This is a genomic window from Lentzea sp. JNUCC 0626 (assembly GCF_043632865.1).
Classification (GTDB): Bacteria; Actinomycetota; Actinomycetes; order Mycobacteriales; family Pseudonocardiaceae; genus Lentzea.
The window spans coordinates 674134-731113 of sequence record NZ_CP171635.1; the positions used below are offsets into that span (position 1 = coordinate 674134).

General features: G+C 69.2%; 51 protein-coding genes (2 of these 51 running past the window's edge). 17 read left to right on the forward strand and 34 right to left on the reverse strand.

Features of this window, described 5'->3' with window-relative positions:
* From JNUCC0626_RS03260 to JNUCC0626_RS03275, 4 genes are all read left to right on the forward strand, one after another.
* Positions 1-655, forward strand: the end of a protein-coding gene (locus JNUCC0626_RS03260; protein ID WP_394618138.1) for an acetate--CoA ligase family protein. 1493 nt of this gene lie to the left of the window's left edge; only the last 655 of its 2148 coding nucleotides appear in the window; its start codon lies off the left edge, out of view; the stop codon is at positions 653-655.
* A 150-nt stretch (positions 656-805) separates the two neighbouring features.
* Positions 806-2299: an Nramp family divalent metal transporter gene (locus tag JNUCC0626_RS03265; protein WP_394618139.1), complete on the forward strand. Its 1494-nt coding sequence runs from the start codon at positions 806-808 to the stop codon at positions 2297-2299.
* A 1-nt stretch (position 2300) separates the two neighbouring features.
* Entirely contained in the window at positions 2301-2735 is a 435-nt protein-coding gene (locus JNUCC0626_RS03270; RefSeq protein ID WP_394618140.1) for a hypothetical protein, read from the forward strand.
* A gap of 30 nt (positions 2736-2765) precedes the next feature.
* Positions 2766-3782, forward strand: coding sequence for a TerC family protein (locus tag JNUCC0626_RS03275; protein ID WP_394621957.1), 1017 nt, complete (start codon positions 2766-2768; stop codon positions 3780-3782).
* Here the strand turns inward: JNUCC0626_RS03275 and JNUCC0626_RS03280 are convergent.
* The gene (locus JNUCC0626_RS03280; protein ID WP_394618141.1) at positions 3773-3958 is read right to left on the reverse strand and encodes a hypothetical protein; all 186 of its coding nucleotides are present in this window, start codon (positions 3956-3958) and stop codon (positions 3773-3775) included. The genes JNUCC0626_RS03275 and JNUCC0626_RS03280 overlap by 10 nt on opposite strands.
* Before the next feature lie 287 nt (positions 3959-4245).
* The gene (locus JNUCC0626_RS03285) at positions 4246-4971 is read right to left on the reverse strand and encodes a GntR family transcriptional regulator (protein ID WP_394618142.1); all 726 of its coding nucleotides are present in this window, start codon (positions 4969-4971) and stop codon (positions 4246-4248) included.
* 106 nt (positions 4972-5077) lie between these two features.
* Here JNUCC0626_RS03285 and JNUCC0626_RS03290 point away from each other — a divergent pair, with 106 nt between their 5' ends.
* Positions 5078-6055: a 2-dehydropantoate 2-reductase gene (locus tag JNUCC0626_RS03290; protein WP_394618143.1), complete on the forward strand. Its 978-nt coding sequence runs from the start codon at positions 5078-5080 to the stop codon at positions 6053-6055.
* A 1-nt stretch (position 6056) separates the two neighbouring features.
* Positions 6057-6980, forward strand: a complete 924-nt coding sequence (locus JNUCC0626_RS03295; RefSeq protein WP_394618144.1) for a LysR family transcriptional regulator — start codon at positions 6057-6059, stop codon at positions 6978-6980.
* A 48-nt stretch (positions 6981-7028) separates the two neighbouring features.
* Here JNUCC0626_RS03295 and JNUCC0626_RS03300 read toward each other — a convergent pair whose 3' ends face one another.
* Positions 7029-7859 (reverse strand): alpha/beta fold hydrolase, encoded by an 831-nt coding sequence (locus JNUCC0626_RS03300; protein ID WP_394618145.1) that lies wholly within the window; start codon positions 7857-7859, stop codon positions 7029-7031.
* A 92-nt stretch (positions 7860-7951) separates the two neighbouring features.
* Here JNUCC0626_RS03300 and JNUCC0626_RS03305 point away from each other — a divergent pair, with 92 nt between their 5' ends.
* From JNUCC0626_RS03305 to JNUCC0626_RS03335, 7 genes are all read left to right on the forward strand, one after another.
* Positions 7952-8530 carry a TetR/AcrR family transcriptional regulator gene (locus JNUCC0626_RS03305; RefSeq protein WP_394618146.1) on the forward strand — a complete coding sequence of 193 codons (579 nt, stop codon included), beginning with the start codon at positions 7952-7954 and terminating at the stop codon, positions 8528-8530.
* A gap of 21 nt (positions 8531-8551) precedes the next feature.
* Positions 8552-9232, forward strand: coding sequence for a hypothetical protein (locus JNUCC0626_RS03310; RefSeq protein WP_394618147.1), 681 nt, complete (start codon positions 8552-8554; stop codon positions 9230-9232).
* 131 nt (positions 9233-9363) lie between these two features.
* On the forward strand, positions 9364-11298 hold the full coding sequence (locus JNUCC0626_RS03315; protein ID WP_394618148.1) for a molybdopterin oxidoreductase family protein: 1935 nt from the start codon (positions 9364-9366) through the stop codon (positions 11296-11298).
* Positions 11299-13068: an NAD(P)H-dependent oxidoreductase subunit E gene (locus tag JNUCC0626_RS03320; protein ID WP_394618149.1), complete on the forward strand. Its 1770-nt coding sequence runs from the start codon at positions 11299-11301 to the stop codon at positions 13066-13068.
* Entirely contained in the window at positions 13065-13988 is a 924-nt protein-coding gene (locus tag JNUCC0626_RS03325) for a 2Fe-2S iron-sulfur cluster-binding protein (RefSeq protein WP_394618150.1), read from the forward strand. The genes JNUCC0626_RS03320 and JNUCC0626_RS03325 overlap by 4 nt, the downstream gene beginning before the upstream one ends.
* Positions 13989-14025: 37 nt before the next feature.
* Positions 14026-15567, forward strand: a complete 1542-nt coding sequence (locus tag JNUCC0626_RS03330; protein WP_394618151.1) for an aldehyde dehydrogenase family protein — start codon at positions 14026-14028, stop codon at positions 15565-15567.
* Positions 15564-16550, forward strand: a complete 987-nt coding sequence (locus JNUCC0626_RS03335; protein ID WP_394618152.1) for an acyl-CoA dehydrogenase family protein — start codon at positions 15564-15566, stop codon at positions 16548-16550. Before JNUCC0626_RS03330 ends, JNUCC0626_RS03335 begins: the two co-directional genes overlap by 4 nt.
* Here JNUCC0626_RS03335 and JNUCC0626_RS03340 read toward each other — a convergent pair.
* The 9 genes from JNUCC0626_RS03340 to JNUCC0626_RS03380 form a co-directional block, all read right to left on the reverse strand.
* Complete coding sequence (locus JNUCC0626_RS03340) at positions 16536-18032, reverse strand: thiopeptide-type bacteriocin biosynthesis protein (RefSeq protein WP_394618153.1); 1497 nt, start codon at positions 18030-18032, stop codon at positions 16536-16538. The genes JNUCC0626_RS03335 and JNUCC0626_RS03340 overlap by 15 nt on opposite strands.
* Positions 18033-18043: 11 nt before the next feature.
* A complete protein-coding gene (locus JNUCC0626_RS03345; RefSeq protein ID WP_394618154.1) occupies positions 18044-19567 on the reverse strand; it encodes a YcaO-like family protein in 1524 nt (507 codons plus the stop codon).
* On the reverse strand, positions 19564-21033 hold the full coding sequence (locus tag JNUCC0626_RS03350) for a hypothetical protein (protein WP_394618155.1): 1470 nt from the start codon (positions 21031-21033) through the stop codon (positions 19564-19566). The genes JNUCC0626_RS03345 and JNUCC0626_RS03350 overlap by 4 nt, the downstream gene beginning before the upstream one ends.
* A 5-nt stretch (positions 21034-21038) precedes the next feature.
* Positions 21039-22118 carry a hypothetical protein gene (locus JNUCC0626_RS03355; protein WP_394618156.1) on the reverse strand — a complete coding sequence of 360 codons (1080 nt, stop codon included), beginning with the start codon at positions 22116-22118 and terminating at the stop codon, positions 21039-21041.
* Positions 22115-24532, reverse strand: a complete 2418-nt coding sequence (locus JNUCC0626_RS03360) for a lantibiotic dehydratase (protein WP_394618157.1) — start codon at positions 24530-24532, stop codon at positions 22115-22117. The genes JNUCC0626_RS03355 and JNUCC0626_RS03360 overlap by 4 nt, the downstream gene beginning before the upstream one ends.
* A complete protein-coding gene (locus JNUCC0626_RS03365) occupies positions 24529-24708 on the reverse strand; it encodes a thiazolylpeptide-type bacteriocin (protein WP_266040363.1) in 180 nt (59 codons plus the stop codon). Before JNUCC0626_RS03365 ends, JNUCC0626_RS03360 begins: the two co-directional genes overlap by 4 nt.
* 107 nt (positions 24709-24815) lie before the next feature.
* A complete protein-coding gene (locus JNUCC0626_RS03370) occupies positions 24816-27500 on the reverse strand; it encodes an AfsR/SARP family transcriptional regulator (protein WP_394618158.1) in 2685 nt (894 codons plus the stop codon).
* Between the two features lie 299 nt (positions 27501-27799).
* The gene (locus JNUCC0626_RS03375) at positions 27800-28423 is read right to left on the reverse strand and encodes a TetR/AcrR family transcriptional regulator (RefSeq protein ID WP_394618159.1); all 624 of its coding nucleotides are present in this window, start codon (positions 28421-28423) and stop codon (positions 27800-27802) included.
* 4 nt (positions 28424-28427) lie between these two features.
* Positions 28428-30758: a glycoside hydrolase family 3 protein gene (locus tag JNUCC0626_RS03380; RefSeq protein ID WP_394618160.1), complete on the reverse strand. Its 2331-nt coding sequence runs from the start codon at positions 30756-30758 to the stop codon at positions 28428-28430.
* A 142-nt stretch (positions 30759-30900) separates the two neighbouring features.
* On the opposite strand from JNUCC0626_RS03380, the gene JNUCC0626_RS03385 reads away from it, so the two are divergent.
* Entirely contained in the window at positions 30901-31602 is a 702-nt protein-coding gene (locus JNUCC0626_RS03385) for an AfsR/SARP family transcriptional regulator (RefSeq protein ID WP_394618161.1), read from the forward strand.
* 181 nt (positions 31603-31783) lie between these two features.
* Here the strand turns inward: JNUCC0626_RS03385 and JNUCC0626_RS03390 are convergent, their stop codons facing one another.
* From JNUCC0626_RS03390 to JNUCC0626_RS03445, 12 genes are all read right to left on the reverse strand, one after another.
* Complete coding sequence (locus tag JNUCC0626_RS03390; RefSeq protein ID WP_394618162.1) at positions 31784-32266, reverse strand: hypothetical protein; 483 nt, start codon at positions 32264-32266, stop codon at positions 31784-31786.
* A 99-nt stretch (positions 32267-32365) separates the two neighbouring features.
* Positions 32366-34573, reverse strand: a complete 2208-nt coding sequence (locus JNUCC0626_RS03395) for a hypothetical protein (RefSeq protein ID WP_394618163.1) — start codon at positions 34571-34573, stop codon at positions 32366-32368.
* Positions 34574-34660: 87 nt separating this feature from the next.
* A complete protein-coding gene (locus JNUCC0626_RS03400; RefSeq protein WP_394618164.1) occupies positions 34661-36031 on the reverse strand; it encodes an FGGY-family carbohydrate kinase in 1371 nt (456 codons plus the stop codon).
* Positions 36028-37503: an FAD-binding oxidoreductase gene (locus tag JNUCC0626_RS03405; RefSeq protein ID WP_394618165.1), complete on the reverse strand. Its 1476-nt coding sequence runs from the start codon at positions 37501-37503 to the stop codon at positions 36028-36030. Before JNUCC0626_RS03405 ends, JNUCC0626_RS03400 begins: the two co-directional genes overlap by 4 nt.
* Positions 37504-37525: 22 nt before the next feature.
* The gene (locus JNUCC0626_RS03410; protein ID WP_394618166.1) at positions 37526-38293 is read right to left on the reverse strand and encodes an SDR family oxidoreductase; all 768 of its coding nucleotides are present in this window, start codon (positions 38291-38293) and stop codon (positions 37526-37528) included.
* Positions 38293-39705 (reverse strand): NAD-dependent succinate-semialdehyde dehydrogenase, encoded by a 1413-nt coding sequence (locus tag JNUCC0626_RS03415; protein WP_394618167.1) that lies wholly within the window; start codon positions 39703-39705, stop codon positions 38293-38295. Before JNUCC0626_RS03415 ends, JNUCC0626_RS03410 begins: the two co-directional genes overlap by 1 nt.
* Before the next feature lie 11 nt (positions 39706-39716).
* On the reverse strand, positions 39717-40613 hold the full coding sequence (locus tag JNUCC0626_RS03420) for an NAD(P)-dependent oxidoreductase (protein WP_394618168.1): 897 nt from the start codon (positions 40611-40613) through the stop codon (positions 39717-39719).
* Entirely contained in the window at positions 40610-41146 is a 537-nt protein-coding gene (gene fae, locus JNUCC0626_RS03425) for a formaldehyde-activating enzyme (protein WP_394618169.1), read from the reverse strand. Before fae ends, JNUCC0626_RS03420 begins: the two co-directional genes overlap by 4 nt.
* Positions 41119-42039, reverse strand: a complete 921-nt coding sequence (locus tag JNUCC0626_RS03430; protein ID WP_394618170.1) for a glycine betaine ABC transporter substrate-binding protein — start codon at positions 42037-42039, stop codon at positions 41119-41121. Before JNUCC0626_RS03430 ends, fae begins: the two co-directional genes overlap by 28 nt.
* A 33-nt stretch (positions 42040-42072) precedes the next feature.
* Complete coding sequence (locus tag JNUCC0626_RS03435) at positions 42073-42816, reverse strand: ABC transporter permease (protein ID WP_394618171.1); 744 nt, start codon at positions 42814-42816, stop codon at positions 42073-42075.
* Positions 42813-43784 (reverse strand): ABC transporter ATP-binding protein, encoded by a 972-nt coding sequence (locus JNUCC0626_RS03440; RefSeq protein ID WP_394618172.1) that lies wholly within the window; start codon positions 43782-43784, stop codon positions 42813-42815. The genes JNUCC0626_RS03435 and JNUCC0626_RS03440 overlap by 4 nt, the downstream gene beginning before the upstream one ends.
* Positions 43777-44427 (reverse strand): ABC transporter permease, encoded by a 651-nt coding sequence (locus JNUCC0626_RS03445; protein WP_394618173.1) that lies wholly within the window; start codon positions 44425-44427, stop codon positions 43777-43779. Before JNUCC0626_RS03445 ends, JNUCC0626_RS03440 begins: the two co-directional genes overlap by 8 nt.
* Positions 44428-44542: 115 nt before the next feature.
* Here JNUCC0626_RS03445 and JNUCC0626_RS03450 point away from each other — a divergent pair, with 115 nt between their 5' ends.
* Positions 44543-45382 (forward strand): IclR family transcriptional regulator, encoded by an 840-nt coding sequence (locus JNUCC0626_RS03450; RefSeq protein ID WP_394618174.1) that lies wholly within the window; start codon positions 44543-44545, stop codon positions 45380-45382.
* Here JNUCC0626_RS03450 and JNUCC0626_RS03455 read toward each other — a convergent pair.
* From JNUCC0626_RS03455 to JNUCC0626_RS03475, 5 genes are read right to left on the reverse strand one after another with little or no spacing between them, the layout of a single operon-like run.
* Positions 45373-45744: a hypothetical protein gene (locus JNUCC0626_RS03455; RefSeq protein WP_394618175.1), complete on the reverse strand. Its 372-nt coding sequence runs from the start codon at positions 45742-45744 to the stop codon at positions 45373-45375. The genes JNUCC0626_RS03450 and JNUCC0626_RS03455 overlap by 10 nt on opposite strands.
* 10 nt (positions 45745-45754) lie before the next feature.
* Positions 45755-46321 carry a hypothetical protein gene (locus tag JNUCC0626_RS03460; RefSeq protein WP_394618176.1) on the reverse strand — a complete coding sequence of 189 codons (567 nt, stop codon included), beginning with the start codon at positions 46319-46321 and terminating at the stop codon, positions 45755-45757.
* Positions 46308-47909: a vWA domain-containing protein gene (locus JNUCC0626_RS03465; protein WP_394618177.1), complete on the reverse strand. Its 1602-nt coding sequence runs from the start codon at positions 47907-47909 to the stop codon at positions 46308-46310. Before JNUCC0626_RS03465 ends, JNUCC0626_RS03460 begins: the two co-directional genes overlap by 14 nt.
* Complete coding sequence (locus tag JNUCC0626_RS03470) at positions 47906-49048, reverse strand: toxic anion resistance protein (RefSeq protein WP_394618178.1); 1143 nt, start codon at positions 49046-49048, stop codon at positions 47906-47908. Before JNUCC0626_RS03470 ends, JNUCC0626_RS03465 begins: the two co-directional genes overlap by 4 nt.
* Position 49049: 1 nt before the next feature.
* Positions 49050-50123: a hypothetical protein gene (locus JNUCC0626_RS03475; RefSeq protein WP_394618179.1), complete on the reverse strand. Its 1074-nt coding sequence runs from the start codon at positions 50121-50123 to the stop codon at positions 49050-49052.
* A gap of 171 nt (positions 50124-50294) precedes the next feature.
* On the opposite strand from JNUCC0626_RS03475, the gene JNUCC0626_RS03480 reads away from it, so the two are divergent.
* Positions 50295-50618: a YciI family protein gene (locus JNUCC0626_RS03480; RefSeq protein ID WP_394618180.1), complete on the forward strand. Its 324-nt coding sequence runs from the start codon at positions 50295-50297 to the stop codon at positions 50616-50618.
* On the opposite strand, the gene JNUCC0626_RS03485 is transcribed toward JNUCC0626_RS03480, so the two are convergent.
* Positions 50615-51628, reverse strand: coding sequence for an aldo/keto reductase (locus JNUCC0626_RS03485; protein WP_394618181.1), 1014 nt, complete (start codon positions 51626-51628; stop codon positions 50615-50617). The two genes, JNUCC0626_RS03480 and JNUCC0626_RS03485, sit on opposite strands and share 4 nt — an antisense overlap.
* 87 nt (positions 51629-51715) lie before the next feature.
* Here JNUCC0626_RS03485 and JNUCC0626_RS03490 point away from each other — a divergent pair, with 87 nt between their 5' ends.
* Positions 51716-52552 (forward strand): helix-turn-helix transcriptional regulator, encoded by an 837-nt coding sequence (locus JNUCC0626_RS03490; protein WP_394618182.1) that lies wholly within the window; start codon positions 51716-51718, stop codon positions 52550-52552.
* Between the two features lie 599 nt (positions 52553-53151).
* Here JNUCC0626_RS03490 and JNUCC0626_RS03495 read toward each other — a convergent pair.
* The 4 genes from JNUCC0626_RS03495 to JNUCC0626_RS03510 form a co-directional block, all read right to left on the reverse strand.
* Positions 53152-53589 (reverse strand): hypothetical protein, encoded by a 438-nt coding sequence (locus tag JNUCC0626_RS03495; protein WP_394618183.1) that lies wholly within the window; start codon positions 53587-53589, stop codon positions 53152-53154.
* 70 nt (positions 53590-53659) lie between these two features.
* Complete coding sequence (locus tag JNUCC0626_RS03500; protein ID WP_394618184.1) at positions 53660-56332, reverse strand: AfsR/SARP family transcriptional regulator; 2673 nt, start codon at positions 56330-56332, stop codon at positions 53660-53662.
* A 10-nt stretch (positions 56333-56342) separates the two neighbouring features.
* Positions 56343-56729: a hypothetical protein gene (locus tag JNUCC0626_RS03505; protein ID WP_394618185.1), complete on the reverse strand. Its 387-nt coding sequence runs from the start codon at positions 56727-56729 to the stop codon at positions 56343-56345.
* 42 nt (positions 56730-56771) lie between these two features.
* Positions 56772-56980, reverse strand: the end of a protein-coding gene (locus JNUCC0626_RS03510; protein WP_394618186.1) for an alpha/beta hydrolase. Its footprint extends 670 nt past the window's final position; only the last 209 of its 879 coding nucleotides appear in the window; its start codon lies beyond the right edge, outside the window — the gene reads right to left on this strand; its stop codon occupies positions 56772-56774.

Genomic DNA, 56980 nt, shown 5'->3' on the forward strand with positions numbered 1-56980 from the left:
CGACCAGGGCGCCAAGGCGGCGAGTTCGCACACCGGCGCGCTCGCCGGCAACGACCGGGTCTACGACGACATCCTGCGGCAGAGCGGCGTGATCCGCGCCCCCGGCCTGAACGACCTGCTGGAGTACGCGCGCGGCATCCCGCTGCTCGCGACGCCGAAGGGCGAGAACGTCGTCATCATCACCGGCGCGGGCGGTTCGGGCGTGCTGCTCTCAGATGCCTGTGTGGACAACGGGTTGACGCTGATGAGCATTCCGGACGACCTGGACGCGGCGTTCCGGAAGTTCATCCCGCCCTTCGGCGCGGCGGGCAACCCCGTCGACATCACCGGCGGGGAACCGCCCTCGACGTACCGGAACACGATCGCGCTCGGTCTCGCCGACGAGCGGATCCACTCGTTGATCCTGGGCTACTGGCACACCATCGTCACGCCTCCGATGGTGTTCGCGAAGCTCGTGGTCGACGTCGTGGAGGAGTACCGGGCGAACGGAATCCACAAGCCGGTCGTCGCCTCCCTTGCGGGTGACGTGCAGGTCGAGGAGGCCAGCGAGTACCTGTACCGGAACGGAGTGGTTGCGTATCCGTACACAACGGAGAAGCCTGTCGCAGTACTGGGTGCCAAATACCGCTGGGCCCGTGCTGCCGGCTTGCTGTAGTTAAGTCGTGGGTGGTCGTGGTCTTGGGAGAGACCACGACCACCCCGGCATGCAAGGAGAGATGGCCCGTCCGCGACCGTGACACGCCCACGGTCGCGAACCCGCCAGGGAGGTCAACGAAGACAGCCGGTCCTCTGGAGGTTGTTAACCGTGGATGATCCAAATCTGGCAGCTCGCACGGAAACCAGTTCGCCTCCCGAGAAGGAGCGCACCTGGGCCGCGGGCAAGCTGGAAGCGATGCCCATCAGGAAACTCCCCGACGCACCACCGTCGATCCACCTGCTCGGTCCCACGGTGTTCCTGGTGGCGCTCGGCGTGGGCATGGGCGAGTCGTACATGTGGCCACGACTGGTGCTGGTCTTCGGACCGGACATCAGGTGGCTCTTCCTGGTCGGCGTGACCTTGCAGGCCGTGGTCATGCTCGAGATGGCGCGGTATGCGATGGCGACGGGGGAGAGCATCTTCTTCGGCGCCGCACGCGTGTTCAAACCGATCATGTGGTTCTTCTTCGTGGTCGCGATACTCGTCTACATCTGGCCGGGTCACCTGTCGGCCGGTGCGGCGGCACTGGAGAAGATCACCGGCATACCCTGGACGGTCTCGGCGTGCGTGGGACTGATCCTGGTCGGGGTGCTGTTCAGCCTCGCCAAGGTCATCTACAACCTGCTGGAGAACCTGCTGTCCATCCTCATCGGACTGCTGGTCGTCAGCACGGCCGTGGTGGCGGCGATGGTCGGCACCTGGGGCGACCTGACGAGCACGGTGTCCGGCATGTTCCAGTTCGGGTACTTCCCGGCACAGGCGATGTCGCCGGAGTGGTTCCCGATCATCGTCGGCTCGATCGCGTTCGCCGGCCCGTCCGGCATGCAGCAGATGTGGTACACGCTGCACCTGCGCGACAGCGGCGCGGGCATGGGCGCGCACATCCCGAAGCTCCGCGGACTGCGGCACGCGGGCGAAGAGGAGCAGATGCCCAGCCGGGGCTTCATGTTCGACACCGAGGACAAGGACGAGCTCGCGAAGTGGAAGGGCTGGCGGCGCTGGGTCACGTTCGACGCGCTGTTGCTCTTCTGGGGCATCACGATGCTCGTCACGGTTTCTTTCACGGTCCTCGCGCAGTCGGCGTCGCGGACGTCCCCGGACGTCAAGGCGCTCATCGAGTCCGGTGAACGCGAAGCGGCGCTGAACGCGATGTCGGACGCGTTCGCCTCCGCCGGTGGACCGGTGCTCGGCGGGGTGTTCCTCGGCTTCATCGCGTTGATCGGTCTCAACGCCACGCTCGGCCTGTTCGACTCGTTCTCCCGCGGCCAGGCGGACATGACGTACCACTTCGTGAAGGGCGCGAAGAAGTTCCGCATGTCCCACCTCTACGCGGGATTCCTCTGGGGTGTCATCACCTTCGGCATCCTGATCCTGCTCTTCGGACCCGCCGACGGGCCGGGCGCGATCCTCGACGTGCTCGCGTTCCTGTCGACGTTCGCCATGGGTGCCTACTGCGTGGTGCTCCTGCTGGTGAACAACCGGATGTTGCCCAAACCCATCCGCCCCAAGCTGGTCACGAACATCATCATCGGCTTCGGAGCGTTGTTCTACCTGGGCATGCTGTTCTTCAGTCTCATCAAATTCGGCGTAGTGGTGGGCTGAGATGCAGATCCGCGAAGGGTTTCTGAAGGAAGCGGTCCCCGGCGCGTTCGTCGGGCTGGCCGCCGGGCTCATCGCGGGAGGGCTGGCCGCGCTCGTCGGCCAGCCGCTCGGCTGGGCCCTCGTGACGATGGTGGCGCTCGGCCTGCCGCTGGGCGCGTTCGGCGGCGGGTTCGGCCTGCTGACGGCGTCGGGCCGGCTGCCGGCCGGGCGGTTCGCTCCCGTGGCGTTGTACTGGCTCGTGGCGTTCCCGCTGGCCAGGCTGATCCACGAGACCACCGTGAGCCTCGTGCTCACCGGGCAGGTCCGCCTGCCCGCGGATCTGGCCGGTTTCCTCGCCTACCAAGGGATCGTGAGCTTCGGCTGGGCCATCGGTTTCCTGTGGCTGCACGAACGCATCGCAGCGCGGCTGCGTGCGCAGGCCACCGCCTCCCGCTGACCTTCCCTTCCGCCGAAGGAGCCAAGGATGTTGGATCTTCCCGTCTGGGTGTGGATCGCGACGATGGGCGGTATCGCCGCCATCATCGCGTTCGACTTCTACCTCGTCGTCCGCAAACCGCACGAGCCGTCGTTCCGCGAATCGCTTTACTGGGTGCTCTTCTACGTCGGCCTGGCCATCGTGTTCGGACTCGGCGTCACGCTGTTCGCCGGGCCCGGTCACGGCGGTGAGTTCTTCGCCGGCTGGATCACCGAGTACTCGCTGAGCGTCGACAACCTGTTCGTGTTCGTGATCATCATGGCCCGGTTCGCGGTGCCACGCGAGTACCGCCAGAAGGTGCTCATCGTCGGCATCATCCTGGCCTTGTTGCTGCGAGCCGTGTTCATCGCCGCCGGAGCACAGGCGATCGCACGGTTCGACTGGCTGTTCTACTTCTTCGGCGCGTTCCTCATCTTCACCGCGTGGAAGCTGTTGAAGCAGGACGAGTCCGAGGAGGCGGACCTCAAGGAGAACGCCGCGTTGCGCGCGGTCAAGAGGTTCCTGCCGGCCACGAACGTCTACCACGGTGCGTCGTTGACGACGCGCATCGACGGAAAGCGCGTCGTGACACCGATGTTGATCGTCATGGTCGCGGTGGGCACGACCGACCTGTTGTTCGCCGTCGACTCCATCCCGGCGATCTTCGGACTCACCAAGGAGCCGTACCTGGTGCTGACCGCCAACGCGTTCGCGTTGATGGGCCTGCGCCAGCTCTTCTTCCTGGTGGGTGGTCTCCTGGATCGCCTGGTGCACCTGAGCAAGGGTCTCGCGGTGGTGCTCGCGTTCATCGGGTTCAAGCTCATCTTCGAGGCGCTGCACCACCACGGTGTCTCGTGGGCCCCGGAGATCCCGATCGTGGTGTCCCTCGGGGTCATCATCGCGACGCTCGCCGTCACGACGGTGTGGAGCCTGCATTCCTCACGCCGGGCAGCTCAGTCCGCCGTGGAGGATGCCGAGAGTGCGCGAAGGAGCGAAGAAGACGCTCCTGTGAAGGATTCTCAGCCGTGAATCGTGTGGCCTTCGGCGTCCTTGCGGAGCGTCTTGGCCACAGCCGCCTGGGCCTCGGCGTCCTTGCGCTGCTCCGTCAGCGCGGTGGACAGTCCGAGGCCCAGCGCGCGGCCGTCTGCGGAGAAACCCTCACGCGGCTGAGTCAGCGAGCGCGCGAAGTTCTTGAAGCGGGACATGGCGTTCCTTCTTTCAACCTCGATGGTGGTTCCCGGGGCGCCCGGAGTCTGGGCAGGCAGCAGCCTGACAGGCACCGTCGCACGGGAAGGTCAGGGTTGCGGCCGGGGTCTTGTCCACCGGGTACCCATTTCTCAGGCACCCAGTGGGAGTCCTCTCGCGGGTCTCCGTTGACCCCGTCCCTGACGCGATTCAGCATACTGCGTTTTGTATGCAATCGGCCGCCATCGTGTCGCGGATCACCCGTACGGTACCAAATGACCGAATTGGGTGATCTGACAGTGATCGATCAGTCGCTTTCGGTAGAGCTTTCGGACGTCTTGCGGTCGTGGTACGTCTGGCGGGTCTGCTCTGCGTGGTTGTGCATGACCTCGCCGGCCCGTTCCGCGTCGCCCTCGGCGATGGCCGTGACCAGCTCGGCGTGCTCGTTCCAGGAGTCGCGGCTGCGCGGGCGGGCGATCGGGGTGTAGTACCAGCGCACCCGGCGGTCGACCAGTCCGATCATCTCGGACAGGACCTTGTTGCGGCCGATCGCCGCGACGGCCGCGTGCAGGTCGGCGTTCGCCTTGACCAGGCGCTCGACGTTCGCGGCCACCAGGGCCTCCTCGCCCGCCTTCTGCAGCTTCCTGAGAAGCTTCACGTCGGCGGCGGTGGCATGCTCGGCGGCGAGCTTCGCCGAGTAGGTCTCCAGCACGCTGCGCACGGCGAGCAGCTGGTCGGCTTCTTCTTCGGTCGGGGTGTGCACGAAAGCGCCCTGGGCAGGCCGGAGGTCGACCCAGCCGTCGGTCTGCAGGCGCTGCAGGGCTTCGCGCACCGGTTGCCTGCTCACGCCCAGGTACTCGGCGAGCTCGGCCTCGACCAGGTGCTGGCCGGGGGCGAGCGTGCGGTTGACGATGAGTTCCAGCAAGGCGTCGTAGACGGCCTGTCGCAGTGGTGCGGGCCGTTCGACCCGGCGGGTCGCGGCGGCGCTGAGGGAGCCGCGCGGTGCCCGGCGGCCACTGGGCAAAGAGGTCATGTCAGACAGCCTACAGCTTTTCGTATGCAAAAAGCACTTCTAGAAGAACAGTCGGGTTGTACGTATACTGTATGCAATCTTGCCGTGTGGCAGAGCGGGGCGTGCTATGAAGATCGCTGTTCTCGGAGCCGGAGCGATCGGTGCCTACGTCGGAGCGGCCTTGGACCGGGCCGGCGTGGAAGTCCACCTGATCGCGCGAGGAGCCCATCTCGCCGCAATGCGCGAGCACGGCGTGCGGGTGCTGAGTCCGCGCGGTGATTTCACCGCGCGTCCACATGCGACCTCCGATCCCGCCGAGGTGGGCGAGGTCGACTACGTTTTCCTCGGTCTGAAGGCGTACTCCTACGCGTCGTCAGGCGATCTGCTCGCCCCGTTGATGGGGCCGGACACCGCGGTGATCGCCGCGCAGAACGGGATTCCGTGGTGGTACTTCCACGGCATGACCGGGCATCCCCTGGAGGGACACCGGATCGAGGCCGTGGACCCCGGCGGGTCCGTCACCGCCGTGCTGCCGATGGAACGCGCGATCGGCTGCGTCGTCTACTGCTCGACGGAGATCGAGGATCCGGGCGTGATCCGGCACCTCGAGGGCACCCGGTTCTCGATCGGCGAACCGGACCGCAGCATCTCCCCGCGGTGCGTCGCGCTGAGCGAGGCGATGATCGCGGGCGGGCTGAAGTGCCCGGTGGAGAAGGACGTCCGCGAGGACATCTGGATCAAGCTCATGGGCAACGTGGCGTTCAACCCGTTGAGCGCGCTGACCCGCGCGACCATGGTCGAGATCTGCGAGCACGACGACAGCCGCGACCTGGTGGCCCAGATGATGGCGGAGACCCTGACCATCGCTCGGGCGGCGGGCTGCGACCCGCAGATCTCGATCGACAAGCGCATCGACGGCGCCCGCCGGGTCGGGCACCACAAGACGTCGATGCTCCAGGACCTGGAGGCGGGCAAGCGGCTGGAGCACGACGCGATCATCGCCGCGGTGGTGGAGATCGCCGAGCTCACCCGCGTGCCGGCGCCGACGCTGCGGCACGTCTACGCGGCGATCGACCTGCTCTCCCGCACGTCACTGGTGTCCTGAGTTGCTGCTGCGACAGCTGGAGTACCTGGTCGCCCTGGCCCGTGAACGCCACTTCGCGCGTGCCGCGGAGTCCTGTCACGTGTCCCAGCCGTCGTTGTCGGCGGCGATCAGCAAGCTCGAACGCGAGCTCGGGGTGCCGATCGTGTCCCGCGGCCGCCGGTTCGAGTCGCTGACGCCGGAGGGGGAACGGGTCCTGCTGTGGGCGCATCGCATGCTCGCCGACCGCGACGCGCTGCGGCAGGACCTGTCCCGCATGAGGGAGTCGCTGTCGGGAATCCTCCGGATCGGAGCCATCCCGACAGCGCTTCCGACCGCGCCCCTGCTGACGACCCCATTCTGCGAGCGCTACCCGCACGTCCGCGTGACGCTGGAGTCGTTGTCCTCGCAGGAGATCACCCGCGGGCTCGAGGAGTTCGAACTCGACATCGCCATGACCTATGTGGACGGTTCGACGCGCGCGATGCCGTTGTACGAGGAGCGGTACGTGCTGCTGACGCCCGCCGACGAGGAGATCGCCGAACGCCCGGTGGCGCGGTGGGCGGACGTGGCCGCGCTGCCGTTGTGCCTGCTGACGTCCAAGATGCGCAACCGCCGGATCCTCGACGGGGTGTTCGCCGACAACGGCGTGCAGCCGGTGCCGGTGATCGAGGCCGACACCGTGGCGACGTTGTGGGCGCACGTGGCGACCCGCAAGTGGTCGAGCGTGATCGCGCACGCGTGGTTGCAGATGTTCGGTACGCCAGAAGGGATGCGGGTGGTGCGCATCGAGGATCCTCAGCGGGTGCCGCAGATCGGGCTCGTGGTGGGAGACCAGGAACCGGTGTCGATGCTGGCGCGGGCGATGCTCGGGCTCACCCGCGGCCTGGACGTGCGCGGCGAGCTGGACCGCATGCTGCACAAGCACCTCGACCGCCGGGACCTGTGAGCGCGGCGGGGACCGGAGCGTCACCCACCGGTCCCCGCCGCGTTCAGGTCACGCGCTGAGGAACTCCAGCGTCTGCTCGACGAACAGCTCGTGGTGCTGGAACAACGCGCCGTGGCCCGCGTCCGGGTAGATGCTCAACTGGACGTTCGGCAGGTGCTTCGCGAGGTTGAACGAGCTGATCGTCGGGAGCATGACGTCGTTGTCCCCGTTGACGACCAGCGCCGGCTGGCGGACGTTCGCGAGGCCCTCGGGCGATCCCTGCTCCCACTTGGCGAGCGCCACCGCCTGCGCCCCGATGGTCTCGTTCGTGACGTCGGTGTCGCGGTCCTCGGTCCGTTCGTTCAACCGCGCGAGGAACTCGTCCCCGGCTCGCTGGCTCGTCGCGGTGGGGGAGAAGAACAGCAGGTGCTTGGGGTGCTTGCCCGCCTCGGCCGACTGCTGCAGGGCGTTCTGCAGCAACGGAAGCGCGTTGGCGGGGCCGGTGTCACCCGCCGGTGACGTGCCGGCGAGGACGATCCGGCGCACCAGCGAGGGTTCCCGTTCGGCGATCACCTGCGCGATCATGCCGCCCATCGACACGCCGAGCAGGTCCACCTCGGCGAAACCCAACGCCCGCAGGAACTGCGCGAGGTCGTCGGCCATCGCCTCGACGCTGTCCGGCGTCGTGCCACCCGACGCCCCCACGCCGCGCAGGTCGACCAGCACGACCCGGCGCTGTGCCGCCAGCCCGTCGACCACCGCCGGATCCCAGTCGTCGAGCACCGCCGTGAAGTGGTGCAGCAACACCAGCGGCACCCCCTCCTGCGGGCCGACCTCGCGGTAGGCGAACGGCGTGCCGTCCACGTCGACGGTGCGCGTGACAGCGGTGTTTGCGCTCATGGTCCCCTCACGGATGGATAGAATAACGATCGCTATGTAACGAGCGTTATCGTATGATCAGAGCCCCGGTCGAAGTCAAGTTGGGGAGTGGCGTGCGGTACGCGAAGGACCACAAGGAGCAGGCCAGGGCCGCGATCCTGGCCGCCGCGTCACGTCCGTTGAAGGAGAAGGGTTTCCACGGCGTGGGCGTCGACGCGCTCGCCGCGGCGGCCGAGGTCACCTCCGGCGCGCTCTACTCGCACTTCGGCAGCAAGGAAGGCTTCCTGGAGCAGGTGATCCGGGACTACGTCAGCGCCGACTTCGAGGCGCTCAAGGTCGAGGACCGCGACGAACGACGGCGCCGGCTGGTCGAGTTGATCGGCATGTACCTGAGCGACGAGCATTGCCAGGACGTCGCCGGCGGCTGCGTGCTGGCGGCGCTCACGGTGGACGTGGCGCGGGCGAGTGACGCGGTGCGCGAGGTCTACCAGTTGCAGATCTCCCGCATGGTCGCGCTCATGTTGCCCGCCATGCCCGGCGACGAAGAGGAACGCAGGCAACGGGCGTGGGCGTTGGTGGCGTCGCTGATCGGGGCGGTGTCGGTGGCGCGGGCGCTGCCGGCGGGGGCGCACCGCGACGCCGTGCTCACGGCCACGTTGCGGTCGATCGAAAACTCCATCACCCAGGGATGATTTGAGTTACTTTCATCCCGAATGCCGGAAACCTGGGGGGTTCGGGTGAGGAACTGGGGCGCGGTTCTCGTCGTGCTGGCACTGGCCGGCTGTTCCGCCGACCCCACGCCTGCTCCTCCGCCGCCGTCCGCCGCCAGTGCGGTGCCGACGCCCGCTGACCTGGACAAGCGCGTCAAGGCCGCCCTGGCGCCGCCCGGTGCGTTCGACTCGCTCGGTGGCAGGTTCTCCCGCGACAACCCGGAGAACGAGGCCGACCCGGCGCTCGACGAGGAGCCCGTGACCTCCGTCTGCACCGACACGCCGATGCGCATCGACACCGGCATTTCCGCCGCGCGCATCCGGTCGTGGGGAGGCGGCGTGCAGTTGCTGGAGATGGTGCACGCCACCTCCGACCTGCCGGGGACGGTGATGCTGTCGACGGTGCAGCGGTGGTCGCGCCTCTGCACCACCTACAGCCCCGAAGGCGTGAGCAACAGGACTCTCGTTCCGGACGTCCCGCTCGCCAAGCCTGCCGGTGTCGACGAGGCCTACTCGTACTGCGAGAAAACGGATTTCGTCATCTTGCCGGTCCGCTGCACCGCTGTCCTCGCGCGGGGCAACCTCCTCGCCACCATCACCGCGATGGGGGCGGACCAGGACGCGGTGATGGAGCAGCTGCGCTCCGCCCTGCCGATCTTCGTGGAGCCGTTCGTCAAGGCCTGAATCCGCCTTCATAGATGCGATCTATGACGCGATAGTTCTGTTCTCTCAACGCGGTCCATCGTCAAGAAACCGCAACAGGGGCTAGCGCGTACAGAAGATTGCATACAGTATGTGGGGAGGAGGTGCAGACGATGAGCAGGCGGAAGAAGACCGAGCCCTACGTGCGGCTCACCCAGCCCCTGGTGCGTGATTCGGGAATCCTGCGACCGGCGAGCTGGGACGAGGCGCTGGACAAGGCAGCAGAGGGCTTCCGCAGGAACGTCGCGCTCGGCGGCCCCGACGCGTTCGGGATGTTCTCCTGTGCGCGGGCCACCAACGAGATGAACTACATGGCCCAGAAGTTCACCAGGGCCGTCATCGGTACCAACAACGTCGACTCGTGCAACCGCACGTGTCACGCGCCGAGCGTGGCCGGTCTGGCCAAGGTGTTCGGCAGCGGCGGCGGAACCTCCTCCTACCAGGAGATCGAGGACGCCGACCTGATCGTGCTCTGGGGATCGAACGCCCGCGAGGCGCACCCGATCTTCTTCCAGCACGTGCTGAAGGCCGTGAACAAGGGCGCGAAGCTCTACGTCGTCGACCCGCGGCTGACCAGCACCGGCAAGTGGGCGCACAAGTGGTTGCGGCTCAAGGTCGGCACGGACATCCCGCTGGCGCACGCCATCGCGCGCGAGATCATCGCCTCGAACCTCACGAACATGTCGTTCGTCGAGCGCGCCACCGAGGGCTTCCAGGAGTTCGTGAAAGCCGTCGAACCGTGGACGCTGCCGGTCGCCGAGCTCGAGACCGGGGTGCCCGCCGAGCTGATCCGCGAACTGGCGCACGCCTACGCCAAGGCGGACCGCGGCCAGCTCAGCTGGACGCTCGGCATCACCGAGCACCACAACGGCACGAACAACGTCCTGAGCCTGATCAACCTGTCGCTGCTGACCGGCCAGGTCGGCCGCTACGGCGCGGGCCTGAACCCGTTGCGCGGGCAGAACAACGTGCAGGGCGGCGGCGACATGGGCGCCATCCCCGACCGGCTGCCCGGGTTCCAGGACATCACCGACCCGAACGTCGCCAAGAAGTTCAACGACGCGTGGGGCTCGAACTTCAAGGCAGCCAAGGGCTGGAACCTCACCCAGATGCTCGAGGCGATGGAACGCGGTGACATGACCACCGTGTACATCATCGGCGAGAACCCGGTGCAGTCCGAGGCCGACTGCGAGCACACGATCAAGCGACTGTCCAACTTGGACCACGTCGTGGTGCAGGACATCTTCCTCACCAAGACCGCGCAGCTCGCGCACGTCGTGCTGCCCGCCGCGGCCGCCTGGTGCGAGACCGACGGCACGTTCACCAACAGCGAGCGCCGGGTGCAGCGCGTCCGCAAGGCGTTGACGCCGCCGGAAGGCGCCCGCGACGACATCGAGATCATGGGCGAGATCGCCCACCGGCTCGGTGCGAACTGGGAGCACAAGACCGGCGAGGACGTCTGGGACGAGTTGCGCAGCCTCTCGCCGATCCACACCGGCATGACCTACGACCGGTTGGAGAAGCTCGGCGGCATCCAGTGGCCGTGCCCGGACGAGAACTCCCTCGAACCCAGCTTCCTGCACGGCAGGCTCTGGGAGGAGGACCCGGTGAAGCGCGGCATGCCCGCGACGTTCTCGCCGGTGCCGCACAGCCCGCCCGTGGACGAGCTGACCGAGGAGTTCCCGTTCCGGCTCACCACCGGACGCCGCCTCGACTCCTACAACACCGGGGTGCAGTCGGCCGGCTTCGAGTCGCCGTTGCGGGTCGGCGAGACGCTCGACCTGTGCCCGGAAGACGCTCTGACGCTCGGGGTCATCGCCGGCGAAGAGGTGTCGATCACGAGCAGGCGCGGCCAGATCCAGGCGCCGGTGCGGATCGACGAGGGTCTCACGCCGGGGCTCGTCTTCATGACGTTCCACTTCCCGGACGAGATCGACGTCAACGTCCTGACGATCGAGGCGACCTGCCCGATCGCCGGCACCGCTGAGTACAAGGCAGCAGCCATTCGCATTGACAAAATTGCCAAGGTTCCCGTGAAGGTGGGCTGAGTGGATCTCAAACTGCTCGACGTCGAACCGTCCGAGGCCGAACGCGTTGTCGTCGACCTGTTCGCGGGGATGGGCAGGGACCAGCTCCTGCCCGCCCTGCACGCGGTCAACGACAGGGTCGGCTGGATCAGCCAGGGCGCGCTGAACCACATCTGCCGCGTCCTGCACATCCCGCCTGCCGAGGCGTACGGGGTGGCGAGCTTCTACTCGTTGTTCTCGCTGACCGAACGGCCGGCGAAGGTCACGCACGTGTGCGTCGACCTGGCCTGTCAGGTCAACGGCGCGAAAGCGTTGTGCGACAGGCTGACCAGCGAGCTCGGACCGGCGGGGGCGAAGAGCGGTTGGTTGCGCAGCCCGTGTCTCGGGGTGTGCGAGAAGGCTCCGGTGGCGCTCGCGTTCGAGGCGGGTGAGGTGGCGGCGGAGCAGCTCCTGGCGCCCACCACCGCCGAGGAGGTGATCGCGGTGGCGGCCGCCGGTCCCTCCCACGTGGACGGTGAGCGCGCCGAGGTGCCGCAGGCCGGTGACCCCGGCCTGCGGCTGCTCAAACGGGTTGGCGTCGTCGATCCGGAGTCGCTCGACGACTACCGGGCGACGGGCGGCTACGCGGCGTTGCGGACGGCTCTCCTCCTGGGACCGTCCGGGGTGATTCGCGAGGTCACCGACGCGAAGCTGATGGGCCGCGGCGGTGCGGCGTTCCCGACAGGACGCAAGTGGGACGCGACCGCCCGCCAACCCGTGCGACCGCACTACCTGGTGTGCAACGCGGACGAGAGCGAGCCCGGCACGTTCAAGGACCGCCTGCTGATGGAGGGCGACCCTTACGCGGTGATCGAGTCGATGACGATCGCCGGGTTCGCGGCCGGCTGCTCGCGCGGCTACCTCTACCTGCGCGGCGAGTACCCGCGGGCGTTGCACCTGCTGCGCAACGCGATCGCCCGTGCTCGTGAGCGCAACTTCCTCGGCGAGAACATCATGGGTCACCAGGGTTTCTCGTTCGAGATCGAGATTCGCCGCGGCGCGGGTGCCTACATCTGCGGCGAGGAAACGGCGATCTTCAACTCGATCGAGGGCTTCCGCGGTGAGCCGCGCTCGAAGCCGCCGTTCCCGGTGGAGTCGGGCCTGTTCGGCAAGCCGACGGTGGTCAACAACGTGGAGACGCTGGTCAACGTGCCGGTGATCCTCACGGAGGGGTGCGAGGCCTACACCGGCATCGGCACCCCGGGTTCGGCGGGCCCGAAGCTCTTCTGCCTGTCGGGCAACGTCAGTCGTCCGGGCGTGTACGAGGTGCCGTTCGGCACCACGCTCGGAGAACTCCTCGATCTGGCGGGTGGCGTGCCGCCAGGCCGGGAGCTGCGAGCGGTACTGCTCGGCGGGGCGGCAGGCGGGTTCGTTCGCCCGGACGAGCTCGACCTGCCGCTCACCATGGAAGACGCGCGCGCCGCGAACACCACGCTGGGTTCCGGCGTCGTGCTGGTGCTCGACGACACGGCCGACCTGGGCGCGTTCCTGTTGCGCATCGCCGCGTTCTTCCGCGACGAGTCGTGCGGCCAGTGCGTGCCGTGCCGGATCGGCACCGTGCGCCAGGAGGAGGCGATGGCGCGGCTGGTGGGCAAACGCCCGCTGAGCACGTCGGCCGAGGATCTCCAGCTGTTGAAGGAAGTCGGGCAGGTCATGCGCGACTCGTCCATCTGCGGCCTGGGCCAGACCGCCTGGAACGCCATCGAATCAGCCCTGTACCGGCTCGGCTACGCGGAGGAGGCAGCACGATGACCATCGTTGAAATCGGTCTTCCGAAGCGTCTGGTCGAGCTGACGCTGGACGGCGAGTCGGTCCGGGTGCCAGAGGGTGCGACGATCCTGGACGCCTGTACGGCACAAGGGAAATCGATCCCGACGCTGTGCTACGGCGACACGCTGAAGCCCGCAAACGCTTGCCGCGTCTGCATGGTCGAGGTCGAGGGATCGCGCACGCTCGTGCCGTCGTGCTCGCGCAAGGCAGAGCCCGGCATGGTCGTGCACACCGACTCCGAACGCACCAAGCACAGTCGCAAGCTGGTGCTCGAACTCCTCGGGTCCGCCACGGACCTCTCCACCACGCCGCACGTGGACGAGTGGATGTCCGCGTGCGGTGCCGACCCCTCCCGCTTCGGCCCGCCGGCACCGCCGTCGACCGACCGGGACGACCGCCGCCCCGGCGAGCACGACGAGCCGGACGGCCAGACGGCCGCGACCGTGCGGCAACCGGCCAAAGTGGACAATCCGCTGTACGTCCGCGATCTGAGCAAGTGCATCATGTGTTACAAGTGCGTGGACGCGTGCGGCGACCAGTGGCAGAACACGTTCGCGATCTCGGTGGCCGGCCGGGGCTTCGACTCGCGGATCTCCACGGAGTTCTCCACGCCGCTGCCCGAAAGCGCTTGCGTGTACTGCGGCAACTGCATCGAGGTCTGTCCCACGGGTGCGTTGAGCTTCAAGCGCGAGCACGACAAGCGCGAGGACGGCACCTGGGACGAAGAGGCCCAGACGCAGACCACGACCATCTGCACGTTCTGCGGGGTCGGGTGCAACCTCACCCTGCACGTGCAGGACAACGAGATCGTGAAGGTCACGTCTCCGCACGAAAGCACTGTCACGCACGGAAACCTGTGCATCAAGGGTCGATTCGGCTGGCAGCACGTGCAAAATCGCTGATCAACGGTCAGTTCCTTTGGCCAGGGAGGGCGCTCCGATGTCGTTGATCCTCAAGCCCGGAACTTCCTGGAACGACGTGTATTCGCGGTGCGTTTCGGTAGCACCGGAAGCGTTCCACGAAGACCGGCTGCTCAACCACTTCGGCGGCGAGTGGAGTCGTTCCGGCGAACCGATGCCCGCCACCAGCCCGGTCGACGGCTCCACCATCGCGGGCCCGCCGTTCCTCGACTTCGACGTCGCGGGACGGGCGGTCGTCGCGGCCGTCGACCAGCACATCGAGTGGCGCAACGTCACCCTGGCCGACCGCAAGGCCAGGGTGACCGAAGCACTCGACGCTCTCACCGAGCACCGCGACCTGCTGTCGTTGCTGCTGGTGTGGGAGATCGGCAAGCCGTGGCGGCTCGCCACGGCGGACGTGGACCGGTGCATCGAGGGGGTGCGCTGGTACGTCGAGGAGATCGACTCGATGCTGGCCGGCCGGACGCCGTTGAACGGCCCGGTCAGCAACATCGCGTCGTGGAACTACCCGATGAGCGTGCTGATGCACGCGATGCTGGTGCAGGCGCTGGCGGGCAACGCCGTCATCACCAAGGCACCGACCGACGGTGGCGTGAGCTGCCTGACCTTGGCGACCGCGCTGGCCGTGCGGTCGGGATTGCCGTTGACCCTGGTGTCCGGAAGCGGGTCGGAACTTGCGCCGGTGCTGGTCGGATCCTCGTTCCTGGGCTGCGTGTCCTTTGTGGGCGGTCGTGATGTCGGCAGTTCTATTGCGACGCGCCTGGTCGACTCGAACCGCCGGCACGTCCTGGAACAGGAGGGTCTGAACTGCTGGGGTGTCTGGGAGACCGACTCCTGGGACATGCTCGGCACGCAGATCCGCAAGGCGTTCGACTACGGCAAGCAGCGGTGCACCGCCTACCCGCGGTACGTCGTGCAGCGGTCGTTGTTCGACAAGTTCCTCAGCGTCTACCTGCCCGCGGTGCGGGACGTGAAGTTCGGACACCCGCTCGCCGTCGCTTCGCCTGACGACGAGCTGCCCTCGCTGGACTTCGGGCCGTTGATCAACGACGCGAAGGCCAAGGAGTTGGGGGACGTCGTCGAGGAGGCCGTGCGGGCGGGCGGTGTGCCGTTGTACCGGGGAACGCTGGAGGGTGGCCACTTCCTGCCGGGACAGCAGACCGCCGCGTACCTGGCGCCGGTGGCGATCCTCGACCCGCCGCGGTCGTCGCCGCTGCACCACGCGGAGCCGTTCGGGCCGGTCGACACGATCGTCCTGGTGGACACCGAGGCCGAGTTGCTGGCCGCGATGAACGCCTCGAACGGTGCTCTGGTGGCGTCCCTCGCCTGTGACGACGAGGCAACGGCTCGACGGCTGAGCGAGGACGTCCAGGCGTTCAAGGTCGGCATCAACAAGCCGCGTTCCCGGGGTGACCGGGACGAGGTGTTCGGCGGTCGCGGTGCCTCGTGGCGCGGGTCGTTCGTCGGCGGTTCGTTGCTGGTGCACGCCGTGACAGAGGGCCCGCCCGAGGAACGGCCGTACGGCAACTTCCCGTCCTACTCGCTCTACCCACCCACGTGACCTACCGGGCGGACCTGCTCCGCATCGTGCAGACCGTGGTGGCGCCGAACGCGGCGGACGTCGATCAGCACTCCCGGTTCCCGCGCGCGGCTCTGAACGCGTTGGGTGCCAAGGGGTTGCTGGGCATGACGATCTCCCGGACGGTCGGCGGGGGAGGCCAGGACGTGCGCTCGGCCGGCCGGGTGGTCGAGCAGGTCGCCCGCGTGTGCGCCGCAACCGCTTCCGTGTTGCGGTCGCACTACTCGGCGGCGGCGGTGCTCGACCGGTCCGGGCCGCACTGGTTGCGGGCCGAGATCGCGGCGGGCCGGCACCTGTCGACGCTGGCGGCCTTCGGTTCTGCCGGCGAGGCGTCGTCGCACGGTGACGTGGTGCAGGTGCGGGCGCGCAAGAACTGGGTGATCGCGGCCGGGGAGGCGGACAGCTACGTCTGGTCGTGCGGCTCGGGTCTGTGGCTCGTGCCCGCCGAGGCGCCAGGATTGTTGGTGCCCGCCGACCACGCCGGGATGGGTCTGCGGGGAACCGTTGCCACGTGCGTGCAGGCCGATCCCGTGCGGGTGCCGGCGTCGAATCGGCTGTGGTCCGAGGAACTGGCGTTCCCGTGGTTCATGGTGCTCGGGGCGGCGGTGTCGCTCGGCCTGATGGAGGGGGCGCTGGCGGCGGCGATCGGCGTGCTGGGCCGTGATGATCCGCGGACCCGTCCCGATCTGGCCCGCATGCGGTTGCGGACCGACTCGGTCAGGGTGCTGTACAACGACACCCTGTCCGCGGTGACGTGGCATCCGGAGCGGTCCGCGGACCGCGTGCGGCTGCTGGCGGTCACCGCGACCGAGGCCGCCGTGGCCGTGACGGATCTGGCGATGAAGGTGTGCGGGGACGCGGCGTTCCGCCGTGACCTCGGCATCGAACGCCGGTTCCGGGACGCGCGGGCGGCCGCCGCGATCGAGCCGACCGTCGACGTGCTGCTGGACTCAGTCGAGATCTGAGGCCAGCGGCAGGAAGTAGACGAGTGCGTCGTCCACGCCGTCGAGTCCGATGACGTCGTGGGCGATGTCGTCGTAGAACCCGCCGACCAGCCCCGTCCGGATGCCGAGGTTGGCGGCCGTGACCGTGAGGTTCTGCGCCAGGTGCCCGGCCTCGGTGAACGCGAACCTGAGTGCTCGCAGTCCGTAGGTTTGTCTCAGACTGCCTAGCCTGATGTAGAGAGCGAGGACGGCGGGGGTGCCGGCGAGTTCCGTCGTGCCCTTGCCGAACCACATCGACGTCGCTTCGAGGTCCTCGATGGACGGTGCCTCGCCGAACCAGGTGAGCGCGCGCTCGACCTCGTTGACCTCGTAGCGGCCTCTGCTCAGGCCGTCGACGTTCAGCGCGATGATCCTGATCCGGGCGCAGTACTGGGCTCCGGCGCTCGGATACGGCCACCTGCCGTCCTTGGGGGACATGGCGTTCCAGAGCAGGGTGCCGAGCTGCTCCGCGGTCAGGTCGCCGGTGAGGTCGCGGCTGGTTCTTCTGGCCCTGAGCGTGTCGGTGTCCACTGTGGAGGGCAGCGCGGTGGTGGCGGGCCAGGACTGTCTCGGCGTTGTCGACTTTCTCGGCAGCTGGTCGGTGAAGCCCGGCAGGAACTTGCTCGCTTCGAGGTAACGGCGGTCCGGCGCGGTCTCGCCGTCGTCGTGGAAGTCGGTGAGGCCGTTGGGGGACATGGCGGCCGCTGCGGTGGTCCAGCAGATCATGCGCTCTTCGTTGGGGGTGATGCCCATGCGGTTGAGCAGCATGTGCAGCTGGGACGCCCACACGTAGGGCAGCCAGGTGTCCAGCTTCTCGTTGGCCTCCTTGATCGTGGTGCGCCAGTGGGCGATCGCGCCGCGCGGGTCCCGGTGCCATCGGGCGGCGAGGTCGCGGCCTCTCTTGGCGAGCAGCTGGTTGGCGGCGTGCTGCGATCCGATTGTCGGGGCCGGCGCCTGCTCCTGGACGTTGCGCCAGCCCGAACCGAGGCTGCGCAACCACCCTGCGGCCTGGGGGAGGCTGAGGTCGAGTGCTCGGGCCGTGGCGATGGTGAGGTCGATGGCGGCCGTCAGCCTCGCGCTGTCGGTGTGGGTGGCTTTCAGGACCGCGATCGCCACCTGTGTGCTGTGGCAGAACACTTCTTCCGCGAGCGGGAGTGCTTGCGGTCCGCCGTACCGTTCGGTCTCCGGGACGTACTCGACTTGGCGGACGTCGCCGTGGGGGAGCCAGTCGGGTTCGTCTTCGGCTTGTCCGAAGGTCTGGTCGGCGATGAGCTTTGCCAGCGTGTCCTTGAGGGTGTCGCTGTCGGCGTTGCGGAAGCGGACGCGCAGGTGCGGCCCGGTCTCCCAGTAGCGCAGGAAGTACCACTCGTGGCCCGCCATCGCGGGGGCGAGCGACTCGGCGATGAAGGTGTCGAGGTCCGCGCGGTTCCAGTTCACCCTGCAGTGCAGGCCGGTCCAGGTCACAGCTTCACTCCTCAGGGGAACGGGTGGGGGTGCGTCTGCCTGGGGACGAGCCTTGCCAGCCCCTTGGTCCTCCGGTGGCCGAACGTCATGGGCAGCGCGCCGGGCACGACGACCTTGGCCGCGTGCAGGCCGAGCGTGTTGACCGTGTGCGGATCCGACTGGTCGACGGCGATCACCTCGAGGCCCATCGCTTCGACGTGGTGTGCGAGCAGGTGCTTGAGGTCGGTGTGGGTTCGTCGGTTGTGCAGGTGTTGCGGGGGTTCGTCGTTGACGAGGAACGAGTACCGCTCTTTCGCTTCTTCCAGGGTGTTGACCGCGACGTGGTCGTCCATGGACCTGACCAGCTTCGGGTTTTCGAGGAGTGCCTTCAGTCGTTCCGATGCGTAGTCCTCCGGCTTGGCCCTTGCCCGGTCGGCGAAGGCCTCGACGTCCACCGCCACCTCGACCGCCGCCGACCGCATGGCCTTGACGGGGTCGGGGCTGGCGCCCGCCGCGAAGAACGCCTGCGGCAGCCCAGGGCGCTTCGCCCTGGCCAGCGTCATGACCGCCGGGATCTTCAGGTCGTTGGTGGCGTCGAGGAAGAGGAGTTCGTAGCCGAGCTCCTCGAGCCTGTCCTCGAGGTGGTGCAGCAGCGGGTCGGTCGCCTTGATCCTTCTGAGCGGCGTCTTCCCGTACCAGGCCATCAGGAACGCGTCCCGTTCCGCGACCTCGAACAGCCCGTGCAACACCGCCTCCGTGAGGCTGTTGCCGAGCCCGCACCCGTTCGACGTCTCGTGCACGAACCTCTCGCCCGGCACACCCCAGTACGCGATCTGCTCCGGCACCAGGACCTTCCGGCTTCTCGTGTACGACCAGCCTTCGACCCAGCGCATTTTCAGATTCGGGTGGTAGGTGTCGTTCTCGTCGTCCAAGCCGAGGGTGGCCGGGTCGACCGCTCGTGTCGGCCCCAGCTCTGCGAACGACGCGTCTACCGCTGCTGGTTTGCGTGGCCGCATGCCGTTGAGGCGTTCGATCAACTCGAAGATCGCCGTCCGCTCGGCCTCTTCGAACGACGTGGTGCGGCCGTACCCGACCGTGTGCGCGTCCAACTCCGCCGTGACGGTGGCCAACGGCAGGTGCCCGGTCCTGAACAACGCCGTCACCGGCCCGTGCCGGAAGTCGACCAAGGCCTCTTTCAACGCCTCCGCCGTGGTCTTCCCGTTGGGCGTGCGAAGCTCACCGTTGGGCGTCTTCGTGTTTTCGGCGCTGTTCTGGACCGGCTCGCAACACGTGCCCGGCTTGATCCGATGGGTGGACACCAGCCCGAGGTCGCTTCGGATCGCGGTGACCGTGCCGCTCTGGTGGTTTTCGAGTGCCGCGACCAACGGTGCGAACGCGGGCGCGGTGATCCCTTTGAGGGTGAGCGTCTGCTTCGGTGCCTGGGCAAGCCGCGCGTTCTCGGCGCAGCCGGTGCAGACGTCTTCGGTGGGACCGACGAGCGTCAGCGCGCCGTCCGCCCGGACGACCGGCGGGTCCTGCGTCGTGTAGGTGATCATCGGTACGCCCTGAGGCCGGCAGCTTCGAGTTCGGGGTCGAGTTCCACCGGGCGGATCTCGACGCCCAGCTCCGCGATCGCTTGCTGGAATTCCGCTTCGCGTTCTCTGATGTGCGCGGGCCAATGCCACTGCCTCGTGACCCAAGCGGGGTTCTCGGTGACCTTCGCGGGCGCGGCGCCGTTGAGGTGCGCGGTCCCCACCTGCCCGGCCTGCGCGTACCCGGCGGCGGCGAGTGCGGCGAACGCCACCGCATCTCGGGCCGTCGCCTCGACGGCCCACGCCAGAACCCTGTGCTTGTCCCGGATCTCCGCCTTGTGCACCCCGTCCGCGAGCCGCTCGACCCTCACCACCGCAGGCACCCCGAACCGCGCGGTCAACGCCTTCCACCACCGATGGGCAGTCGGATCGCTCGTCCACTCCGCGGCGTCGGCTGGTTCCCCTCGCAGGTGCCGTGCCTTGTCGCGCAAGGCGGCCCCGCGGGCGTGGACGTCGTCGATGCCGAGCACGCCGTCGGACTTGAGGGCGTTGAGAGCGGCGTTCAGCCGTGCGGCGTCGGCGGTGGTGCCGATGCCGAGCGCCGCGCCGGAGGTGGCGAGGTTGGCCGGGACCTGGGGGAGTGCACCGAACTCCGGGGTGTCGACGGGGCCGAGTTCGGCGTCGGTCAGGGCGTCGAGGGCCTGCCACGGGTCGGTGGGCGGTGGGCCTTGGAGGATCGGGTGGTAGGTGGCGGTGAGCGGGTCGGCGTGCGCGACCAACGCCATCGGGTAGGCGGCGTCGGGCGTGGGGTCGGGCAGGCCGGCGACGGCGCAGACGAGCCGGTGCACGGCAGCGGACCCGATCAGGGTCGGGAGGATCCCGGTCGGTTCGCCGGTGAGCCCGATCCTCGCGCGGATTCGCATAGTGACTTCAGTGTCGACCAAAAGAGATGCCTCGGTGGTGGGAGGCAAGACATACCCGACCTCCGCGCCGCACTCCGCCACGACGGTGAGACCGCCGGCAGAGAGGGAGAGTTCGCTGGCAGAGGTGGTCGCCCCCGACACCGCCAGCCCCACCGCTTCCACCGCCAGCCTCGCCGCCCCGGCCAGCACCCCACTCCCCGACACCACCACCGCGACCCCGCGCAACCGCCCCCAGGCCGCCGCCGGCTCCACCGCCGCCGACTCCAGCCAGGCCGCCACCTCAGGCGAAGGCGCGTCCGCACCCCATTTAGGCGTCTCCACGAGCATGTCGTGCTCCCACAACTGCTCCACGATCAACGCCACCGCCGCCCGCACCCCCGGTGCCGCATCGACCGGCGCCGACAGATCCGCCCGCAACACCCCGCCGACGAGCTGCGGAGCGAGGCGTTGCCACACCTTCCACAGCCCGCGGCCGCCGGTCAGCGTGCAGTTCGACGTCCAGCCGCGCAGGTGCAGGCCGTCGGGGGTCGGAGTGGCCTGGACGACCGGGCGCAGTCGCACGAGCACGGGCGTCACCCCGTCTTCCTGAGTGCGGCGAACTGCTCGGACCAGGTGGTGCCGAGCACCTGCTGGGCCGCCTGCGACAGGAGGTGGGCCGCGGCGTAGCGCTCCATCGGGGTCACGTCGCAGAGAGCCAGGAGTTGGTAGAGGACGTTGGTGCCCAGGCGATAGACGGTCATGGCGCGCGCCACGGCCGGAGACGAGAGGTCCACCGTCCACATCGCTGTGTGGTAGTCGGTGAACGAGGTTCGCTCGCCGTAGTTGTAGCGGCGGATGGCGTCCGGGTCGCCGACCTCATAGGCACGTGCGCCGTGGCGTGGGTTCGGATCGGGGCTCAATTCACCCGCGTCGTAGGTCTCCTCGGCGGCCAGCCGCAGGGCGATGGTCCAGTTCTGCCAGGCGGCTTCCAGCACGGTCGTGGGCTGGCCCAGGGCCACCTGGGAGACGACGGCGCAGGCGGCGGAAGCGTTTGCGGACCAGATCTTGTCCAATTTGGACCGAATGACGCCGTCGGGGTCGCTCGCCAGCAGGAAGTCCTCGACGTGCGAGAGGAACGAGTGGTAGCCGTACTGGAGGCCGCCGGGGTAGCGGCTGGCGTGCACGGCCATCGCGGTCAGTGCCAGCAGCGGGCGGGAGACGTCGAGCGACGGGCGCAACACCGGAACGCCCAGACGAAGGCCCTCTGCGCGCAAAGCCACGTGGGCCGGAGGGAGGAAGGTGGCGGCGCGGGAGGTGTCGGTCGGTTCGATGCGCACGGAGTTGTTGGGGTGGAACGGGGTGAACGGCGGCAGCAGCAGTTCGGCCACGGCGGCGGACTCGGCGTGGGCGAGCAGTTCGGACGTGGACAGCTCCACGCCAGAAGGAGCACCAACCAGATGAGAACGCAGCAGAGTGGCTACCAGCAACGCCGCTGTCGAACACGACGGACCGGAGAGGACGACGCGCAGGTGTGGGCCGTGCAGCCAGTGGCGTTCGACGTGCCCGACCACGTCCGGGAACGCCGCCAGAGCAGCGGAAAGGGCGGGCAGGACGCCGTCGCGCAGGAGCGGAGCCTTGACGGGGTCGTGGTAGTAGACGACGACGTCGGTCATCCGGCCCTCCGATAGGTCTCCGCCACCACTTCGAGCACCTGGCCGGACGGCACCGGCAACGCCTCGGTCAGCCGGACGTGCGGGCCGTAGCGGGGTACCAGGCGTGGCAGGCAACGCAGGTGCAGGGCGTTCAGCAGGTCGACGTACTGCGGCTTCGGGCCGTTGACGCGGGCCTCGAAGTCCTCGCGGGACGTGATCACGCCGCCCATGCCCGCGAACAGTGCGGAGGGCAGGCCGAAACGCGAGCGTAGAGCCGTGGCGCCCAGCACCGAACCGAACGCCTCGGCCAAAGCCGCGGCAGGGAAGTCCCAGTAACGGCGGCCCAGCACCACGTCGCGGTAACGCAGGCGCGAGGCAACCCGGACATCACCCATCAACGACACCGGTTGCAACGGGGTGAGGTCGGCCGCGCCGCACGACAGATCGGTGTGCAGGGCGGCGGCGCGGTCCGGCAGGGAGATCGGCATCAGGTAGCCGAGGTACAGCACGTCGAGCAACGCGCCGTTGTCGCGGCGGCGCAGGCGGAGTTCGTCGGCCACCTGGTCGTGGAAGATCTCCAGGGCGTCCGGGGTGTGGTCGGCCCAGCGCGGGTCCTCACCGATCTCGGCGCGGCCGAGCAGCGGGTGCAGGTTCGGGTTGAAGCCCTGCACCGGGCGGTACTCCAGGAAACCGCGCGGGAACACACCGTCCAAAGTGGCCCGGACCATCGCGTAGGCCTCGGGCGGCAGCAGGTCGAGGAACCGGCCCGGGAAACGGCCGAAGCCGTCGTAGATGTGGTTCACCACCAGGCCGTCGGGGGACGGCTGGGCGAAGAACGAGTAGGAGACCGGCCGGGTCTTCATCCACGACGGGAGGAGATCGGCGGCGGCGGTGACGACCTCGTCGGTGATCACGCCGTCCTGCACCAGGTCCGAGACCTGGGCCCGGCTCGCGCCCAGGCCGCCGGTCGGCGCGCCGGACATCGCCTCGTGCATCAACGGCGCGCACTCGGCGAGCCGCGCGACGCCGCCGTGCCCGAACGCCGACACGAAGAGGTCCCGCGAGTGGCGGCGGATCGCGAGGTGCCGGTCGAACAGCATCAGCACCGGTGTCAGCCCCGCTAGTTGCCGCACTCCGTCGTACCCGTGCGACCGGTCGAGCCGCACCGGTTGCGGCAGCACGACGTCCTCGCTCAACGGCGTCACGTCACCCAACTCGACGCCGACGAGCGCCCCCAACGCCTCCCACGCGGAGAACAACGCGGCCAGCGCGGCCGGCCGGGCGGAGGCCTCCAAAGAAGCGAACGCCACAGTGTCCCGATGAAGCGCCATCAACTGATCAGCCAACGAAGAACGCCCGGTGTCCCGCAGCCACGAGGCCAACGCGGGACAGGCCGCCGGGTCCTGCGGATCGACCGGCAGTACCGGCACGAGAAGCTTGATGTCGAGCAACAACGCCACATAGTGCTGCGCGCGATCGGACTCGCCGTCCGGCAACCGGGTCGCCAACGCGCTGGCGAGCTCGGCCGGGCTGATCCCCTTGGGGTTCGCCCCGGTCAGCCCGACGAGGAACTGCAACGGCGCGCTCGACGCCAGTTCGACGTCCTCCTGGATGCCGACGTACGCGCGCAACGGCCCGCGAGCGGGCACGTCGCGGCGGAACTTCGCCTGGCCGCCCTCGAAGTGCACGTCGGGTGCCAGCCGGTGCGGATGATCGACCACGTGCGCCCGGTCCGCGAGCAGAGCCGCGATCAACCGGGACAGCAACACCTGGCTGACCCGCGTCACCGCGACCGGGGTGCCGAAGTCGGGCTCGGGCGCGTCGGGCGACCACGTGCCCCAGCCGACCGCCGCGTACCAGGACAGGGGACTGGTCTTGGACGTCGCGCGCAGGGCGTAGCGCAGCACCGTCGGCTCGGCCTTGCGGGCGCGCTTGTCGTCGGAACCGGCGCGCGCGAGCCCCTGCCAGAGGTCGCGGCCGCTGAACACGGCCGCCTTCCGCACCGACTCGTCCCCGCACAACGCGGCGAGCACGGCACGTTCGGCGGAGAGCGCCTCAGGCAGCAACCGTTCGACCTCGGCGGCCGCCGCAGCCCGTGAGTCCATTGCGGACAGCCACGAACCGAGCTGAGGAAATCGCTCGACGAGACCAGCGGCCTCGGTCAGCAGAGCCGGGCGCGGCATCCGTCCGTTGTGGACGTCGCGGCGCAGCGGCAGCACGACTGTGCGGTGGTAGACGTCGGAGTGCGTCCCGGCGCTGTCGTGCAACAGGTCCGACACCGGACCCGTCAACGACAGCAGCGTGGCTTCGAGCGCCGCCAACGTCTCCACCGCCCGCCGGAACGGCGCTGCCGTCGCAGCGCCGTCCGGGTGCGGCAGGGCCGCCAGGCGCACGAGTGCGTATGGCGCTGTTTCTCCCTGCACGCGTTCGCTCATGCGTTCTGGGCGGGAAGCTGGGGCTGGGTGCAGCTGCTGCACGACGAGCTGCCGCACGAGCACGACGAGGCACCTCCGGAGGCACCGGACTCCGGCAACGCGACCGAGTCGCGCAGGGAGGTGACCGCGAGGTCGCCGAGCTCCAGGTCGTCAGGGTCGAAAGAGAGATCCTTCATGCCGTGTCCTCACGTCTTCAGTTGTTGTCACCAAGCCCCAGAAGGGCAGTGACCTCAGGCTGAAGAAGCGCGATACGGCACGGATCGCGCTTTGCTTGATCGGCCGGTCAAAGCCGGGCGCGGACCTCGTCCGCCTTGGGTTCGCCCAGCTCCTCGAACAACGTCGCGGACTCCAGCCAGCACTTCTCCGCGCCCCGCCGGTCACCGAGCCCGTCCAGTGCGAGGCCCAGGTTGTCGAGCGACTCGGCCTGCCCGTACAGGTCGCCGATCGCGCGGAACGTCTCCAGCGCCCGGTCAACGTAGGCCACGGCCTGCGGGAAGTCGAGCAGCCCCCGGTACACCTCGCCGACGTTGTTGAGCAGGATCCCCTCGCTGTACGGGTCCTTGACCTCCTGCCGGATCGCCAACGCCCGCAGGTACCGCGCCAGCGCCACGTCGAACCGGCCCGCGTCGGCGTGCAGCAACCCGATGTTGTTCAGCAGCACGGCCGCCGTGTGCAGATCACCCAGCTCACTCGCGATCTCGGCCGACTGCTCGTACGACACCAACGCGTCCTCGGGCCGGCCTTCCGCCATGTGGACGATGCCGATGTTGTTCAACGTCGGCACCTGACGCGACTTGTCCCCGGTGGCGCGGAAGATCGCGAGCGCCTGCTGGTAGCAGTCGATCGCCTCGTCGTGCCGCCGCACCTCGCGCAACGCGATGCCCAGCGTGATCAGCATCCTGCCCTCGGCCGACCGGTCACCGACCGAGCGCGCGGCCGCCAGCGCGACGCCGTGCGTGTCGAGCCAGTCCGCCCAGTGCTTGCGCAGGTTGAAGAAGTCCCACAGACATTGAGCGAGGCTCCACGAGTGCTCCGGCAGGTCGTGCTCGGCGGCGTCGCGGATCGCGGCCACGAGGTTCGCGCGTTCCGTGTCGCACCACAGCAGCGCCGCGTCCCGGTCCGCGAACGACCGGGGGTGCACGGCCGGGTCCGCGGGACTGATCTCCAGCTGTCGCTGGGGATTGAGCTGCTGCGCGCCGTGCCACGACGTGTGCACGTACCAGTCGAGGACGCGACGCCGGGCCAACGTCCGCGCGGGCGGCGGTTCGGCGGCCGTCACCTGTTCGACGGCGTACGCGCGCAACAGGTCGTGCAGCCCGTAACGGTCCGGAGTGTGTTGCTGCAACAGGTGTTCGTCGAGCAACGTCTCCAGCAGGTCGCTGGCCTCGTGCGCGGTCAGCCCCGCGAGGGCGGCGGCGGAGTCGGCGGTGACGTCCTCGCCGGGGTGGAGTCCGAGGAGGCGAAACAGACGCCTCTGGTTCTCCGGCAGCGCCTGGTACGAGAGGTCGAACACGCCCCGCGCACCGAGACCGCCTCCCCGCTCGAGCCGGTCCACGAGGTCCTGCATCGTCCACTGTGGACGTCGAGCGAGTCTTTTCGCGGCCAGCGCCACGGCGATCGGCAGGTGACCGCACAGCTCGGCGATCCGCCCCGCCGCCTCGCGATCGGCCGCGACCCGGTCCTGCCCGGCGATCCGGGACAGCAGCGCCAACGCCTCGGACGGCGTGAACACGTCGAGGAACAACGACCGCACCCCGTCGAGCTGCAACAGCGTGCGGCGACTGGTGATCAGCACCACGCACGTCCCGCTGCCCGGCAGCAACGGCCGCACCTGGTCCTCCCCGGCGGCGTTGTCCAGCAGCACCAACGCGCGCTTGCCCGCCAGCCGATCGCGGTAGAGCGCCGCCCGGTCGTCCAGCGACTCGGGGATCTGTCCGCCCGGCACGCCGAGCAGTCGCAGGAAGCTCTCCAGCACGGCGGACGGGTCGGCGGGCAGCTCGTCCGCGTCGAACCCGTGCAAATCGGCCCACAGTTGCACATCGGGGAAACGCTCGACGAGCCGGTGAGCGGCACGGACCGCCAACTTCGTCTTGCCCACCCCTGCCATGCCCTCGATCGCGGAGATCACGATCGTGGACTCCGGCCCCGGCTCGATCAGCTTCTGCAGTTCGGACTCGCGCCCGGTGAACTCGGCGATGTCCATCGGCAGCTGCCGGTGCGCGCTCAACGCGGCGGGCGAGGGCACCCGGCTTTCGAGGATCACCTGCTGCAACTGGCGCAGCCGCACGCCGGGCTCGACACCGAGCTGCTCGACCATGTGCTTGCGGGCCGTTGCATAGGTTTCCAATGCCTCGCCCCGCCGTCCGGAGCGGTCCTGCGCGAGCATCAGCAACGCCCACAGCTCTTCCCGCAACGGGTGCAACGCGGTCTCGCGGCGCAGCCGGTCGATCACGTCGTCGAACCGGCCGAGCTCCAGCGCCGCCTTCGCGAACCGCTCGACGGCCGTGAGCCTGCGTTCCTGCAACCGCGTGAACTCCGCGCGCAGCAACGGCCCCGCGTTCAGCTCGGCCGTCGGGATGCCGTGCCACTTGGCGAGCGCCTGCCCGAACAGGTCGGCGGCCGCCTCCACGTCCTTCTCGGTGAGAGCGTTCTCACCGTCGCGCACCAGCTGGTCGAACGCGTCGAGGTCCAGTTCGCCCGGCTGCACGACGAGCTGGTAGCCGTGCCCGGTCCTGGTGACGAGCCGGTCGCCCAGCACCTTGCGCAGCCCGGCGGCGTACGTGCGCAGGTTCGACTCGGGCGCGACCGGCGGGGAGTCCCACACCGCGTCGGTCAGCTGGGCGAAGCTGACCGCTTCGTTGGCGTGCAACAACAGCATCGTGAGCACCGCGCGCTGCCGGGGTCCGCCCAGCTCCAGCAGTGTGCCCGTCCGCCGTACCGCCAGCGAGCCGAGCAGCAGGAACTCCACAGGTAGATCGCTCCTCGATGATCAGGATCCGGGTGCACGTCCATACTCGCGCACAATCTCGCGGTCTGTGCACAGCCTGGGCGAAATCTGTGCACGCCCCCTGTCATCTTTGTGTCCAGATCCGGTACCTGCGCCGCCAGGCCCGAACACCTGGGAATGGGGGTCGGCGCAGTTGCCGGGTTCGGTTCCCCCAAGAACCCGGCCGGCGTGTGAAAGTCACCGCGCACGTCGGCCACCTACCGCAAGACCGGTGGCCCGGACGGGTCCCCCAGACTGAACCGGGCCACCACCTTGCGAACTCAGCGACCCCAGCGCGTGCGCAGGGTCGCGACGAACACCTCGAACTCGGCCGTCATGGACACCTCGTCCGGCTCCAGCAACCACTGCTGTTGCAGCCCGTCGATCACCGCGATCGTGGTGCGGACGATCGCGGTGATCGGCGCTTCTGCCGCCATCTCACCCTGCTGCCGACCTGTCCTCACGGCATCGGTCAGCCACTGCTCGAGACCGCGGTAGTGCTGACGGATCCACGGGTGCGCGGGGTGGTCCGGCTCGGTCGCCTCAGCGGCCAGCCGGACGAACAGACCCACCAGGTGCGGCCGGGTGGAGTTGCGGGCCACGAGGGCGGCGAGCGCGTCGAACGCCGCCCACCCCAGCGGAGGTCCCGAGGTGCCGGCCAGGAAGTCGCCGTCCTGCCGGTCGCGTTCCTCCAGCACGGCGGTGAGCAGCGCCGCCTTGCTGGGGAAGTGGTGCAGCAGACCGGACTGCGAGAGCCCGGTCTTCGCCGCCACGGCCGCCACCGACGTTCCCTTGAACCCTGTTAGCGCGAACAACTCGGTGGCCACGGCCACGGCCTTCGCGCGTGACTCCTCGCCGGAGACGTCCCCGCGCGACCTGGCCCGGTACCTGGGCGGGACGGACACCGCGTCACCTCACTCCATGATCAGCGGGCAGGGTAACGCGGACGTCGCCCAGACCGCGGGCGATCACCACCTCACCGGTGACCGGGTGCCACCCGTCGGCCCACCGGCGCTGGGCGCGGGGATCGCAGGGGACCTCGACTCGCACGGTCTCGCCGGGGTGAGCGTGCACACCGGCGAACCCGACCAGACGAACCGGCTCGTCCGACGGCCGCAGGTACACCTGCACGACCTCGCGCCCCGCCCGCGCCCCCGTGTTGGTGACCTCCACCGACACCGAGCCGACCGCCCCGTCCGCGCCGGTCACCGCAGCGGCGCCGTACTCCCAGCTCGTGTAGCCGAGCCCGTGCCCGAACCAGAACAACGGGTCGGACGCACCCCGGTAGCCGAAGGCCGTTCCCTCCGAATACACCAACTCACCGTCGACCGGCACCAACGGCAACGCGTCGGCATTCGTGCGAGGAAAGGTGGTGACCAGACGCCCGGCCGGTTCGATCTCGCCGAGCAACGCCGCCGCCACCGCGTCCCCGGCCTCCTGCCCCGGCAACCCGGCCCACAACACCGCGTCGACCTGCGCGAGCCACGGCATCAGCACCGGAGTAGCGGCGTTCACCACGACAACCGTGCGCCGGGCGGCCGCCGCCACCGCCGCGACCAGCGCGTCCTGCTCGCCCGGCAACGCCAGCGTCGTCTTGTCGAAGCCCTCGGTCTCCTGCTCCTCGGTGAGCCCGACGACCACGACCGCCACGTCCGCCTCGCGCGCGGCCCGCACCGCCGCACCGATCGCGTCGGCCGGGGCACGCGGCACCGGCTGGGTGATCAGGCCGACCAGCGCGACCGCCCCGCGCACGCGGGCGGTGATCCGCTCGCCGGGGGAGAGCAGCACCTCGGCCGTCCAGTGCGGCGGCTTGAGCAGCGCCTCCTCGACGATCCCGGTTCCCCGCTCCAGCACGGCGGCGTGCCGGCGTCCCGCCACGTCGATCGTCCAGTCGCCGAACCCGCGCACGCCGATCAGCATCCGCGCCGGCTCGTCCAGCACGACCTCGCCGGACACCTCGATCGACGCGGCCCCCTGCGCCCAGCCGCCGTACGCGGCCAGTTCGGCGATCTCCATGTCGCGCGACGCCAGCACCTCGCCGTCCGCGTCGTACGTCGTGGCGCGGATGTCCTTCAGCACGCCACGAGCCGGCGCGGCGTACCGCTGCCGCACCTCCACACCGTCCACAACGGACACAGCGGTACCGAGTCGCGAGGTCAGGCCGTCCGCGATGCTGATCACGTGCGGCGGCCGCACCCCGGCCGAACCGCCGCCCTGCGCGACGGTCGCGACCGCGTGCCGTCCGATCAGCGCAACGGAAGACTCCTGCAACGGCAGCACACCGGAGTTCTTCAGCACGGTCATGCCACCCGCCGCGAACCTCCGCAGCTGCTCACGCCGCACCTCGCTGTCGGGCGCGGGCAGATCCGCGGGCCACGACCGCACGTCACCGAACGCGCCCGTCCGCGTCGCCAGCAGCAGCACCCGGGCCACGTGGTCGTCGATCACGGCCTCGGCGACCTCACCGGCCCGCACCGCCGCCACCAGCTTGTCCTCCCACGGCCCGCCGGGACCGGGCATCGCGAGGTCGAGGCCGCCGTTCGCGCTCGCCGCCGTCGACTTCGTGGCGAACCAGTCGGACATCAGCAGCCCGTCGAACCCCCACTCGCCCTTCAACACACCCTCGACCAGCTCGGTGTGCTCGGTGGCGGGAACGCCGTTGACGTTGTTGTACGCCGCCATGATCGCCCACGGCGAGGAGTCCTCGACCACGATCTCGAACGGCAGCAGGTAGACCTCGCGCAACGTCTTCTCGTCGAGCACCATGCTCGCCGTGCGCCGCTCGGTCTCGGACTCGTTGGCCACGTAGTGCTTCGGCGTCGCCGCGATGCCCTTGTCCTGCAGGCCCCGCACGTACGCGGCCGCGATCACGCCGGTGAGCAGCGGATCCTCGCTGTACGCCTCGAACAACCGGCCGCCCAGCGCGGTGCGGTGCAGGTTGATCGTCGGGCCGAGCACGACGTGGACCTGTTGTGCCGCCGCCTCGTCCGCGAGCACCTCACCGACCTCGCGGGCCAGCGCGACGTCCCAGTGCTGGGCGAGCAACGTGGCGTTCGGCAGCACGCACGCGATCGTGCCGCCGCGCAGTTCGGCACCGCGGACACCGGTCGGGCCGTCGGACAGCTTCAGCGACACCAACCCGATCTCCGGCTCCGGGTGCAGCGCGAACAGCGCGGACCCGGTCAGCAGCCGGACCTTCCGCGCCAGGTCGAGACGTGCGATGGCCTTCTCGATGTCCATGCTTCCGAGCACACCAGAAGCACCGACTGAGTGGTCGGTCGGTATATCTGGCTGTGACCTTTCGGTTATCGGGAGGTGATGTGACGCGAGGTGGCACACCCGTGGCACGCCTTTGGGTTGTGTCCAAGGGGAGGGGAATCTGATGAAGATCGAGGTGCGGCTGCTCGGGCCGCTCGAAGTCCGCGGCCCGAACGGCCCGGTGCACTTCACGGGCGCGCGGCGGCGGGCCGTGTTCGCGTTGCTGGCGTTGCGGACCGGACGGCTCGTGTCGAGTTCGGCGCTGGTCGACGGCCTGTGGGGCGAGGACGTGCCGCCGACGGCGACCAAGACGTCGCAGGGGCACGTCGCGAAGGTCCGCCGGGCGCTCGAACTCGCGGGTGCCGACGGCGTGGTGCTGACCCGCGAACCCGGCTACCTGCTCGACGTCACGCAGGTCGTGGTCGACGTCGAGGAGTTCGACGAGCACCTGCGGCACGGCAGATACGCGGAGGCGTTGAGACTGCACAGAGGCGAGCCGCTCGCGGACTGCCCGGTCGAGGGCTGGGCCGAAGCGGAGGTCGTGCGGCTGCGCGAGGCGGTGGCGTTCGCGGAGGAGAACCACGCGGCGGCCCTGTGTCTGAGCGGTCGGCACGCAGAGGCGATCACGCAGCTCGAACGGCTCGTCGCGCTCTACCCGTTGCGGGAGTCGTTGTGGGAGCTGCTGATGGAGGCTCAGCACCGGGCGGGTCGCGCGGGTGACGCGTTGCGGACGTACCGGCGGGTGCGCGCGCTGCTCGTGGAGGAGTTCGGCATGGAACCCGGGATCGCGTTGCGCCGCAGGGAAGCCGCGGTCCTCGCCGGGTAGCAGGGGGAGCCGCGGACTCGCTGGCGGCGGCGGGTCGGGCGGTGGCTGGCACGGCGGCCCGTGTCGGGGGTGCGGGCCGCCGTGCCGACGCCGTGGTCCGTGCTGGGGTACGAACCACGACGCCTGCCTTCAACCGGGCGATGCCGCCCCCTCGGCGGCACCGATCGGAATCAGAGCGGAACTAGAACGGGCTGTGCAGTTCCTTCGACTTGTACGTCTTGGTCGACGTGCGGGTGTCGAAGAGGCGCACGCGGGCGTAGAGCTCGTCGCCGCCGTCCGGGTCCTCGTCCAGAGCGTTGTACGGGACCTGGATGTAGAACTGCGCGCTCAGGCCGTTGTCCGTCGCCCGGACCCAGGAGATCGGGACCCGGAACTCGGCGTTGTCGAACCAGTCGGCACCCATCGCCCACGCGTCGACGGGGTCACCGGGCTGGTCGATGATGGCCTGCGCGTCGGCGCGGGACATCCTGGCGTCGAGGCCCACGCTCACGTCGTAGGTGTCGGAGCCCACCTTGGTGATCGTGAAGCAGATGTTGTGGTTCGTGCCCTGCGAGCACGTCTGCTTCGCCTCGGCCGCCCCCGCCGTGACGGTCATGATGCCGAGGGCCGCGAGCCCCATCACGCCGAAACGCGTGAAGCGCCGCAGCACTCCCTGCTTGTCCATTGTTCTCCTCGTGCGGTGTGTGGCGCCCCACCGGCGCCCCCCGTGCACAAGAGACTGCTCGTCGTTGGTGGCGAGCCAACGGTCGTGCGGTGGTCAAGATCAGCTGGGCTTGTAGCTGCAGCGGTATCCCGTCGTCACGGCGTCGCGCAACGCGTCCGCTGTGGACTGTTCGGTGGTCGCGATGGTGTCTATGGCACGCCGGATCGCTTTGCGCACAGCGGTTCTGGCGCGTTCGGCCGGCCCCGCGAAGTTGCGGCCGCGTCCGCCCATACCGGTCTCGCGTTCGAGGTGGCTGAGCAACGCCTCCAGCTCGGCCTCGACCCGCGGCGACGGATCGTCGTCCAGTTGGGCCCGCAGATCGCGGATGCGGGTGAGATAAGCCGCGCGTGCCACGGGATCGAGCAACGGCTGGTTGCCGCTGTCCTGTCCTCCCACGAGTTCCAGCGCCGGAATTTCGGTGCCCGGATCGGCCACGAGCCGCGCGAGATATCGCATGCCGACGAGGTCCTCGACGCGGGTTTCCTTGCCGTGGTGGGAAACCACCCACCACACGTTCTCCTTGCGAATCACCACCCGGTCGGTGAGCCCGTCCCGTTGTCGTGCCCACATCGCCGCCCGCGCGGTCATGCCGATCGCGTTGGCGTCGTTGATCGCGACGTCGAACAACGCCTTCGCCCGCTCGCCCTTGACCGTCTGCGCGAGGGTGGCGCGGGCGTAGGCGGTCATGGGCAGGTTGCCGAGCCGGATGTTGGTGGTGACGGCGCGTTCCAGGTGCTCGACGGCTCTGGCCGGTTCGCCGAACGTCATCGCGGCGATGCCCAGCAGCAGTTCGGTCGAGCCGAAGCAGACGATCGCGGTCGCCGGCACCACGGGCTGGTCGGCGAAGGGCTCCAACAACGTGTAGGCCTCACGCGCGATGCCCGCCTCGTTCAGCGCCGCCGCCACGTGCACGACGCAGAACATGCAGGTGATCCACGTGCTGGACAACGGCACGGCCGCAAGTCCGTTGATGGTCAATCGATGCAACGCCGACCGCGCGCGATCCCGTTGCCCCGCCTCGAGAGCCAGCAACGCGAGCGCGGCCTCGAAGCTGAACTCCAGGTCCGGCAACGTGGGGGAGTGCGTGACCTGCTCGGCCAGGTCGACCAGTTCACCACCGCGTCCCTGGAGCCAGCGGATCGCGAACAGGTGCGTGCTGTGGAACGTCTCCGCGTCCACGTCACCTGCGTTCACCCCGAGTTTGGCGCAGGCCAACGACTTCTGCTCGGCCTCCTCGAACCGGCCCGCCCGGATCGTGCGCATCACGTCCATCGCGGCGTGGAAGAACATCAGGCCTGGGTGGTTCGCGGCTCGGCGGGCGAGTTCGGCCTGGGAACGTTCGGCGTGCGGGTCGCCCAGGCAGAACAGGTCCATCGTGCGGCGGCACAACCCGCTGAGCGCCAACAGGTCCAGGCCCGCGGCGGAGGCGACGGTGATCAGCTCGTCGGCGAGTTCGCGGCGGTGGGCGTTGTGGGGCGGGGACCACAAGGCGTGATGGGTCAACGACAACGCCTCGGCCAAAGTCAATTGGTCACCGGTGGATCTGGCTTCGTCGAGGGCTTTCAGGACGCTCTCGGTCTCGCGCCGGTCGTAGGCGTGCTCGGCGGTGAGCCTGGTGCTCAGCCGGGTGCGGAGGGGTTCGGCCGGGCCGCGGTCCAGGGCCTCGTGCAGGCGGGCGATGGCGAGGGCGCGGTCGGCTCGGGCGCGGAACTTGTTGACCCACATGCCGGGCAGGCCCAGGGCTGCTTCGGGGTCGCCGTCGCGGGCGGCCTGGTCGAGCAGGTCGCGGGCCTCGGTGATGCGGCCGGCGGCGAGGGCGGCGTGTGCCTGGTCGACGAGCCGAGTCGGAGCGACGAGGTCGGTGGGCCGGGTCGACGTGACGACGATGACCACGGGCAGCCGGTGCACCTGCCCCGCCACCGCCTCCAGCAGCCGGACCGTCTCCTCGCCCGCGAGGTCGATGTCGTCGACCAGGATCATCGCGGGCCCGGCCCCCAGCACGTCCACGACCTCCGCCGCGCACACCTCCGGCGGAGCGTCCAGCACCGCCGTGTCCCCGCCCAGGCTCGCCAGCACCGCGTGCCACGGCCAGTGCGGCGGCGCCTCCGCCCGGCACGTCGTCCACACCACGGCGAACCCGCGCGCCTGCGCCCGTTCCACAGCGCCGACCAGGTGTCGTGTTCGTTCGGCGCCCGGCGGTGACGTCACCGCGAGGAGGTGACCGGACCCCAGTTTCGCCTGTTCGAACGCCGACTCCGGCAACCGCACAGCTTCACCCTCGAATGCACTTTCTCAGCCAGGACTGGGGAAACCTAGCGGAGGGCGGCGACGCGCACGTACGCGGTCAACACGCATTTAAGGGTGCAGGCTCGCGAACAGCGGATCGGTGTACTCCGTGATGCGGGCGTGGTCGGCCACGATTCGCGCGTACTGCTCGGACGCGGCGGACGGCGTGAAGACGTCGGCCGTGGTGACCATCGCCTTGACCGCGCTGTCCCAGTCGGGGTGCACGCCACTGCCGACCGCCGCGCAGATCGCGGCGCCAAGGCCCGCGGCGTCGCTCATCCGCGTGCGACGCACCGGACGCCCGAAGACGTCCGCGAAGATCTGCATCATCAGGTCGGACCGGGAACCGCCGCCGGAGACGATCAGCTCGGGGAACTCGCGGCCCAGCGCCTGAGCCATGGCCGAGCTGTGCCGCCGCATGGTGAGCGCGATGCCCTCCAGGATCGAGCGGTAGACGTGGAAGCGGCCCTGGGTGCCGTCGAAGCCGAGCAGCGCGCCCCGGCGGTACGGGTGGTCTCCGGGGGCGAGCCAGTCGAGCACGGTCATCAGGCCGCCGCAGCCCGGTTCGACGGCCGCCGCACCGGACTCCAGTTCGCCCAGGTCGGCGTCGACGAGCTGGCGGTACCAGCTGACGGTCCACATGCCGCGCCGGATGCCGTTGCTCTCGTACAGGTACCTGCCCGGCACGGAACCGAAGTTCGACCAGAACCGGCCGGACGGGTCGACCACGTGGTCGGAACCCGTGGTCATCGCGGCGATGTAGGTGCCGAGCGACACCAGCAGTTCGTCGGCCAGACCGCTGCCCAGCGCCTCGACGGCCTTGTCGTTCGAGGTCGCGAACACCGGCAATCCGGCGGGCAGACCGGTTGCGGTGGAGGCCTCGGGCGTCACGTGACCGAGCAACGCACCGGGGTCCACCAGGTCGAACAGCTGCTCGCGCCGCATGCCCATCGCCTCGTAGCCGGGCGAGGAGTCGGGCCAGCGCCAGGTCTCGTGGTCGATCGGCCACATGCCCTCGTAGTTCCCGGCGGTGTCGCGGTGTTCGCCGGTGAGCCGGAACGTCACGTACCCCGAGGAGGTCGTGACGCGGCGGATCGCCGGATCATCCCACTGCGGTTGCCCGAGGCGGTCGTCCATCCAGCTCAGCAACGGCTCGGTGAGGCGGCCGTCCGCGTCCATCAGGGCGCGGCAGAACCGGATCGTGCACAGGCCGACGCCCGCGATCTCGCCCGGCGCGCCGGTGAACCGCTGCATCGCCTCGGTGCAGGCCTCGGCGATCGAGTCCCACACGTCGTCGTCCGGGTGCACGACCTCGCCTGGGCGCGGGTAGACGTACGGGCGCAACGGCCGTTGCGCCGACGCGTGCACCCGGCCGAACTCGTCGACGATCGACACCTTCGTGCTCTGCGAGCCGTTGTCGATCGCGATCAGGTAGCTCATGACACCCGGAAGATCGTGCCGGCGTTCATGATCCCGTTCGGGTCGAAGCCGCGCTTGAGGACTTCGAGCATCTGGTAGGCGCTGCCGTGTTCATCGCGCGTCCACGGCGTGCGGTACTTGCCGATGCCGTGGTGGTGCACCATCGAACCGCCGAGCCGCAGCGCCTCTTCGACGATGATGGCGTTGAGCGGGATGTGGTACTCGACGATCTCCTGCTCCGGCTCGCAGGTGATGTTGTAGTCGTAGACGAAGTAGAGGTTCGTGCCGGTCTGGTAGCTGTGCGACGAGTGCGCGCCCAGCATCGTGAGGTCGGCGAAGCGCGGGAACTCCGTGCGAACTCTGGTCATGATCGCCTCGTAGAGCGGCGTGACGTTGGACCAGTCGACGGAGACCTCGGTGGTGTAGCCGAGGTGCTGGGTCTCGAGCATCGCGCGCTTCTCGGCGTCGATCTTGTCCTGACCCCAGTTGAGGTTGTCGAACCACTCGACGATCAGCTTGGGGTCCACCGCCTCGGTGCCCGCGAACGTCTTCTCGATCGCCTCGGCCGTGGCCCGCGCGATGCCCTCGGGGCCTTCGGCGACGAGCACGACGACGTTCTTGTTCTGCGAGAAGTGGCTGAAGTGCTGGTTCGCGTCCTCGGGGGAGTAGACGCGGCACACGGACGGCCGGTAGCCGTCGGTGATCAACGTCCGCAGCCGCTCGACGGCGTCACCGAAGTCCTCGGTGAGGAAGCCGAAGTAGTGGTTGTGCTCGGGCTGGTACTTGAAGAGCTTGACGGTGACCTCGGTGATCACGCACAGCGCGCCCTCGTTGCCGATCACGACGTGCCGGATGTCCGGACCGGCGGCGCGGCGCGGGACGTTCTTGATCCGGCTGACCGTGCCGTCCGGGAACACCGCCTCCAGGCCGACGACCATGTCCTCGATCCCGCCGTACAGCGTGGAGAACTGGCCGATCGAGCGGGTCGCGACGAGCCCGCCCATCTGCGCGAGCGGCTTGGACTGCGGCGAGTGGCCGGTGGTCAGGCCACGCTCGCGCAGCGCGTCCTCCAACTGCTGCAACGGAACGCCGCACTGCGCGGTCACCATCATGTTGACCGGGTCGATCCGCACGATCGAGTCCATTGTGGAGCCGTCGAGCACGATCGTGTCCGCCACCAGCGTCTCCAGCCCGCCCTCGGTCGCGGTGCGGCCGGTGCGCGGGACGACGTTGATCCGGTGCTCGTTCGCGAACGCCAGCACCTTCGAGACTTCCTCGGTGCTGCCCGGCTTCGCGATCGCGGCCGGGATCGGGCCGGTGAAGATGCCGTGCACCGAGGTGTACTTGCGGAACCGGTCGACGCTGGCTTCCTTGAGTTCCTGGTCGTCGGTGTCGACCTTCGCTGCGCCGAGGAGGTCGACTAGCCCGGCGACGATCTGCTCGCGGCTCAGGTCGGAGGTGGAGGCGATGGCGGGCGGCGGTGCTGGAAACATGGCTCTGCCTTCGAAAGGGGAGTCAGCGAACGAGGTATCCGCCGTCGACCACGAGCGTGTGGCCGTTGACGTAGTCGGAGGCGCGGCAGGAGAGGAACACCAGCGCGCCCATCAGGTCGCTCGGGTCGCCCCAGCGGCCGGCCGGGATGTGGTCGATCACGCGCTGGTTGGTCTCCGGGTCCGACCGGGTCGCCTCGGTGATCTTCGTGGCGAAGTAGCCCGGTGCCAGCGCGTTGACCTGGATGTTGTGCTGCGCCAGCTCGTCGCAGTACGCCTTGGTGAACCCGGCGATGCCGTGCTTGGTCGCGGCGTAGGCGGGGGACTGCTGACCGCCGAGGAACGAGAACAGCGACGCGATGTTGACGATCTTGCCGGAGCGCTGCGGGATCATGTACCTGGTCGCCTCGTGCGCGAGTTCGAACGCCGCGGTCAGGTTCACCGCGACCATCGCGTCCCACTGGGCGCGGCCGAAGTCCTCGACGTCGTCGAGCAGGCTGATGCCGGCCGAGTTGACGACGATGTCGACCGAGCCGAACTGCTCGAAACAAGCGTCCACAACGGACGCGCACGCACCGGGCTGCGTGATGTCCGCGGTCATCGACGCGAACCGCTGACCCTGTGCTTCCACGAGTTTCTGCGTCTCGCCCTCGTCGTCGACGAGGCTCGGCACGAACACGTCGGCCCCGGCGGCGGCCAGGCCGAGCGCGAACGCCTGGCCCAGCCCCGTGTTGCCGCCGGTGACGATCGCGTTCTTCCCCTTCAAGGAGAAGAGATCCAACCCGAAGTCCATCACGCGCTCCCGAACGGGTCAGATACGGCCACATACGTGGTTTCGAGGTACTCCTCGATGCCCTCGGCGCCGCCTTCACGGCCGATGCCCGAGTGCTTGACGCCGCCGAACGGCGCGGCGGGGTTCGACACGATGCCCGTGTTGAGGCCGAGCATGCCGGTCTCCAGGGACTCCGCGAGCCGCAGACCCCGGTTGAGGTCGCGGGTGTAGGCGAAGCACACCAGGCCGTACTCGGTGGAGTTCGCGATCCGGACCGCCTCTTCCTCGGTCTCGAACGTGACGACAGGCGCGACCGGGCCGAAGATCTCTTCGGAAAGCATCCGCGCGTCGGCCGGAACACCCGACAGCACGGTCGCCTCGAAGAAGAAACCCTTGCCCTCCAACGCCGCCCCGCCCAACGCCAGTTCGGCGCCGCGGTCGAGCGCGTCCTCGACCAGGCCGGTGACCTTCGCGCGGGTCTTCGCGTCGATCAACGGGCCGAGCGGGTACTCCTTCATCCGCGCGGCCAGCTTCGCGGTGAACTCCGCCGCGACCGACGAGTGCACCAGGAACCGGTTGGCCGCCACGCACGCCTCGCCGCCGTTGCGGAGCTTGGCGAGCACCGCGCCGTCCGCCGCCGCGTCGACGTCGGCGTCCTCGAACACCAGGAACGGCGCGTTGCCGCCGAGTTCCATGGACACCCGCAGCACCTGGTCGGCGGACTGCTCGATCAGCTTCTTGCCCACCGCGGTCGAGCCGGTGAACGACAGCTTGCGCAGCCGCGGGTCACGCAGCAGAGGCCCGGTGACCGCACCTGGATCGGTCGTGGTGATCACGTTCAGCACGCCCTGCGGAAGTCCGGCCTCGGCCAGCACGTCGGCGAACAGCAACGCGGTCAACGGCGTGAGCTCGGCGGGCTTGAGCACCATCGTGCAGCCCGCCGCGATCGCCGGGGCGATCTTGCGCGTGGCCATCGCCAGCGGGAAGTTCCACGGCGTCACGAACAGGCATGGCCCGACCGGCCGCTTGACCGTGACCAGGCGGTTCTTGCCGTCCGGCGCGGTGGTGAACCGGCCGGAGATGCGCGGTGCTTCCTCCGAGAACCACCGCAGGAACTCGGCCCCGTAGGCGACCTCGGCCCGTGACTCGGCGAGCGGCTTGCCCATCTCCTTCGTGATCAGCTGCGCGAACTCCTCGGTCCGCGCGGTGACCAGTTCGAAGGCCTTGCGCAGGATCTCTGCCCGAGCGCGTGGAGCCGTCTTGCCCCACGCGGCCTGGGCGGCGACGGCGGCGTCCAGGGCCTTCGCGCCGTCCTGAGGCGTGGCCTCGGCGACCTGCGCGAGAACCTCCTCCGTGGACGGATCGAGCACCTCGAACGTGCGGCCGTCACTCGAGTCGAGCCACTTGCCGTCGATGTAGAGCTTGGTGAACATGGCGTGTCCCCTCACAGCCTCAGGTCGACCCCGATGAGGTCCTCGTAGAGCTTCACCGGGGTCATCTCGCCGGCCTGGTCGCCGTAGCTCGCACGGGCGCGGCGGAAGATCTGCTCGACCAGCGCGGACAGCTCGGCCGGCACGCCGACGGACGCGGCGAGGTCGGTCGACAGGCCGAGGTCCTTGCAGGCGAGTGCGATCGCGAAACCCTCGTCGTAGTCGCCGTGGTCCAAGATGGACAGCACGTCGTTCTCGACGAAGTTGCTCCGGGCAGGGCTGTTGACGAGCGCGTTGCGCAGCACACCCAGCTCGACACCCGCCTTCACCCCGATGGCCAGCACCTCGGCCGTGGCGACCAGGTGCGAGAACCACAGTTGGTTCAGCATCAGCTTCACGGTGTAGCCCGCACCGTGTCCGCCGACGTGCAGGATGCGTTCCCGGTCGCCCATGGCCTCAAACACCGGGCGCAGGCGGTTCACGTCATCGTGGTCACCGCCGACGAAGATCTGCAACGTGCCGTTCGCGGCGCCGACCGACATGCCGCTGACCGGCGCGTCCAGCACGTGCAGGCCGGGGTTCTTCTTGCGGACCTCGTCCGCCACCTCGGGCACGGACGTGGACATGTCGATCCACGTTCCGGAAGGGACGATCCCGGCGAGCACGCCCGCCTGGCCGTTCACGACCTCGTGCACGTGCTTGGGCGTGGGGAGCATGGTGATCACGAGGTCGCTGTCGGCGGCGACCTCGGCCGGTGTGTCCGCCCAGCGGGCGCCCCCGTCGATCAGCTCGTCCGCCGACTCGCGGCGGATGTCGTTGACCACCAGGGAGAAGCCGGCCTTCTGCAGGTTCCGGGTCATGCCGGATCCCATGCTGCCGAGCCCGATGAAACCGACGGTGGGAGTGCTCACGCTCTCTCCTCGGATGGCGTGTAGAAGGGGTTGCTGGGGGTGTTCCGCGCGGCCAGCACGTCCGCGACGGCCGGGAGGTCCTTGGCACCGTTGGCGAGCGCGGTGCGGGTGGCCTCGCGGTTGTTGCGGTAGACGGTGACCGCGTCGTCGGCGCCGGGGTTGACCCAGACCGCCGCGATCAGCACGTGCGTCGAGGTGTCCGGTTCCGGGATGCTGCCCTCGGCGATCGCGTCGGCGACCCCCGCGGCCACGCCGGCCTGGGCGGGACCCCAGATCAGCAGGCCGTGGTCGTCGCTCGCGGGCGCGGCCTTGGTGACGAACAACGTCATCGGCTTGACCGGCAGCGACGGCCGCAGCACCGCGACGAACGGGACGTGGCCCGCGGACGGGGTGGCGAGGGCGGTGGCCCACGCCGTGCCGGCGGGTCCGTCGCGGTGGCCGAGCACGGTGTTGATGTGGGCGGCGTTGACGCCGTCGCCGACGAAGCTCTCTCCGATCTGCATGATCAGATCAGCCCCTGCGCGGTCAGCCACTCCTGCGCGACCTCGTCCGGCTCGTCACCGTCGACGTCGACCTTGGCGTTGAGCTTCTGCATCTCTTCCGTGGTCAGCTTGTCCGCCATCGGCTTGAGCACGTCCGCGATCTTCGGGTGGCTCTTCAGCACGTCCGCCTGCAACGTGAAACCGCCCTGGTAGATCGGGAAGAACGCCTTGTCGTCCTGCAGCACGGTCAGGCCGAGCGCGGCGATGCGGCCGTCGGTCGCGAACACCTCGCCGAAGTTGCAGTCCTTGCCGTCCTTGGTGGCGGTGTAGATGACGCCGGTGTCGAGCAGCTTCACGTTGTCCTTCGGCGCGTCGAACGCGTACTCCTTCGAGACGCCCGGCCAGCCGTCGTCCCGGGTGGAGAACTCGCTCTCGATGCAGAACGTCCGCTCGTTCGCGGGCAACTTGGCGATGTCGCTCATCTTCGAGACGTTGAGCTCCTTCGCCTTCTCGTTGCGGATCGCGAAGGTGTAGGTGTTGTTGAACGGCGCGGGCGCGACCCAGGCGATGTTCTTGGCCTCGTCGGCCTTCTTGACCGCGTCGAACTGCTCGGACTCGGTCTTGAGCGGCTGCGTCTGCTTGTTGTAGGTGATCCAGGACGTGCCGGTGTACTCCCAGTAGCCCACGAACTGCTTGTTCTCCAACGCCTGCCGCACGTTCGCCGAGCCGACCAGCTTGGTGTTGGCCTCCATCGTCGCGCCGTGGGCGTTGAGCAGCTTGGTGGTCAGGTGGGCGAGGATGTACTGCTCGGCGAAGTCCTTGGACCCGATCTGGCCCTGCAGGCCCGCGAGGTCGCTGCTCTTCGACTCGGTGCTCGCGTTGGGGGAGCTAGAACAGGCGGCCAGCCCGAGGGCCAGCACGCCGATGAGGGCGCGCTTGTACATGGAAGGTCCTTTGTGGCGTTCGGCGGAGGTGGGTTACAGACCGCGGGGGCGGACGAGGTCCTCGACGAGACCGGCGGCCCAGTCGATGAGGACGGCGATCGCGGCGACGAGCACGGCGCCGACGACGATCACGGGGTAGCGCTGGAGCTTCAGGCCGTTGACGATCATGTCGCCGAGGCCACCGGCGTTGATGAACGTCGCGATGGTCGCGACGCCGACGGAGAACACGAGAGCGGTCCGCAGCCCGGCCAGGATCACCGGTGAGGCGAGCGGGAGTTCGATGCGCCACAGGACCTGGCGCGGGGTCATGCCCATGCCCCTGGCGGCCTCGCGGGTGGCGTGGTCGACCTGTTCGAGGCCGGTCAGGGTGTTGCGCAGCACGGGCAGGAAGCAGTACGCGACCAGGGAGATCAGGGCGGTGTAGAAGCCCGTCTGCCACACGATCGCCAGCAGGATCACGACACCGACCGCGGGCGTCGCCTGGCCGATGTTGCCCAGGCCGATGACGAACGCGCGCACGGCCTTGGACTTGACCCGGTAGGCGGCGATGCCTGCCGGGATGGCGAGCAGAGCCACCAGGGCGGAGCTGGCCACGGTGAGGACGAGGTGCTCCTGCGTGCGGTCGATCAGGTAGCCGGCGTTGAGGGTGCGCTGCTCGATGGAGTCGAGGGTGAGGCTGCTGAGCCAGAGGAACAGCACCGCGAGCACGGCCACGACCGCGAACGGAGTGCCGAAGCGCTTGAGAGACAGGCGGGAGCTCTGAACAGCGGCGGTCATGACGCCTCCACCGGTTGCCGTGCCTTGCCCAGTGCGGCCGAGATCTTGGCGTGCGTCAAAGATCCGCCGCCTCCGGACACGTTGACCCGCTCCGCTCCCGTGACCATCAGCAGGTCCAGGGCGTCCCGCAGCGAGGCGTCCGCGTCCACCGCCGGCGCGCTCGCGTCCGGTGCGTCCAGCTCGACGTCGCTGATCGGGATCAACGCCAGTCGCATCAACCCGGCGCCGTGGCCGATGAAGCTCGACACGTAGTCGTTGGCGGGGTTGGCGAGGATGTTCGCGGGCGTGTCGAACTGCTCGATCTGGCTGCGCTCGCTCAGCACCGCGATCCGGTCGCCGAGCCTGATCGCCTCGTCGAAGTCGTGCGTGACGAAGATGATCGTCTTGCCGATGTCGGACTGGAGCTTGAGGAACTCGGCCTGGAGCTTCTGCCGGGTGATCGGGTCGGTGGCGCCGAACGGTTCGTCCATCAGCATCACCGGCGGGTCGGCGGCCAGGGCCCGCGCGACGCCGACCCGTTGCTGCTGGCCGCCGGAGAGCTGCTTGGGGTAGCGGTGCGCGAAGACCGCCGGGTCGAGCTGGACGGTGCGCAGCAGTTCGTCGACCCGCGCGCTCGTCCTGTCCTTCGACCAGCCGAGGAGTTTCGGGACGGTGGCGATGTTCTCCGCGATCGTCATGTGCGGGAACAGGCCGATCTGCTGGATGACGTAGCCGATGTGGCGGCGCAGTTCGTTGGGGTCCAGCGACAGCACGTCCTGGCCGTCGATCGTGATGGAACCGGACGACGGCTCGATGATGCGGTTGATCATCTTCATCGTCGTGGTCTTGCCGCAGCCGGACGGCCCGACGAACATCACGAGCTCGCCGGGGTGGACGCTCAACGAGAAGTCCTCGACCGCCGCTTGCTGCTGGCCCGCGTACCGCTTGGTGACGTGGCTCAGCTCGATGCCGACTCCAGGCTCAGACACGGAGACCCCTCGAGGTGCTGTAGCGGGCGATGAGGACGAAGGCGCCGTCGATCAGCAGGGCCAGCAGCACGACGCAGATCGTGCCGGTGAGCGCGAAGTTGAGCGCGTTGACCGAACCGAGCGAGGACAGGCCCTTGAAGATGTAGAAGCCGAGACCGGGACCCGCGACGTACGCCGCGATCGCCGCGATGCCGACGGTGAGCTGTGCCGCCACCCGAATGCCGGTGACGATGACCGGCCACGCGAGCGGAAGTTGAATGCTCAGAAGGGTTTTCACCGGCGTCATGCCCATGCCGCGCGCCGACTCCACCAGGTGCGCGGGCACCTCCCGCAGGCCGACCACCGTGTTCCGCACGATCGGCAGCAGCGAGTAGAAGACCAGCGACACCACCGTCGGCGCCCACCCGAGTCCCAGCACGGGGCTGAGCAGCGCGAGCAGTGCCAGCGACGGAATGGTGATCGCGATGCCGGCGGCGGTCAGCGCCACCGAGCGCGGAACGTTCTTGTCCCACACCAGCAAACCGATCAGAACGCCGAGAACGGTGGCGATGGCGAGGCTCAGAGCCACCACGGCGAGGTGTTGCAGCGTCAGCGTCACGAGATCTTCCCAGCGGCGGGCCAGGAAGTCGTCCAGCGATCCCATCTCAGGGGGCCTCCTTTCGGCGTCGGTGCCGATGGCCGGGAACGGTAGATTTGGCGTGGTCTTATGCACAACTGCTGTTGGCAATATGGCAACACCCCTCGTAAAGTGCCCCGCCATGCAGGGATCTTCACGACGCAACTCGGCCGGACTGGCACGCGACATCGAAGTGCTGGAGGTGCTCGGACGGCCGGAAGCGGTCCAGGCGGGCGGGCTCGGCGTCGTCCGCATCGCCGCGCTCGTCGGCCGCGACAAGACCGTCGTCTCGCGGACGTTGGCGACTTTGGCCGAGAGCGGGCTGGTCGACCGTGATCCAGACTCGCAGGCTTACCGGCTGGGGTCGCGGCTGTTCGCGTTGGCCGCTCGTACCGCCGAGGGGGCGCTGGCGTGGAACGCGCGCGGCCACCTCAAGCGCCTGGCGCACGTGACCCGCGAGACCGCGCACCTCTGCGTGTTGCGCGGCGGGAACGTGTTGACGTTGCTCAGCGAGTTGAGCCCGAACCGCTTTCACACCACCGGCTGGGAGGGCGTGACCACGGCTGCGTGGCGGACTCCGTCCGGACGGGCGCTGCTGAGCGACTGGGACGAGGGCTCGCTCGAGGTCTGGTACGCCGAGCACGGGCACGACGAGGGTGTGCTGGAGGCGGGGGAGCGGGCCGATTCGACGTTCGCCGTCCTCGCGCAACCCTCGCCGCGCCCCAACTCGATCACCGACCTGGACTCGCTGGTCAGCGAGCTGCGGCGGGTGCGCGAACGCGGGTACGCCACCTCGGACGAGGAGTTGGAGCGAGGCGTGGTTGCTGCATCGGCTCCGGTGTACGACTTCACTTCACGGGTGGTGGCAGCGCTGAACGTGTCGGCGCCCAAGGAACGGATCGGGGCGCAGCTCGACAAGCTGGGGCGGATCGTGGCGGGCGCGGCGCGGGACCTGTCGGCCGCGCTGGGACATCAGGTGTGACGCGGGAACATCGCATAAGACAGGTCGTCCGTCAACGGTGTCGAGAGATGGCCCGCACCCGTGGTGTCCTCAAAGGACAGCAGCGCGCCGGGCCCGAACTCGCGCCGTTCACCGCTCGAGACCGTGACCGCGGCCCTGCCGGTCAGCACGATCAGCCACTGTTCCCTCGGCGCCACGTGCGGTTCCCAGTCCGGGGTGCCGCCGTCGGGCTGCTCGACGAGCAGCAGGCGGGAGGCCAGGAACGGGCCGGACACCAGGAGAGGGGGCACGCCCTCGACCGTGACCGTTGGTGTGCCTCGCACCTCGACGTCCTCGAAGGCCGATTCGCCGGTCTCGTCCGCGAACACCCTGACGTACCTCATGATCGCGAGCCTAGTCCCTGTCCTCCAGGTACCGCCCGTGGTCGGCCTGCCGTTGCGCGTCCGCCGCGTGGAACCGTTCCGCGGTGCGGACGGCGTCGGCGTGCAGCAGGTCCAGCTGCCGCACCAGTTCCGCGCCGGACCCCTTCGCCGCCGCGTACCACCAGGGCAGGTTCAGGTAGCTCTGCAACGACAACGGCAGATCGGTGCCGACGAGCCGGGTCACGGCGTGCAGCGCGTCCGGGTCGGCACGGAGTTCGCGGGGCCGCTCCAGCATGCCGCGCAGCACCTCCGCGATCTCGCCGATCCGCGGTTTCGCCTCGTCCGGAACGCGAAGGCCGTGCACGCGCAGGACCAGTGCGTCGAGTTCCGTCCGCAGCGCACCGGCTTCCTCGGCCGGGTCCGTCACCAGCGTGATGCGGTCCGGTGGGGCGGCCAGCGCGCCGACCAGGTAGAGGCCGATCACGACGACCACCCAGTACGAGCCCGCCAGCCCGGCGAAGTGCAGGCCCAGGCCCAGCAGGCCGAGGGCGCAGCCGGCGAGGTTCTTCCAGGAGGCGAGATATCTACTGATAGCCACGGATCTCCTTGAAGGCCGACGAGAGCGAGCGGCTGCGGGCGTCGAACACCTTGCCGCCGCTGATCTTCGCCACCTGGTCCATCTCCGTCGTGGCGCTCTCGCCGAACAGCACGGGGAAGATCGGGATGCCCTTGAGGTTCGCTGGCAGTCCGTCGTGGAACCTGGAGAACTCGTTCACGTCCTCGCTGCCGGTGTTCTCGCCGTCGGTCATCAGCACGATCGACGTGAAGCGGTCCGGGTCGGCGTCGATCTGCGCGCGCAACACGTCGTAGCCGCCGCGCAGGCTGCTGTAGATCGCCGTGCCGCCCGCGGCCTCCAACGCCGTCGCCGTGGAGCGGATCTGGTCGAGGACCTGCTGGGGGTTGTCCTGCGGCACCTCGTACTGCATCGGCGGCCTGGCGCTGCTGCTGAACGGCAGCAAGGTCACCTGCTCGCGGCCGTGGAACCGGCTGAACTTGCCTGCCAGAGACGAGTCGGCGCCGGTGAGGCCCACCAGCGCCTGGCGGAGGCCCTCGATGCGGTCGCCCTGCATGGAACCGGAGATGTCGAGCACGTAGAGCGTGCGGGACGGGCGGCGGAGTTGGTCGAAGTACGTGGTGATCAGACCGTCCACAGCGGACTGGCTGCCGGGGAACGGGAGTTCCACCAGGTCCTTCACCGTGAACTTGGTGTCCAGCGGGACCTGCGGCACGGCGGGGCGCCGGTGCGTGGTCTCCATGATCTTGCGCTGGACCTCGGCGCCCTTCAGATGGTCCGAGAGCTTCTGGTGTGCTTCACGAGCTTCCGAGGAGGCCGACGTCAGCAACGTCAGCGGGTAGTCGGCGGTCACCACGCCGTCGTTCGGGTAGATCAATGTCAACGGCTGGGGTGACGACAGCAACACCGACTCGTAGTTGATCAGACCGTCCACTTTGGTCCCGGGGTCCTGGCCGGTCGCGCGCTTCAGGTACGCCTCGGAGAGCCAGCCGGACGAACCGGCGGACAGCGTCTGAGCCGAGAAGAACTGCTTGAGCTGCGGTGCCACCGCGTTGATGGAGGCCGCGTCCAGTGCCGAACCCGAACCCGAGAGCGCGGCCGCCACGCCGACGAGCGCGGAGAAGCCCGAGTTGGACGCGGACGGGTCCGTCATGCCGTAGCTGAACTTCCTGGCTCCGGCGGCGGCCGCGATGTCGGCCCAGCCGACCCGCCTGCCGTCCCAGCCCAGCTCGGTGACCTTGGCGGCGGGCAGGCCCAGCACGACGGGGGAGGACATCACCTTGGTCGGCGTGCCGAGGCGTTTCTGGGCGTCCGGAACGAGTTCGAGGTAGCGGTTGGAGGAGAACCAGACGGCGTCGAAGCCCTTCTCGGCCTCCCCGCTCGCGACCTTCTCGGCACCCTCGATGGTGCCGCTGAAGCTGAACTTCACGCTGACGCCGGTCGCCTTCGCCGCCTCGTCGAGGACCGGCTGGAGGTCGGCCAGTTCACTGCCGGCGAGCACGCGCAACGTGCCCGGAGTGGCCTCGCCGACGGGCTGGGCGGGGTTGGCCGAGTCGGAACACCCCGCCAGCAGGGCCACGACGCCCAGGACGGGGAGGAAGCGGCGGATCATGCTGACTCCTCAGCGCCGCGCACGCGGCTCAGGTGGTCGTGGGCGCGGCGGATCTCGGCGTCCAGCGCGGACACCGTGGTGGACATCGAGTCGGCCGCGCGGGCCTTGAAGGTGTCGATCGCGTCGATCGCCGCGTAGATCTGGTCGAACGACGTCCGCACGGCCTCGATGCCGACGGCCGGGGTCGAGGCGATGCGCTGGATGTCCTGACCCTGCAACGACATCAGCGCCGCGTTCGACTTCAGCAGCGAGTCGGTGAGCCCGCGCACGGCGTCCACCTGGTCGATCACCTCGCGCTGCCCCGCCAGTGCCGCGGCGACCGCGACCCCGATCCGCAACGCCGTGACGGTCGTGCTGACCGACCGTTCGATGCCCTTGATCAGCTCGTCGTTGTTGCGGCGCACCACGTCCAGCGCCATGTACCCCTGCGCGCACACCGCGAGCTGCGTCAGCAGGTCCTGGTGCCGTTGCCGCAGTCCGAAGAGGACGTCCGCGCGCAACGCCTGCGCCCGTGCGGGTTCGGCGAGGTCGAGGATCGCGACCTGCCGTTCGACGGCCTCGTCCATCTCCCCGGCCAGCGCCGCGTCGGCGGACAGCTTGGTCATCAGGTCCCACAACCGCTGCCGCTCGCCCTTGATGGCCGCGTTGTCGCGCTTCAGGGCGTCCTGGCCCGACCGCAGCTTCAGCACGATCCGGTTGATCGGCTCGTCCGCCGCCCGCAACCGCGCCAGCAGGCCGCGCGCGGCGTTGCCACCGGGGATGAATCCGAGGATCTTGCGGCCGGTGAGCTTCGAGAGGTCCTGCGGGTCGAGTTCGCGCGCCGACCGGCGCAGGTCGGTGAGGCTGGTCGAGATCTGCGCGCCGTGCGGGGACGACACGGACGCGAGGGTGCGGTCGAGCATCCGGCCCGCGATCTGCGCCGCGGCCCGCATCTCGGCCTCGCCGAGCACCAACGCCTCGTCCACGATCCGGCTGAAGTCGGGTGACTGCGGGTCGACGGCTCCGAGCGCGGACAGGAACGCCTCGGCCTGCGCCGACAGCTCGACGCGGGTCTCGTCGGCGACGGGGATCAGCCCGGCGGCGCGGTCGACCGGCACGGGCTCGACTGGATCCGGTGGGGTGAGCACGAAGTCCGTCATGTCAGTACTGCTTCGCGATCGCTTCGAGCATCCGCTCCAGCGTCTCGTGCGCGGGCGGTTCGACCACGTCCACGATCGTCTGCGGCACGGTCAGGTTCTTCTCCTTGACGATGTCGTTGAAGTACTTGGGGTCCGCGGTCCGGAAGCCGAACGTCGCGGCGAGCTTGCCCAGTTCGGGATCGGTCTGGAGCAACTGGCCGACGCGGTCACCGGGCTCGCGCAGCGGCACGAGCGTGTGCTTGGACAACACGGTCGGCGCGGGGTAGAGCAGCTTCATGTCCGGCCGCACCGACGAGTCGCCGCGCACCACCCGGTCCACGAACTGCGCCTCGTACGCGAGCACCAGCGGCGTCTTGCCCATCCCGGCGGACAGGTAGTCCTCGAACGGGCCCTCGGTGCTGCTCTGCGTGTATCCCTGGTCCAGGAACAACTTCGTCACCGGCGGCAGCACCTTCGCCTCGGCGTCGGGCGAGCTCACGACCCCGCCGTTCGCGACGAACGACGTGATCGCGAGGTACATCGCGGCCGAGTTCGAGTCGCGCGGGTCGGTCGTGGTGACGAGCAGGTTCTTGCGGGCCGGGTAGGAGGTGTTGCCCGGCAACTGGTCCCAGCGCGTGCCCTTCGCCGCGAGGTCCAGGTACGCCTGCACGTCGAACGTCGGGTAGCCCGGCCCGGACTTCACCACGCCGGCCTGCGTCAGCAGGTCGATGATCGGGTCGAACGACGCGATGACCATCGGCGACGAGAACGGCGCGTACGTCCGCGCGGCCTTGCGGTCGCGCTGGATCTTCTCGGCCGCGGGAGCCGACGACGGGAACGCGAAGTCGTACGCGTTCAGGTCGGTGACCGTCGCGATCTGCCGCGACCCGGCCGGATCCACCTCGACCTTGAGACCGTGCTTCGCGAACTCGTCCTTGACCCGCTGGTCGGCGAAGAACGCGAGCTTCTCCGAGCCGATCACCCCGCGCACGGTCTGAAGCGCGACCGTGTCACCGCTGCCCTGGCCGAGCACGATCGCCGTGATGACACCCGCGAGCAGCACTACCGCGAGACCGATGCCGAGTGTTCTCTTCACTGTCCACCTCTGCGAAAAAGCCCTGTCAGGGAACAGATCTTTCGTCACTTCGACGCCCGAACAGGGAGCGTGGTCGCAATCGTGAGGTGAACAGTCGATGAACGGGCCGATGAGTTTCGAGTGCGCGAGAAGTCGGTATTGCTGAAGAGTCCGGAATGAGGAGGTTCAGCGATGAGGTTCGTGACGATCGGCTACGGAGAGCGTTCGGGCTATGACAGGACGGATCCGGTCATCCGCGACGCGGCGCACGCCCACGACGAACGACTGCGGGCGGCCGGCGCGGAGATGGGCATCGCCGGCGCGCCCGTCCAGGTGCGCAACCCCGGCGCCACCGGGACGACAGTCGACAAGGGCCCGTTCATGACCTCGGCGCTGCCGATCGCCGGGTTCGCGCTCATCGAGGCCGACTCGCTGGAGGAGGCCGTCGACATGGTCGCCAAAACGCCGTGCGCGGTGGCGCACGGCGTTGTAGAGGTGTGGCCGTTGCAGGACTAACGACGGCGCAACCGCTTGTCCTGGATCACCGGCGTGAGGATGAAGGCGTCCTTCTGGCGCACGTTCGTGCCGGGGTAGACGATCTCGTCGATCCGGTCGAGCACGTCCTCGGTGAGCCGGAAGTCGGAGTGCTCCAGCAGGCTCGCGAGGTGCTGCGGCTTGCTCACGCCGAGGATCACCGACGTCACCGCCGGGTGGTTGAGCACGAACGCCGTCGCGAGCGTCGGCAACGGCACCCCGGCCTCGGCGGCGAGCTTGGCGAACTCCCCGACGGCGGCGAGCTTCGCCTGGTTGTCCCGGTCGTCGCGGTCGAACATGCCACCCCACACCGAGCGCGGGGCGCTGCCGGCGGCCGGGTCGGTGCGGCCGGACAGCCACCCGCCGGCGAGCGGGCTCCAGGTCAGCACGCCCATGCCGTGCCGTTGCACGGTCGGCAGCACGTCGGCCTCGATCGCGCGGTCGAGCAGCGAGTACTGCGGCTGTTCGGTGCGGAACCGCTGGTAGCCGCGCTTCTCGGCCACCCACTGCGCCTCGACGATCTCGCTCGCGGGGAACGCCGACGAGCCGATGCTGCGGACCTTGCCCGCCCGCACCAGGTCGGTGAGCGCCGCCAGGGTGTCGTCGATGTCGGTGTGCTGGTCAGGGCGGTGCATCTGGTAGAGGTCGATGTGGTCGACGTCCAGGCGCCGCAGGCTGTCCTCGACCGCCTGCTTCACCCAGCGCGCCGCACCGCCCCGCGTGTTCGGGTTGTCCCCCATGGGAAGACCGAACTTCGTCGCGAGCACCACGTCGTCGCGGCGGCCCTTGATCGCCTTGCCGACGATCACCTCGGACTCGCCCTGCGAGTAGATGTCCGCGGTGTCGATGAAGTTGATGCCCGCGTCGAGCGCGGTGTGGATCATGCGCACCGACTCGTCGTGGTCGCCGATCGAGAAGCTGCCGAACGTCATCGCGCCGAGTGCGTACGAGCTGACCGTGATGCCGGTCGTGCCGAGAATCCTCTGTTCCATGTCCTCCACCAGACACCCGGTCCGGGGTCGCGTGACAGGGCCTGTCAGTACCCCGCACGTCGCCGCGAACCGTCCTACGCTGGAGTGGTGAACACCGAACTCCGCGAGTTCCTCCGCTCCCGCCGGGCCAAGGTCACGCCCGAGGAGGCGGGGCTGCCCGCGCTGCCCGGCACGCGCCGGGTTCCCGGGCTGCGCAGGGAAGAGGTCGCCCAGCTCGCGGGCGTGAGCGTCGACTACTACGTGCGGCTGGAACGCGGCCGCGACGTGAACGTCTCCGAGTCCGTTTTGGACGCACTGGCACGGGCGTTGCGGTTGAACGAGGTCGAACGCGCCCATCTGTACACAGTGGCCAAACCAACCCGCAAAGCCCGGGCGCTGCCACCGCAACGAGTCCGCCCCGGCCTGATCAGGGCGCTGGACTCGATGACCGACATCCCCGCGATGCTGCTCGGCCGCCGCTCGGACGTGCTCGCGACGAACGCGCTGGCGAAAGCGTTGTACCTGGACTTCGGGGGTGAGCCGAACGACCGCAACGCCCTCCGGTTCATGTTCCTGAACCCGGCGGCCCGCGAGCTCTACGACGACTGGGAGGCCAACGCCCGGCTGGCCGTCGCGCACCTGCACATGTACGCCGGACGCCATCCGCACGACCCGAAGCTGGCGACCCTCGTCGGCGAGTTGTCGGTGCGGGACCAGGACTTCCGCCGCTGGTGGGCCGACAACGACGTGCACCTGCACTCGCACGGCACGAAGACCCTGCACCACCCGGTGGTCGGCGAGATCACCGTGGCCTACGAGTCGCTGACGGTGGACGGCGACCCGGAGATGTCCATCGCGCTGCACACGGTGGAGCCGGGGTCGCCGTCCGAGCAGAACCTGCGCCTGCTGGCCAGCTGGAACCTGACCGAGCTGCCGAGCGCGTAGTCGCACCTGGTCAACGAACCGAGCGCGCGATGCGGCAACTCGGCGAGGTCGTCCAGCACGCGGTGGGCGTCGCCGAGGTCGACACCGTTGGGCACGGGAACGGCCCAGCCGCCGGGACGTTCGATGACGGCCCAGGACCGGCCCTCGTCGGCCCACGCGAACAGGTCGCTGAACAACGACGACGGCGTGAGTTCGAAGCCGTCGACCACCAGCCCGGGGTTCGCCCAGAAAGCCAGTGCCACCGCACTCGCCACGGCGACGGTCCGTTCCGGGTACTCACCGGCGCGACGCTGGATGGAGACGATCCGAGCGGTCGGAAGAAGTACGTCGCAGTCAGCCAACTGTTCCATCGACGACTCAGCCATCCCTTCCCGGTTGGTGAGGGCCGCCCTGGCTGTTCGAGGTGCCGAATCGCCAAGCGGCCCACAGCAACGCCTGTCACGCGCCACCAGTTCTTCGTGCGTTCTCTGTTCCAGTACCCGGCCCCGCGTCGAGAACCACGATCCGGTCCGAGGCGATCGCCCGGGTCAACCGGTGCGCGACCAGGAGTGTGGTGCGGCTCCGGCAGGCCGCGAGCGCGGCTCGTTCCAGCGCACTGCCTAACCGCGCGCCTCGATCGCCCGCACGGTCTTCTCCAGCGCGCCGCCCAGCACCTTGCGGCCCAGCAGGCCGAGGGACAGGCCGAGCAGCTTTCCCTTGAAGTTCTTGCCTTCCCGGACGACCTCGGCGTGCACGAGCGTCCCGTCCTGGGTCTTCGTGAACGTGTAGGTGTGGCCAGACCGTCCACCCCAGACGTTGGAGTCCACCGTGGTCAGCACGATCCTGGTGGGGTCGGACCAGTCGTAGTGCAGGCGTTCCCAGATGCCGCCGGACCCCTCGGTGACGTCGGCGAACGTGTCACCGCGGTCGTGCACCCGCAGGTCGGCGTCGGCGCTGTTGGGGAAGAGGTCCGCGCGGCCGGGGCCGAAGTCGGTGAGCCCGGCGACGAACTGCTCCGGCGTCGCGGTGGTGTGCTGGATCAGGGTGATGCTCGGCATGTCCGCTCCTCAGTGATTCTCTGTTCAGGAGTCAGACTTCCGCGACCAGGGGGTCGTTCGCGCCCGTGAGTCACCCTGGTCCGGCGGACCCCAGTCGATCACGCACTCGTGCCGCGTCGTCCTCGCGGTCCTGCTGTTCGAGCATCGCGAGTGCCCTGCGCCACACCTCCACGGCCTGCTGGTGCTGACCGAGTGCGAGGTGGGGTTCGCCGAGGTTGATCAGCGTGTTCGCGGCGCTGTAGTTGTCACCCTCTTCTTGGAACAGCTCCAAGGCGTGCTCGTAGTGGGTGATCGCCGTCTCGTGGTCGCCGCACTCGTGCTCGATGCGGGCCAGGGTGTCGAGAGCGCTCGCCTCGCCCTGCCGGTCCTTCAGTTCGTGCAGCAGGCCGAGTGCCCTGGCCGACGAGGTCCTGCCCTGCTCGGTGTCGCCGACCTCGACCGCGCAGTGCGCGATGTTGTTGTGCGCCATGGCGATCAGCATCTGGTTGCCGGACTTCTCGTAGTGCGGCAGCGCGGCCTTGGCGTGCTCGAACGCCCGTGCGTGCTCATCCCGGCTGGCCCACAACCAGGCGAGCGTGCCGTGCGCGTCGGCGATCGGCAGCGCCTCACCGACCTGCTCGGCGACCGCGACCGACTCGCTCAGGTGGTGCAGGGCCTCGTCGAAGCGGCCCACCTGGCCGAGGCTGCTGCCCATGATCCGGTGCGCGACGGCCCGGTCCGCCGGGTCCTGCGCCACGTCGAGCGCGGTCTGCCACATCGCGAGTTCGTCGTCGAGCCGGCCTCGTTGCTGGTGGTAGGCGTGCGACACCCTGGCCAGCAGCACGACCTCGTCGTTGTGGCCGTGCAGGGCCGCGGCGCGTTGCACGGCCCGGCGGGTCTCGCGTTCGGCGTCGAACCACGCCAGCGCGCCCGCCTTGTCCCCGGCGACGACGACGGGTCCGGTCGGTTCGCCGAGCGCGATCAACGGGCGGTACGGGTCGATCAGCCGGTCGTGGGCGTGCGCGGTGTGCACGTGGTGGTCCACCAGGCGCCGCAACGCCTCCGCGCGCCCGTCGATCGGCTGTTCCGCGGCGTAGGTGCGCACGAGGTCGTGCATGCGGACGCGGAACCCGGCGCCGATCGAGACCAGCGACGCCTGCGCCAGCGCCGTCAACGCCTCTCGGACGTCCTCAGTGGACAGACCTGCGAGGCCGGCGGCCGCGTGCAGGTCGATGTCCTCGCCCGGTGCGCCGCCGAGCAGCGCGAACACGGTCTTCTGCCGCTCCGGCAACGCGCGGTAGGACCCCGAGAGCACGACCGGCACGCTCACCCGCGGGTCGGCGTCGAGCGCGGCCAGCCTGAGCTCGTCGAGCTGACGGGCGAGGTCGGCGAGCGCGAGACCCGGCTCGGTCAGCACGCGGGCACCGGCGATGCTGAGCGCCAGCGGCAACCCGCCGCACAGGTCGATCAGCCTGGTCGCGGCGAGGGGTTCGGCGTCGAGTCTGGTCGTGCCGATCAGCCCGGCCAGCAACGCGGTCGCCTCGTGGTCGGTGAGCACGTCCAGCCCGAGCGCCGACGGCGACGGCAGCCGGTGGCGGCTCGTCACGAGGACCCGGCAGGTCGTACCGCCGGGCAGCAGCGGCGCGACCTGCGCGGCGTCGGCGGCGTTGTCGATCACGAGGAGCATCCGCCGCTTCTTCGTGACGTCGCGGAACAACGCGGCCCTGGCGCTCTCGGTGGGCGGGACGCGGTTCGCGTCGACACCGAGCGCGGGCAGGAAGCCGCGGATGGCGACGTCCGGGTCCATCGGCGACTCGTCGGGGCTGAAGCCGCGCAGGTCCACGAACAGCTGGCCGTCGGGGAACCGGTGCAGGTTGCGGTGCGCCCACTGCAGCGCGAGCCACGTCTTGCCCATGCCGCCGGCACCCGCGATCGTCGCCACGGTCGTGTTCTTCAGCGCGTCGTCGAGGTCGGTGAGGTCCTGGTCGCGGCCGACGAACTTCGCGGGTGCCGACGGGAGCTGACGCGGGACGGCCCGGCGTGGTTCGGGGTGGCTGGCCAGGAGTTTCTCGTGCTGCTCACGCAGAGCCGGGCCGGGTTCGGTGCCGAGTTCGGCCTTGAGTCGCGCGCGGACGGCGTGGAACTCCTCCAACGCCTCGGGAAGGCGTCCGGCCTGGGCGAGGGCGCACAGGTGCTGGGCGGCGACCCGTTCGTCCAGCGGGAACCTGGCGGCACGGGTGGAGATCGCGGCGAGCAGTTCGGGACCCTGCCCGAGGCCGAGGCGGGCGTCGACGAGGTCCAGCTCGGCCTCGGTGCGGTCGCGGACGAGCTGCTCGCGGGTGACGTCGGCCCAGTCGCCCGCGACGCCGGTGAGCGGTTCGCCGCGCCACAGGCCGAGTGCCTCGGTGAGGAGCCGGGCTCGGGGTTCGCCCGCGAGGTTCTTGGCTTCCTCGTGGAGCTTCCGGAACCTCATGAGGTCCACGGAGGACTCTTCGGCCTCCAGCACGTACCCGGCCGGGGTGGCCGTGAGCGTGACACCCAGGGCGTGCCGCAGCCGGGACAGGTAGCTGTGCAACGTGGCCCGGGAGCGCGCGGGCGGGTCGGTGCCCCAGACCCGCGCGGTGAGCCGGTCGACCGCGACGACCCTGCCGACGTCGATCGCCAGCGCCGCGAGGACCGTGCGCTGACGGGCGGGCCCCAGGTCGGCGGTGCGTCCGCCGACCCGTGCGCTCACCTCGCCGAGCAGGGCGATCTCGACGGTCACGGCCGCCCGCTCAGCTGTCCTTCTTCGCTGTGAGCAGCGAGACCACGGCCAACCCCGTGTTGACCGCGGAGATGATCGTGGTCAGCTTCGCCGCCTTGGCCGGCAGCTCACCGCGCCTGCCCGCGTAGACGGCGGCCGCGGTGTCCGTGGCGTGGATGAGCACGGCCTGCTGGAGCACGCGGCGGGCGTTCGCGTCGGTGCTCTTGAGGGTCAGCAGGTCGACGCCGAGCACGAGGGTGCGGATGCCGAACATGCGCGCCGGGTAGACGAACCGCTTGTCGTCACCCAGTTCGTCGCCGAGGCTCTTCGCCATGCGGTCCGCGGCGAACAGCCCCAGCGCGCCGTTGAAGATCCGCACGCACGCCAGGGTGGTTCGCGTGACATCGCCCAGCTTCATCGTTCTTCACCTCGTAGTTGATCTCCGGTCCCGCTGCGGAGTCTAGGAGAGGAAGGCAGCGAGCCACCGTTCAACATCCTCTCTCGCGGCTGCGGCCATGGCGGTGTCGCGGCGGGTGAAACCGTGCCGCGACTCGGGGTAGACCTTGAGGTCGACCTCGCCGCCCGCACTGAGCACGCGCGCCGCCAGCGCGAGGTTGTCCTCGAGCAGCACGTCCTGGTCCCCGACGACGATCAGCAGCGGCGGGAGTC

Bases quoted from the DNA above. Each gene is read 5' to 3' on its own strand.
- JNUCC0626_RS03360 (WP_394618157.1), bottom strand. From the start codon at position 24,532: ATGAGCGAACGCGTGCAGGGAGAAACAGCGCCATACGCACTCGTGCGC.
- JNUCC0626_RS03285 (WP_394618142.1), bottom strand. From the start codon at position 4,971: ATGACCTCTTTGCCCAGTGGCCGCCGGGCACCGCGCGGCTCCCTCAGC.
- JNUCC0626_RS03480 (WP_394618180.1), top strand. From the start codon at position 50,295: ATGAGGTTCGTGACGATCGGCTACGGAGAGCGTTCGGGCTATGACAGG.
- JNUCC0626_RS03465 (WP_394618177.1), bottom strand. From the start codon at position 47,909: ATGATCCGCCGCTTCCTCCCCGTCCTGGGCGTCGTGGCCCTGCTGGCG.
- JNUCC0626_RS03430 (WP_394618170.1), bottom strand. From the start codon at position 42,039: ATGTACAAGCGCGCCCTCATCGGCGTGCTGGCCCTCGGGCTGGCCGCC.
- JNUCC0626_RS03495 (WP_394618183.1), bottom strand. From the start codon at position 53,589: ATGCCGAGCATCACCCTGATCCAGCACACCACCGCGACGCCGGAGCAG.
- JNUCC0626_RS03290 (WP_394618143.1), top strand. From the start codon at position 5,078: ATGAAGATCGCTGTTCTCGGAGCCGGAGCGATCGGTGCCTACGTCGGA.
- JNUCC0626_RS03455 (WP_394618175.1), bottom strand. From the start codon at position 45,744: ATGAGGTACGTCAGGGTGTTCGCGGACGAGACCGGCGAATCGGCCTTC.
- JNUCC0626_RS03315 (WP_394618148.1), top strand. From the start codon at position 9,364: ATGAGCAGGCGGAAGAAGACCGAGCCCTACGTGCGGCTCACCCAGCCC.
- JNUCC0626_RS03400 (WP_394618164.1), bottom strand. From the start codon at position 36,031: ATGAGCTACCTGATCGCGATCGACAACGGCTCGCAGAGCACGAAGGTG.
- JNUCC0626_RS03390 (WP_394618162.1), bottom strand. From the start codon at position 32,266: ATGGACAAGCAGGGAGTGCTGCGGCGCTTCACGCGTTTCGGCGTGATG.
- JNUCC0626_RS03470 (WP_394618178.1), bottom strand. From the start codon at position 49,048: ATGACGGACTTCGTGCTCACCCCACCGGATCCAGTCGAGCCCGTGCCG.
- JNUCC0626_RS03385 (WP_394618161.1), top strand. From the start codon at position 30,901: ATGAAGATCGAGGTGCGGCTGCTCGGGCCGCTCGAAGTCCGCGGCCCG.
- JNUCC0626_RS03330 (WP_394618151.1), top strand. From the start codon at position 14,026: ATGTCGTTGATCCTCAAGCCCGGAACTTCCTGGAACGACGTGTATTCG.
- JNUCC0626_RS03355 (WP_394618156.1), bottom strand. From the start codon at position 22,118: ATGACCGACGTCGTCGTCTACTACCACGACCCCGTCAAGGCTCCGCTC.
- JNUCC0626_RS03415 (WP_394618167.1), bottom strand. From the start codon at position 39,705: ATGTTCACCAAGCTCTACATCGACGGCAAGTGGCTCGACTCGAGTGAC.
- JNUCC0626_RS03270 (WP_394618140.1), top strand. From the start codon at position 2,301: ATGCAGATCCGCGAAGGGTTTCTGAAGGAAGCGGTCCCCGGCGCGTTC.
- JNUCC0626_RS03435 (WP_394618171.1), bottom strand. From the start codon at position 42,816: ATGACCGCCGCTGTTCAGAGCTCCCGCCTGTCTCTCAAGCGCTTCGGC.
- JNUCC0626_RS03485 (WP_394618181.1), bottom strand. From the start codon at position 51,628: ATGGAACAGAGGATTCTCGGCACGACCGGCATCACGGTCAGCTCGTAC.
- JNUCC0626_RS03505 (WP_394618185.1), bottom strand. From the start codon at position 56,729: ATGAAGCTGGGCGATGTCACGCGAACCACCCTGGCGTGCGTGCGGATC.
- JNUCC0626_RS03325 (WP_394618150.1), top strand. From the start codon at position 13,065: ATGACCATCGTTGAAATCGGTCTTCCGAAGCGTCTGGTCGAGCTGACG.
- JNUCC0626_RS03410 (WP_394618166.1), bottom strand. From the start codon at position 38,293: ATGGACTTCGGGTTGGATCTCTTCTCCTTGAAGGGGAAGAACGCGATC.
- JNUCC0626_RS03405 (WP_394618165.1), bottom strand. From the start codon at position 37,503: ATGTTTCCAGCACCGCCGCCCGCCATCGCCTCCACCTCCGACCTGAGC.
- JNUCC0626_RS03310 (WP_394618147.1), top strand. From the start codon at position 8,552: ATGCCGGAAACCTGGGGGGTTCGGGTGAGGAACTGGGGCGCGGTTCTC.
- JNUCC0626_RS03365 (WP_266040363.1), bottom strand. From the start codon at position 24,708: ATGAAGGATCTCTCTTTCGACCCTGACGACCTGGAGCTCGGCGACCTC.
- JNUCC0626_RS03380 (WP_394618160.1), bottom strand. From the start codon at position 30,758: ATGGACATCGAGAAGGCCATCGCACGTCTCGACCTGGCGCGGAAGGTC.
- JNUCC0626_RS03345 (WP_394618154.1), bottom strand. From the start codon at position 19,567: ATGATCACCTACACGACGCAGGACCCGCCGGTCGTCCGGGCGGACGGC.
- JNUCC0626_RS03280 (WP_394618141.1), bottom strand. From the start codon at position 3,958: ATGTCCCGCTTCAAGAACTTCGCGCGCTCGCTGACTCAGCCGCGTGAG.
- JNUCC0626_RS03300 (WP_394618145.1), bottom strand. From the start codon at position 7,859: ATGAGCGCAAACACCGCTGTCACGCGCACCGTCGACGTGGACGGCACG.
- JNUCC0626_RS03450 (WP_394618174.1), top strand. From the start codon at position 44,543: ATGCAGGGATCTTCACGACGCAACTCGGCCGGACTGGCACGCGACATC.
- JNUCC0626_RS03445 (WP_394618173.1), bottom strand. From the start codon at position 44,427: ATGGGATCGCTGGACGACTTCCTGGCCCGCCGCTGGGAAGATCTCGTG.